General features: G+C 47.5%; 45 protein-coding genes and 1 tRNA gene (1 of these 46 running past the window's edge). 27 read left to right on the top strand and 19 right to left on the bottom strand.

What is annotated here, in order from left to right:
- From kdpB to WC647_00190, 9 genes are all read right to left on the bottom strand, one after another.
- Positions 1-1328: the 5' portion of a potassium-transporting ATPase subunit KdpB gene (gene kdpB / locus WC647_00230; protein MFA6220716.1), read on the bottom strand. 697 nt of this gene lie to the left of the window's left edge; the window shows 1328 of its 2025 coding nt (coding positions 1-1328); the start codon lies at positions 1326-1328; the stop codon falls past the left edge of the window.
- 14 nt (positions 1329-1342) lie between these two features.
- Positions 1343-3145, bottom strand: coding sequence for a potassium-transporting ATPase subunit KdpA (gene kdpA / locus WC647_00225; protein ID MFA6220715.1), 1803 nt, complete (start codon positions 3143-3145; stop codon positions 1343-1345).
- A gap of 187 nt (positions 3146-3332) precedes the next feature.
- Entirely contained in the window at positions 3333-5171 is a 1839-nt protein-coding gene (locus WC647_00220; GenBank protein MFA6220714.1) for an ATP-binding protein, read from the bottom strand.
- A 192-nt stretch (positions 5172-5363) separates the two neighbouring features.
- A complete protein-coding gene (locus WC647_00215; protein ID MFA6220713.1) occupies positions 5364-6704 on the bottom strand; it encodes a sigma-54 dependent transcriptional regulator in 1341 nt (446 codons plus the stop codon).
- A gap of 182 nt (positions 6705-6886) precedes the next feature.
- Positions 6887-7690: a TIM barrel protein gene (locus tag WC647_00210; GenBank protein ID MFA6220712.1), complete on the bottom strand. Its 804-nt coding sequence runs from the start codon at positions 7688-7690 to the stop codon at positions 6887-6889.
- Between the two features lie 116 nt (positions 7691-7806).
- Positions 7807-8580 carry a phosphate ABC transporter ATP-binding protein gene (locus tag WC647_00205; protein MFA6220711.1) on the bottom strand — a complete coding sequence of 258 codons (774 nt, stop codon included), beginning with the start codon at positions 8578-8580 and terminating at the stop codon, positions 7807-7809.
- Positions 8577-9452: a phosphate ABC transporter permease PstA gene (pstA, locus tag WC647_00200; protein MFA6220710.1), complete on the bottom strand. Its 876-nt coding sequence runs from the start codon at positions 9450-9452 to the stop codon at positions 8577-8579. The genes WC647_00205 and pstA overlap by 4 nt, the downstream gene beginning before the upstream one ends.
- Complete coding sequence (locus tag WC647_00195; GenBank protein ID MFA6220709.1) at positions 9449-10348, bottom strand: ABC transporter permease subunit; 900 nt, start codon at positions 10346-10348, stop codon at positions 9449-9451. The genes pstA and WC647_00195 overlap by 4 nt, the downstream gene beginning before the upstream one ends.
- Positions 10326-11168: a phosphate ABC transporter substrate-binding protein gene (locus WC647_00190; GenBank protein MFA6220708.1), complete on the bottom strand. Its 843-nt coding sequence runs from the start codon at positions 11166-11168 to the stop codon at positions 10326-10328. Before WC647_00190 ends, WC647_00195 begins: the two co-directional genes overlap by 23 nt.
- A 310-nt stretch (positions 11169-11478) precedes the next feature.
- On the opposite strand from WC647_00190, the gene WC647_00185 reads away from it, so the two are divergent.
- Positions 11479-12405 carry a selenium metabolism-associated LysR family transcriptional regulator gene (locus WC647_00185; GenBank protein MFA6220707.1) on the top strand — a complete coding sequence of 309 codons (927 nt, stop codon included), beginning with the start codon at positions 11479-11481 and terminating at the stop codon, positions 12403-12405.
- 40 nt (positions 12406-12445) lie between these two features.
- Here WC647_00185 and WC647_00180 read toward each other — a convergent pair whose 3' ends face one another.
- Together WC647_00180 and WC647_00175 are read right to left on the bottom strand one after the other, a co-directional pair.
- The gene (locus WC647_00180; protein ID MFA6220706.1) at positions 12446-13216 is read right to left on the bottom strand and encodes an acyl-CoA dehydratase activase; all 771 of its coding nucleotides are present in this window, start codon (positions 13214-13216) and stop codon (positions 12446-12448) included.
- Positions 13217-13323: 107 nt separating this feature from the next.
- Positions 13324-14601 (bottom strand): double-cubane-cluster-containing anaerobic reductase, encoded by a 1278-nt coding sequence (locus tag WC647_00175; protein ID MFA6220705.1) that lies wholly within the window; start codon positions 14599-14601, stop codon positions 13324-13326.
- A gap of 500 nt (positions 14602-15101) precedes the next feature.
- On the opposite strand from WC647_00175, the gene WC647_00170 reads away from it, so the two are divergent.
- The 8 genes from WC647_00170 to WC647_00135 all read left to right on the top strand — a co-directional run bounded on the left by WC647_00170 (position 15102) and on the right by WC647_00135 (position 27505).
- A tRNA-Cys gene (locus tag WC647_00170) sits at positions 15102-15193 on the top strand.
- Between the two features lie 131 nt (positions 15194-15324).
- Positions 15325-17292, top strand: coding sequence for a selenocysteine-specific translation elongation factor (selB, locus tag WC647_00165; protein ID MFA6220704.1), 1968 nt, complete (start codon positions 15325-15327; stop codon positions 17290-17292).
- A 250-nt stretch (positions 17293-17542) separates the two neighbouring features.
- Positions 17543-20602 (top strand): formate dehydrogenase-N subunit alpha, encoded by a 3060-nt coding sequence (gene fdnG, locus WC647_00160; protein MFA6220703.1) that lies wholly within the window; start codon positions 17543-17545, stop codon positions 20600-20602.
- Positions 20603-20614: 12 nt separating this feature from the next.
- Entirely contained in the window at positions 20615-21262 is a 648-nt protein-coding gene (locus WC647_00155) for a 4Fe-4S dicluster domain-containing protein (GenBank protein ID MFA6220702.1), read from the top strand.
- A gap of 496 nt (positions 21263-21758) precedes the next feature.
- Positions 21759-24821 carry a CoB--CoM heterodisulfide reductase iron-sulfur subunit A family protein gene (locus WC647_00150; protein ID MFA6220701.1) on the top strand — a complete coding sequence of 1021 codons (3063 nt, stop codon included), beginning with the start codon at positions 21759-21761 and terminating at the stop codon, positions 24819-24821.
- Between the two features lie 50 nt (positions 24822-24871).
- Entirely contained in the window at positions 24872-25708 is an 837-nt protein-coding gene (locus WC647_00145; GenBank protein MFA6220700.1) for a hydrogenase iron-sulfur subunit, read from the top strand.
- 165 nt (positions 25709-25873) lie between these two features.
- Positions 25874-27034 carry a double-cubane-cluster-containing anaerobic reductase gene (locus WC647_00140; protein MFA6220699.1) on the top strand — a complete coding sequence of 387 codons (1161 nt, stop codon included), beginning with the start codon at positions 25874-25876 and terminating at the stop codon, positions 27032-27034.
- A gap of 72 nt (positions 27035-27106) precedes the next feature.
- Positions 27107-27505, top strand: a complete 399-nt coding sequence (locus WC647_00135) for an ATP-binding cassette domain-containing protein (GenBank protein ID MFA6220698.1) — start codon at positions 27107-27109, stop codon at positions 27503-27505.
- 186 nt (positions 27506-27691) lie between these two features.
- Here WC647_00135 and WC647_00130 read toward each other — a convergent pair whose 3' ends face one another.
- Positions 27692-28585: a PfkB family carbohydrate kinase gene (locus tag WC647_00130; protein MFA6220697.1), complete on the bottom strand. Its 894-nt coding sequence runs from the start codon at positions 28583-28585 to the stop codon at positions 27692-27694.
- A gap of 161 nt (positions 28586-28746) precedes the next feature.
- On the opposite strand from WC647_00130, the gene WC647_00125 reads away from it, so the two are divergent.
- The 5 genes from WC647_00125 (at position 28747) to WC647_00105 (ending at position 31912) form a co-directional block, all read left to right on the top strand.
- Complete coding sequence (locus tag WC647_00125) at positions 28747-28935, top strand: hypothetical protein (GenBank protein ID MFA6220696.1); 189 nt, start codon at positions 28747-28749, stop codon at positions 28933-28935.
- A 709-nt stretch (positions 28936-29644) separates the two neighbouring features.
- Positions 29645-30562 carry a SelB C-terminal domain-containing protein gene (locus WC647_00120; protein ID MFA6220695.1) on the top strand — a complete coding sequence of 306 codons (918 nt, stop codon included), beginning with the start codon at positions 29645-29647 and terminating at the stop codon, positions 30560-30562.
- Positions 30563-30651: 89 nt separating this feature from the next.
- Positions 30652-31089, top strand: a complete 438-nt coding sequence (locus tag WC647_00115) for a hydrogenase iron-sulfur subunit (GenBank protein MFA6220694.1) — start codon at positions 30652-30654, stop codon at positions 31087-31089.
- Positions 31090-31518 (top strand): hydrogenase iron-sulfur subunit, encoded by a 429-nt coding sequence (locus tag WC647_00110; GenBank protein ID MFA6220693.1) that lies wholly within the window; start codon positions 31090-31092, stop codon positions 31516-31518.
- A gap of 4 nt (positions 31519-31522) precedes the next feature.
- Positions 31523-31912, top strand: a complete 390-nt coding sequence (locus WC647_00105) for a DUF1573 domain-containing protein (GenBank protein MFA6220692.1) — start codon at positions 31523-31525, stop codon at positions 31910-31912.
- A 130-nt stretch (positions 31913-32042) separates the two neighbouring features.
- On the opposite strand, the gene selD is transcribed toward WC647_00105, so the two are convergent.
- The 6 genes from selD to WC647_00075 all read right to left on the bottom strand — a co-directional run bounded on the left by selD (position 32043) and on the right by WC647_00075 (position 38564).
- On the bottom strand, positions 32043-33092 hold the full coding sequence (gene selD, locus WC647_00100; GenBank protein ID MFA6220691.1) for a selenide, water dikinase SelD: 1050 nt from the start codon (positions 33090-33092) through the stop codon (positions 32043-32045).
- 724 nt (positions 33093-33816) lie between these two features.
- Complete coding sequence (gene tatA / locus WC647_00095) at positions 33817-34053, bottom strand: twin-arginine translocase TatA/TatE family subunit (GenBank protein ID MFA6220690.1); 237 nt, start codon at positions 34051-34053, stop codon at positions 33817-33819.
- A 140-nt stretch (positions 34054-34193) separates the two neighbouring features.
- Positions 34194-35231, bottom strand: coding sequence for a cation diffusion facilitator family transporter (locus tag WC647_00090; GenBank protein MFA6220689.1), 1038 nt, complete (start codon positions 35229-35231; stop codon positions 34194-34196).
- Positions 35232-35488: 257 nt separating this feature from the next.
- On the bottom strand, positions 35489-36202 hold the full coding sequence (locus WC647_00085) for an ABC transporter ATP-binding protein (GenBank protein MFA6220688.1): 714 nt from the start codon (positions 36200-36202) through the stop codon (positions 35489-35491).
- Positions 36199-37410, bottom strand: coding sequence for an ABC transporter permease (locus WC647_00080; protein MFA6220687.1), 1212 nt, complete (start codon positions 37408-37410; stop codon positions 36199-36201). The genes WC647_00085 and WC647_00080 overlap by 4 nt, the downstream gene beginning before the upstream one ends.
- On the bottom strand, positions 37407-38564 hold the full coding sequence (locus WC647_00075; GenBank protein MFA6220686.1) for an efflux RND transporter periplasmic adaptor subunit: 1158 nt from the start codon (positions 38562-38564) through the stop codon (positions 37407-37409). The genes WC647_00080 and WC647_00075 overlap by 4 nt, the downstream gene beginning before the upstream one ends.
- Before the next feature lie 235 nt (positions 38565-38799).
- Between WC647_00075 and WC647_00070 the strand changes: the two genes are divergently transcribed.
- The 13 genes from WC647_00070 (at position 38800) to WC647_00010 (ending at position 56070) form a co-directional block, all read left to right on the top strand.
- Complete coding sequence (locus WC647_00070) at positions 38800-42546, top strand: PAS domain S-box protein (GenBank protein MFA6220685.1); 3747 nt, start codon at positions 38800-38802, stop codon at positions 42544-42546.
- Between the two features lie 211 nt (positions 42547-42757).
- A complete protein-coding gene (locus WC647_00065; GenBank protein ID MFA6220684.1) occupies positions 42758-43135 on the top strand; it encodes a hypothetical protein in 378 nt (125 codons plus the stop codon).
- Between the two features lie 224 nt (positions 43136-43359).
- Entirely contained in the window at positions 43360-44802 is a 1443-nt protein-coding gene (locus WC647_00060; protein MFA6220683.1) for a HAMP domain-containing sensor histidine kinase, read from the top strand.
- A gap of 28 nt (positions 44803-44830) precedes the next feature.
- Positions 44831-46165 (top strand): sigma-54 dependent transcriptional regulator, encoded by a 1335-nt coding sequence (locus tag WC647_00055; protein ID MFA6220682.1) that lies wholly within the window; start codon positions 44831-44833, stop codon positions 46163-46165.
- Positions 46166-46364: 199 nt separating this feature from the next.
- Complete coding sequence (locus WC647_00050) at positions 46365-46847, top strand: universal stress protein (protein ID MFA6220681.1); 483 nt, start codon at positions 46365-46367, stop codon at positions 46845-46847.
- A 2-nt stretch (positions 46848-46849) separates the two neighbouring features.
- A complete protein-coding gene (locus tag WC647_00045; GenBank protein MFA6220680.1) occupies positions 46850-47779 on the top strand; it encodes a sulfite exporter TauE/SafE family protein in 930 nt (309 codons plus the stop codon).
- Positions 47779-48558 carry a TIGR02186 family protein gene (locus WC647_00040; protein MFA6220679.1) on the top strand — a complete coding sequence of 260 codons (780 nt, stop codon included), beginning with the start codon at positions 47779-47781 and terminating at the stop codon, positions 48556-48558. The genes WC647_00045 and WC647_00040 overlap by 1 nt, the downstream gene beginning before the upstream one ends.
- A gap of 62 nt (positions 48559-48620) precedes the next feature.
- Complete coding sequence (locus WC647_00035; protein MFA6220678.1) at positions 48621-51221, top strand: PEP/pyruvate-binding domain-containing protein; 2601 nt, start codon at positions 48621-48623, stop codon at positions 51219-51221.
- Positions 51187-51564: a response regulator gene (locus tag WC647_00030; protein ID MFA6220677.1), complete on the top strand. Its 378-nt coding sequence runs from the start codon at positions 51187-51189 to the stop codon at positions 51562-51564. Before WC647_00035 ends, WC647_00030 begins: the two co-directional genes overlap by 35 nt.
- Positions 51565-51635: 71 nt before the next feature.
- Positions 51636-52436, top strand: coding sequence for a hypothetical protein (locus WC647_00025; GenBank protein ID MFA6220676.1), 801 nt, complete (start codon positions 51636-51638; stop codon positions 52434-52436).
- 23 nt (positions 52437-52459) lie between these two features.
- Positions 52460-53344 carry a universal stress protein gene (locus WC647_00020; GenBank protein ID MFA6220675.1) on the top strand — a complete coding sequence of 295 codons (885 nt, stop codon included), beginning with the start codon at positions 52460-52462 and terminating at the stop codon, positions 53342-53344.
- 83 nt (positions 53345-53427) lie between these two features.
- Positions 53428-54273 (top strand): universal stress protein, encoded by an 846-nt coding sequence (locus WC647_00015; protein MFA6220674.1) that lies wholly within the window; start codon positions 53428-53430, stop codon positions 54271-54273.
- Positions 54274-54276: 3 nt separating this feature from the next.
- Positions 54277-56070, top strand: a complete 1794-nt coding sequence (locus WC647_00010) for a site-specific DNA-methyltransferase (GenBank protein MFA6220673.1) — start codon at positions 54277-54279, stop codon at positions 56068-56070.
- Positions 56071-56284: 214 nt separating this feature from the next.
- Here WC647_00010 and WC647_00005 read toward each other — a convergent pair whose 3' ends face one another.
- A complete protein-coding gene (locus WC647_00005) occupies positions 56285-57460 on the bottom strand; it encodes an ISNCY family transposase (GenBank protein MFA6220672.1) in 1176 nt (391 codons plus the stop codon).
- Between the last annotated feature and the right edge of the window lie 211 nt (positions 57461-57671).

Below are 57671 nucleotides of genomic sequence, written 5' to 3'. Positions count from 1 at the left end.
CCTTTCACAATGTCCTTGAGATGGATGACACCCATGGCTTTCTCATTCTCAGCCACTATCAGAGCCGTTCCACCAGAATTGGATATCCTTGCGACAGCGTCTTCGACAGACGCCGGCAGGTGGCCTCCAACAAATTTAATTACTGCGTCAGGCGCTCCTTTTCTGATTCGTCTGGTGTCAATATCCACACCACTCATTCGAGTTTCCGCCTTGAAGGGGATGAATGTGGCGGTCGGCATTTCAGAGAGCGTTCGCCCTCTAAGTCCGTATTGTTTGGCGAGTATAACAATGCTCCTCCCTTCCGGTGTTTCATCAGCCAACGACGCCAGTTGCGCCACATCGGCCAATTCCTCGGCCCGCACTCCGTGAGCGGGTATGAATTCGGTCGCCTGCCGGTCACCCAATGTAATAGTTCCGGTCTTGTCCAGGAGTAGAACATCAACGTCACCCGCTGCCTCGGCGGCTCGACCACTCATCGCAAGCACATTCTTTTGTACCAGACGATCAATTCCCGCTATACCGATTGCGCTTAAAAGACCACCAATCGTAGTTGGTATGAGACAAACCAAAAGAGCGGTCAAAACAGTAATTGAAAAAAACACTCCGGAATAAGCTCCGAAAAATTTCAGGCTAAAGATTACGACGAGGAAAATTATTGTCAAAGCGGCCAGTAGAATTGTGAGCGCTATCTCATTCGGCGTTTTCTGGCGTTGAGCCCCTTCAACCAGGCTGATCATGTGGTCAAGGAAACTTTCTCCAGGGTTGGCTGTTACCCTTACTATGAGAAAATCCGACAGTACCCTCGTGCCCCCTGTCACTGAATTCCTGTCTCCGCCGGCTTCTCTGATCACTGGAGCGGATTCCCCCGTAATTGCTGACTCATCAACGGACGCTACACCCTGGATTACCTCGCCGTCGGCCGGGATGGTCTCACCGGCTGAAACAACAACTTCATCGTCTTTTCTTAATCTATCCGCTGAAATATCCTGCTGTACGAGACCATCCTGAAGTAGGCGATGGGCTGTGGTTTGGGAGCGAGTCTTGCGTAAAGCGTTTGCCTGGGCCTTGCCCCGTCCCTCAGCTACCGCCTCGGCAAAATTGGCGAATAACACCGTAAACCATAGCCAGACAGCGATTTGAACACCGAAGCCGAATGACTCAGTCTCTGGTTTGAAAATGATGCTCGCCGTGGTTATGGCCGCGCCAATTTCCGTGACGAACATAACGGGATTTTTCAACATAGTTATTGGGTTGAGTTTCTTTAAAGATTCTACAACCGCTTGACTTAATATCTCACGATCGAAGATTGAAAGCGCTTTCGCAGTCATCCTGGTTTATCCTCTTAAAATAAAATATTCGAATGAGCCATTAGATAGTGTTCGACAATTGGGCCAAGTGATAGCGCTGGGAAAAACGTCAATGCGCCAACTATCAAAACTGTGCCTGTCAGCAGTATCGTGAAGATAGGACCGGACACAGGGAAACTGCCTTCACTAGGAGGAACCAATTTCTTTTTCGCAAGATTTCCCGCTAGAGCGAGGACGGGAATGATCATAAAAAATCTTCCAAGAAGCATCGCTATTCCCAGGGTAATGTTATACCAATAGGTGTTGGCGTTCAGTCCCGCAAAAGCGCTGCCATTATTTCCTGTAGTGGACGAGTACGCATACAGGATCTCGCTGAAGCCGTGTGGTCCTGAATTGTTCAAACCCGCAAGGCCCCATGAACTTGTAGCCGCCCAAGCAGTGAAACCAAGAATGCTCAAGACAGGGACCATTATAAACATGACGCTTGTTTTCACATCGTAGGCTTCAATTCTTTTGCCGAGGTATTCCGGAGTTTTCCCGATCATCAGACCGGCAAGAAACACAGCAAGCACAACAAAGACGATCATGCCATACAGTCCGGCGCCAACACCGCCGAAGATTACCTCTCCCAACTGCATATTGAGTAAAGGAACCAATCCGCCCAAGGGAGTAAAGGAATCATGCATCGCATTGACAGCTCCACACGAAGCGTCAGTAGTTACAGTGGCGAAAAGGGCTGAATTAAAAATTCCGAAACGTGTCTCTTTGCCTTCCATGTTTCCTGACGAAGCGTCAACGCCCACCGCCTGGAACCGGGGATTGACGGTGCTCTCGGCCCACCAACAGACGAGGAATCCGATCAGGAAAATTGCAGCCATAGCGCTCCATACGGCCCAGCCGTGTCTCTGGTTCTTAACAACCCGTCCGAGATAGTACGTCAATCCGCTAGGTATTAAAAAAATAGACAGCATTTGAAGAAAATTGGAAAGAGGTGTTGGGTTCTCATAAGGGTGAGCCGCATTGGCGTTGGTAAAACCACCACCATTTGTTCCCAACATTTTTATGGCCACTTGGGAAGCCATAGGGCCTTGAACGATGGTCTGAACGTCAACTTTCCTTTGCTCCATTACCAGGTTGCCCTGGGTATCCTTGATTTCTTGTCCGTCGGCATCTTTTTTGGGAACCTGAGAGGTGTAAGGTTCAATAACTTGCGCCGTTTCGTACGGCTTAAAGTTTTGGATCATCCCTTGAGATACCAGAAATACGGAGTAAATAAGGCAAATCGGCAAAAGCAGGTAGAGGGTCCCACGAATCAAGTCCGTCCAGAAGATTCCGATAGTTCTCGAGGAATTCCTCGCAATGCCTCTTACGAGGGCAGCGGCGATCGCTATTCCAGTAGCTGCGGATGCGAAATTATGGAATGTCAACCCTACCATTTGTGAAAGATATGACATGGTTGATTCACCGGCATAGCTTTGCCAGTTAGTGTTTGTGGTGAAACTTATGGCCGTATTGAAAGCAAGCTGGTCGGTAACAGGGCCTAATCCTTGAGGATTCAACGGCAACAGATGCTGCAATCGTAGAACTGAGTAAGTAAATAATACTCCAACGAGACTGAACGCTATCAATGAAAATGTATACTGTTTCCAATCCTGTTCCTTTTTAGGATCAATACCCAACAAAGAATAAAGCAACCGCTCCACGGGCCGCATGACAGGATCCAAAAAAGTCTTGCCTTCGACATCCAAGACTTTAGTCAAGTAGACCCCCATGGGCTTGGTCAAAACGAGCAGAAGACCAACAAACAGCGCTAATTGTATCCACCCAAAATAATCCATTATTCTTTTACCTCGTCAGAACTTTTCAGGCCTGAGAACCGTTATGAAAAGATACACAAGAAGAATCACGCCAATTAAACCCACAACAATGTTAAACATCGTTCAAATCCTTTCCCACGCAACGCAATATAAGACGCACAGCCCAAAAAAGACTACGAGACTCGATATGAAAATCAAATCAATCATACTAGACCTCCTTCTCAAGAGCGGTATCCGAGCGTTTCAGCGAAAAGACGAAAATACTTCCTTCAGACTCACGGCTTTCAACGGTCACTGTACCGCCATGCGCCTCTACGATTTCCTGAACGATTGAGAGTCCCAAGCCCAGTCCCGATTGAATAGTTTGTCCTGGAACTCGAAAAAAATGCTCCAGAATCCTTTTTAGATATTGGCCAGGGATACCTCTTCCTGTGTCAGATACTGAAAACTGAACAGCATCTTCGGAACTGGTAACTTCTATACGGACCAATCCTCCGGGATCAGTATATTTAACCGCGTTAGAGAGCAAGTTCGCAAACACCTGGGAAACCATCACAGGATCTGCCAGAACATCCGGCAAGTCATCCGGCGCATGTACTTCCAGCGTAAGTCCTCGGTCTGTAGCCACGCTCCGAAAAGGTTCGACAGATTCAAAAACCAATTCCTGAGGTCGAACGCTCTTAATTTCCATGCTTGTTTTCCCAGATTCTATACGGCTTATGTTTAGCAGTTTCTCAATAATTGAATTAAGACGGTCACTTTCTTCCCTGGCTGCGACCAGGAGTTCAGCCTGTTTTTCCGTTAGCGTCCCAACTTTTTCTTCGAGTAGCAAATGGAGCGACATCCGAATTGATGTCAGCGGTGTTTTAAGCTGGTGAGAGACCGTTGATACGACTCCTTTTTTCATCTCGTTTTGCTCTCTCTCCAGAGTGATGTCTGAAATGATAATAATCACACCCGTGGGCTTCCCGTAGCTATCCAGAACCGGAACCGCCTTTGGGCGAAAATAATGTTCCTTTCCCTTGATAAATCTCTGGATCAGGGACTGGTCGCTTGGAGGCTCAGCCACACAGGCTGTTAGAATAGCCTCGTTGTAGAGATCAACAATTCCTTCCCAAGCCAGTTTATTTATCGTTTCATTTGGTCGGATATCAAATGCTCGCAAGGCGGACTCACTGGAGATCTCAATCAATCCGTCCGCGTTCACAATGGCGACAGCCTCCGGTAACGCCCTAAAAGCTTGTTCCATAGAACGTCTCATTTGGATCACTTGCGCCCGGTCACTGCGTCTGAACTCTCTAAGGCTCGTCGCCATATCATTAAACGCGTCAGCTAGGGCCCCAATCTCGTCTTTGGAACGTGATGGAACTACCAGGTCCAAATTCCCCGCCTTTATTTCCAAAGCTGATGACGTTAATTTTGCTATTGGCCTAAGAATCCACCTGCCAATTAGAAGCATGAACGCAATCGCCAAGGAAGCTCCTACCAGGAGCAAAACCGTCATGCTTCGTCGAGCGGACAGGGCTTTTCGACGAGCGTAATCATTGGCGTGGATCATATTCTGCTGGTTCATCTCCAATATCTCATCAGCGGCCATCTTTATTTGCCGAAACAAAGGAAAGAGTTGATCAAAGTAAGTTTTCTTGGCCTCCTCCTGTGATCCTCCACGCTGCCTTATCGATGTCATCACCTCGTTATATTTGTTAAATAGTTTTTGAATATGCGCCGCCTTTTCGTCTTCTCCCGGAATGGTAATGTTTTGGAGTTCAACGTCGAGGGCCTTTTGGAAGGAATCTCTGTTTTTATCTATGAGATCGGATCCTTCCTGTGTATAGCCAAGAAGAGTGAACAAGATCCCACTATCCATACGTTCCAGGGCTTCTTTCATATCCTGGCTCGCAATTACGCTCCTATAATTTTCTTTCAAAATAACGTCTATTGAACCACCAAGTTCAGAGAACAAGGTGACGCTTTCGAGACCGATAATCACAATTACGGCCAGCAATCCACCGAACCCAAGAGACAGCTTTTGCCTAATTCCAAGCATGCAATTCCTCCGTTAATCATGATAGGCAAGGATGGCGCCAAAGAGTCAATATCAATTGTGCTCTAATTCTAAGATGTTAACTTAACGGCTTGTCGTGGTGAGTGGAGATTTGCAATGGATGCCTTAAACAACCTTGCGTTTTGCAATGCGCAGGAACTTGATTGGTTTTGGCGAAGTCTTGGTTTTTTTATTCTAGATTCCATATTGTTTCCGACGTCGCCAAAGTGTGGCCTGATCAATACCAAGTATGTCCGCTGCTTCCTGAAATGATCTGCTACCAGCCAGCACCCGTCGGATATGTTCTTCCTCGATCCTGCTCAAACTTACTGGATCGCCTATTTTCATGGTGGTGTCACACGACACCATCTTGTTCGGTAAATATTCTGAGCCAACTTTGTCGTTGGGGCAAAGTATTGCGGCGCGCTCCACAACATTTCTCAATTCCCTTACGTTTCCCGGCCACGAATATTCTTGAAGGTAAGTAATGGCTTTGCCGCTAAATCCGTTCAAGGGGCGATGGTATTTGCGGCTGAAAAAGTTTAGTGATTTCTCTGCGAGAGCGACTACGTCCTGGGGCCTATCCCTTAATGGCGGAATCTCTATCTGAATTACATTTAGGCGATAAAAAAGATCCTCCCTAAACTTCACTTCTTCTACAGCCTGCTCTAAGTCTACGTTGGTGGCTGATATTATTCGTACGTTTGCCTTTCTGGTTTTGTGCGACCCCATGTGCTCATATTCCCGATCCTGCAGAAAGCGTAAGAGTTTTGGTTGAACGGGGAGAGGAAGTTCACTAATTTCGTCGAGAAAAAGAGTCCCGTCTTCACAAGACGCTATCCGGCCTGGATTATCTCTGACAGCTCCTGTGAAAGCTCCTTTAACGTGGCCGAACAATTCACTTTCCATCAGTTCCGAGGAAAGGGTTGGACAGGAAATTAATCCAAAAGGCTTTGACGCTCTATCGCTCCAACCGTGAATCTGGCGGGCAAGCATGGTCTTACCTGTTCCGCTCTCTCCCCGAATGAGCACCGAAGCCTCTGTGGGAGCTACTTTTTTAGCCAGACTAATGGCTCTCTGCATAGTGGGGTTGGCGCTTGAGAAATCTATCTCAGGACCAGAGCTGCCAATTTCTTCCTGCAAGCTTGAAAGCCTTTGCTCCAGAGATCTTATGGAGCCAACTTTCTCAACAGCAAGTCTGACTTGTGACGGTGTAAAAGGTTTTTGAATGTAGTCGGACGCGCCTCTCCGGGTAGCCTCGATAGCTGTTTCGATAGACGAGTAGGCGGTAATGATAATCACCTTTAACCAGGGCGAGGATGCAATAAGGGGCTGAATCAAGTCCAGTCCGTCGTCCGGACCTAGCCGCAAGTCCACAAACGCTATGTCAAAAGACCTTTCGGAAGTCTCTGAGATGGCGTCCCTAACATTACTTACAGCCACGACTCTGTGTCCGTCGGATTCAAGGCAAACTGTAAGTGTTCGGCGAATATTGGCTTCGTCATCAACGACAAGAATATTCAATGAATTTGGCATAACGCATTCGCCCAGCTTGTCAAAAGTGACTTTTGTAGCTTTCCCCCAATCATTAACTAAAGATATATCCTGGTCAACGCTTATAAAGGGACCCCTTGAAATAATTGAACCGGAAATGTTTTCTGGAAGTTAAGTAAGAAAAATAAAGGCAAAAGGAGGTGCGAAAAGACAAAGAAACCAGATCATCCGGCCAAAAGATCCTGCCTATCCATTAGAAACTCTCTGACTACCCGTAGTGTCTTGACCAGAGGACGATGCTCTCTAAGCTCCAGGACCCACCAGTCGCATAATGGCAAAGATGTCAGGATTCTGAGACGCCATTCGATGTCTGACAGTTCTGTTGGCGGTGTGTGTTGGTTGCTGGTTTCTTCGTGATAGACGTGCGCGTTTAAAATTCGCCCAGGGTGAGCGTATGCAAAGTCTTCAAGGTCATAAGCGCCGCTGATAACTGTTTGACTGGCTCGGGCGTGACCAATGTCCAAAGTCCCCCAACACTCTGCTTTTCTAAGAAGTTTTTCAAAAAGATCCGGCCTGCTGGTCCAGCCCCAAGCCAGGTTTTCAAGGCAGACACGCAAACCGATTCCTCTCGCGAAATCCGTCAGGTTTGATAAGCTCGTCACAGTAGTTTGCCATGATATTTCACCGGATAAGGCTTGACGATCCAGTCCGATATGAAGTGTTACATGGCGCCCGCCAAGCCTGGAAATAAGTCGACAGGCCCTGTAGAAAAAAGTCCTATCATGATCAGCGTGTTCCTGATTCTTTCTGCCGATCTCTTTTCCCAAAAAGTACAGATGATAGCGGATTTCTATTGGATTCAATACCTTGTGTTTGCGGACAAGCTCTTTTTCTTCCTCATCTGAAGAGGGGAGATCATCAGGTGTAAATGTCCAGTCTATCCCTGAGAACCCGTAGTCCAAAGCGTATTCTCGGAGTTTGTTTGTATTTTGTATGAAGTTACAACAGGCAAGTTTCGGAGAATTCATGAGCCTAGATCCTGTCTATAAGCGAGTTAAGCCACCGAACCCATCATGGTTCACTTCAATAATATATCAATTTAAACGATAGAGAAAATAGAAAATGGCTATTTGTCATGAAAGTCTCAAAAAATTTCTTCCAGCAAATCATCAACAAGTTTCTTCCGTTCAAATTCAGAGGAACCAGATGTAGCTACGATGGTTCCTTCCTTCATAACAAAAATTTGATCAGCGATTCTCTGAGCCTGGCTAAGACTATGTGAGACGGCGACAATAGTATAATTTCTCTGGAGTTCCTTCAAAAGCTCCTCTATTTTTTCCGACGCTTTGAAATCAAGAGATGCGGTCGGTTCGTCCAGAAGAAGGATCTCTGGTTCAAGCGCAAGCGCTCTCGCAAGACAAAGCCTCTGTTGCTGACCACCCGACAAACTGGACGCCGGTTCCTTGAGACGATCCTTTACCTCCTCCCACAGATGTGCCAGGGTTAACGAGTTTTCTATGCGGTGTGAAATTTCTGCAGATTTCAAATTCAAGACCAATTTGAGAGGCAGAGACAGGTTTTTCTCAATAGTAGTGGGTAGTGGATGCGGGGTTTGAAAAACCATGCCTACTCGGCGTCTCAAGCGCTCCAGAGGAAATCTATCTCCGTAAACATCGATCGGACCATCTTTAAAATTGATCCTGATCGTACCCTGGGTCCTGGAACCGGGCATTTCTTCATTTAGACGATTCAACGATCTGAGAAATGTGCTCTTGCCGGCTCCTGACCGTCCGACGATGACCGACAATTTGCCGGAAGGTATTTTAATGGACAATCCTCTGATGACGATACGTTTGTAAAAACTGACAAATAGATCGTGAACAATAACTGAGTCCAACGTTTCTTTGGCCAGGGTCAACGCGATTCTCCGGATATTCTGTTATGTAACCAGTTTGCGGCTTGAAAGAGTGTTCCCGTCAGAATCAACAAAACCAGCGCTGCCCCGAAACCACGATTTAACTCTTCAGGTGTGCGATATTCAGCCGCCAAATAGTAGATCGTAAAGGGCAGGGCTTCGAATTTATCTGTTATAGCGCCGGGCAGTCCAGAATTCGCAACTACTCCGGTCAACAAGATGACGGCTGTATCCTCAGCCGCTCGACCGATTGAGAGGATGACCCCACTCATTATTCCGCGGGAAGAGAGAGGTATAAGAACATGCAAAATATTTTGCCACTTCGTGAAGCCAAGTCCTATCCCTGTGAGGCGAACAGCGGCGGGTAATGCTACAAGAGCGGTCTGTGTTGTTCTTATGAGATAAGGGAGAACAAGAAAAGCTATGCAGACGGACGACAATAACAAACAAGTGTTGGCTTCGGGCAAAAAAGTTTTTCGTAAAAACAGAACCATGGCAAAGCCGAAGAGCCCCATAATTATAGAGGGCATTCCTGCCAACAGGTCTATTGCAAAATCGATAATAGATCTTATCGGCCTGGAAACGGTGTACTCAGCAAGAAAGATCCCTGCCGAAATGCCTAAAGGTACAGCGAGGATACAGGAGAAAAAAACCAGAAGCGCAGTTCCGACCACTGCCGGCCATATCCCATCCCAAACTGGAGCGTTGCCGAACAATGCGTCGTATGGAGAGACATCTCCAAAAAACAGGGAGAGATTTATGGTTGTTAATCCGTGGCTTACCAGAAATCCAACGAAGATAACGAAAGTTGTGACAGTCAAAATTGCGCAGGCGTAAGACAGAAATGTCGCGGCTGTTTCTATGAATTTTGTCATTTATTAAAGTCTCGGGAGACGCGAGCCCCCAGCCGGATGAAACGCAAGGTCCCATTTACTGCGGCAGACATCCCAAAAAGTATAATGCCGGAGGCGAACAGGGAATTGTAAGAGGAACTTCCCGCTTCGGTAGAAACCACCAGAGCTATATGCGCGGTGAGCGTGCGAATCGAGTCCAGTAAAGAATCGGGAATCTGAGGGGCGTTGCCCGCGAGCATCAAAGAAATAATCGTGTCGCCGACAGCTCGGCCAAAACCAAGAATTCCAGCGGCAAATAACGCCTGATAGCTCGCAGGGATTAGAACCCAAACGATTTGACTAACTCGCTTGAAGCCAAGCGCTGCCGCAGTGAGTCGGATTCCGGGATCAATTTGCTCGAATTGAGTGTGTATGAGTAGGACAACTGTGGGGAGAACAAGGGCGCTTAGAGTAATGGAAGCTGCCAGCCATGAAAATCCGGTTCCGTGATGAAAGGCGCCCCTCACCATTGGGACAAGAAGAAAAACGGAGACAAAACCATACACGACCGTAGGGACACTCGTCATCAAGCGGACGACTAGAAGAATCAAACTTGAAAACCATTTTGGGGCCAATCCGGACGCGCAACAGCAAACCCCCAACCCCACCGGGAACGCCAGACACATGGATGTGGCGCCAAGACAAATCGAGCCAATCGCCATGGGGATAATTCCAAACTGTCCCTGGACAGGCTTCCAACTCCAAGACAACACGGTGGAAATTTGTTCTTCATGAAAAATTGGTAAGGCGAAATAGCAAATGAAGCCAAAAATGACGATTACTACAAACGCCGCAACCAGGGTCGCAAAAAAAAGACCTGTTTTAATTACTGTTTCGCTGGTACCCTGAAAAAAACTATTTTGACGGAATGTAGCCATACTTCTCAATAACGCCGGCTCCCATCGGGGACAGGATGTAATCTATAAAAGCCTGAGCGAGTGGGCTTGGGGCTCCTTTAGTATTCATATATAGTTTACGAACTACAGCATAGGATCCATTTATAGCGTTATCCTGAGTCGGCGCCGCTCCATCGAGGCTGATGGCTTTTACCGTTCGGTCCACATGCCCTATGCTCATGTAGCCAATCGCGTTCTCATCCTTAGATACAGCGATTTTCATGGCTCCGTTGGATGGGACGACGTTGGCGGTGTTCGCAATCGGCCCTTTCTTGAGTAAGATTTCCCAAAATACTTCTCTGGTTCCGCTCGCTTCGTCCCGCGTAAATAAATGGATTTCTTGTTCCTTTCCTCCAAGATCTTTCCAGCTTTTTATACGTCCTGAAAAGATATTTCTTACCTGTTCTGATTTGAGATCACTGATGGGGTTTTTGGGGTTTACAATGACTGCGACTCCATCAATTGCGAATGGAAAACTTTTGAGACCATATTTTTCGATCTCTTTTTCTGTAAGAGGTCTGCCAGTGTTACCAATACTTACCATACCCTCTCCGACTTTTTGAACGCCTACCCCTGAACCACCCCCAGCGATCGTAATCCTTATTTTCGGGTTGAACGCCATTATGTTTTGTGCGGCCTCTTTCATCACAGGCACATGCGCTGTCCCGCCCGCTAAGTCCAAGGTTCCCTGCATGTTGGCGAATTTATCCAGATCCCCCGCGTTTGCGGCTCCGGCAAATGACGTGATAACCAACCCAACAAGCGCAATGATTAAGAATCTTTGTACAAAGGTTGAAAACATGATGCCTCCTCTCGACATAAACCGGTAAAATTCTCGATGCGAACGCTTGATATCTCGACGGTATTGGTAACCACGGACATCAACAGTCAATGTTAATTTATGTCGTTGACTTGATAAACATTAAAATGATCTATAACTAACATTATATGGTCCTATATTCGGGGCGCCTGATGTGTCAAGAAAAAACAGGCCGAAAATGAGATTCGGCGTCAAGCGGAAACAGTAAATCGTCATTAAATAAAGAGCGCCGACTGAATTGATCTTGTCTAACAACTACTAATTAAGTAGTATTTTCGTGGAGCGCAAAACCATGGATCTGAAACGGATGGAAGTTTTTTGTAAGATAGTTGAACTGAAAAGCTTCACACGGGCGGGAGAAGCTTTGTCTCTGGCTCAACCTACAGTGAGTGAGCATATCCGCGCCCTCGAGACAACTCTGGGAGATAAACTTCTGGATCGCTTTAAAGGAGATGTTTTGCCAACTCCCGTGGGGCGTGTGTTTTACCAGTATGCGAAAAACATGATTCAGACCAGAGATGAGGCGTTCCAGGCGGTAGACCAGTTTCGCGGAAAAATGGCCGGTCAATTGAACTTGGCCGCCAGTTCGATACCGGGAACGTATGTCCTCCCTCGAATCATAGGAACATTCAAGGCCGCCCACCCGGCAAGCCAGATTGCTTTGCAAATTTCAGACACGTCTGGAACTGCGGACGCTGTAGCCGACGGAAGGGTTGATGTCGGTCTTGTTGGTGCACGTTGGCACCACCCAAAACTTACTTTCCAGGAAATTGTTTCTGACGAACTCGTTTTAACTGTATCTTCGAAGCATTTCTGGGCCGAAGAAAAAAGAGTCATAGAGGCGGACGAACTCTTTCATGAACCGTTCGTTATTCGGGAAACCGGTTCAGGGACTCGCATGGCCACTAAACAGATTATGGAGGAACATGGCCTGAGTGTTCGACGCTTTAATGTGATTGCGGAGATGGGAAGCACTGAGGCTGTTAAGCAGAGCGTAAAAGATGGTATGGGAGTGTCCATACTGTCGTCTCGCGCCGTGAGCGATGAGTTACGTCAAGGCGCTTTAGTCGCAATAGGAATTAGAGGACTTAAGTTTCAAAGGTCGCTTTATTTAATACAGAGACGAAATCGGCAAGCGTCTCCGCTTTGTTCGGCATTCCTGAGCCATGTCGATGGAGGGCTGCGTAAGGTAGGGCAGCGATCGTCTTCCGAAATCTGAGCAAAATAAAAATTCCGTATGAAATTTAATCTCCATGGGGTCAGTGTTGTGGAATTTCCAGGTTCTTTATTCCGTAGAGAGCTGCCCCTAAGGCGCCTATCATATCAGGCTCATCGGGGATCAATACTCCGCCAATCATTTCCCGCCTAACAAGCTCAACTATGCAAGGATTTCGAGCTACTCCACCTGAAAATACGATGGGGCCGGCGGTAGAAATTCTCCTTAACATGGATATCGAACGTTTCACCACTGAAAGGTGCAGAGCAAAAGCAATATCCTCAGGACGACCGCCTCTAGCCATAAGAGATGTCGCTTCAGCCTCGGCGAAAACCGTACACATACTGTTGATTTTAAGACCCTCAACTCCTGCCAGCGCAAAAACGCCAAATTGTTCGATCGGAACCTGGAAACTCGTGGCCATGAACTCCAAAAACTTGCCGGTTCCCGCTGCGCAACGGTCATTCATTTCGAATTTCTGAACTTTGCCTCTGGAATCCAATGAAATTGCCTTAGTGTCCTGACCTCCTATATCCAGAATCGCGTGGCATTCGGAAAACACATGCCTCGCCCCCAATGCGTGAGCCTGAATTTCAGTTATTGACTCGCCTCCAAAATTTTCTTGGGCGAGTTTTCGGCCGTAACCTGTCGCGATAAGCCGGCCCGTCTCTATTCCGTTAAGTAGCTTCCTGGCCTGGTCCAAAGGGTTAAATGTGGTTTCCACTCTTCTAGACACAGCTATCCTTCGATCGACGGAATCGATACTAACAATTTTAATTGTCCTGGACCCTATGTCGATGCCTGTGGTAACCAATGCCGACTCCTAAGCTAGGCTCGTTGCTGAAATCGCCTTGAAAGTCAAAGTGAGGGACCCTGATTCGTCATCCGGATCCCTCCAAGCGAGAGCACACGAAAACAGTGTTATTTAATTCGTTCTATGAAAGCTTCCACACGGGTTTTAAGTTGCTCGACATCTTCCATGCTATAATCCGTATCTATTCGGAGGGTTGGAATTCCAGCGTCTTCCAAAGCCCCCTCCACCGGCATGGCCTCCATCTGATAAGGCTGACAGAACTGCAATCCGTAGTGAATGACACCATTGGCGTTGTACGCCGCTGTCATATCCTTTACATGTTGGAGCCTGTCAGGATTCGGGGTAAATATTGCGCAATCTACCTGAAAATATCGATCAACAATAGCGTCCATCAACTGATCCAGAGTTGATCCCGTATCATCAGTAAGATTTCGGGTCCCTCTTTCTCCCACACAAGACTCTTCTCCAACAATTACAGCTCCACTTGTTTCTATAATCCAAGGAAGCTTCCAATTTGGAACAGCCATTGGGCAACCCGAGAGCAGGATTCTGGGGGAACCTTTGGGGATTGCTCCTGAACCTGTTTTTATTCTCTCTTCAAGCTCGTCACATATTTTGTTTACCGACTGTGTAAATCGAATCGGATCATCGTAAAAAAACACCTGATTGATAAGCAAAGCGTCAAGTCCGGAAATCGGAGCGGGGTCAGCCTTTCTCAATTGGGAAAGTCTGTATATGGCTCGACGTTTGTTGTTTACAATCTCTATGCCTTTCTTGAGCCTGGCCACATCAAGCGTTATTCCAGTAAGTTGTTCAACACGATCCTTGAATTTGTAATATTCGGCTTTTAGCAGAGATTTGCCTTCCGGACTTTTCATTTGAGGGAGGTCCATGACATAAAGATTGGGAACAAGGCGCCCAAACGCCTCGTAAGACTTTTTCTTTCCGTCACAGGTGTTTTCGCCAACGATCATGTCGGCCGATTCGATGTAAGGGCAAACCTTGCCCAACTTGAAGCCGAACGCGGATTTGATCAGGGAGCAAGTATTCCTAGGGAGCAGTTTTTCTACCTCTTCGGTAGCAAAATCCGCTCCAGTGCATAATCCAACCAAAGTTGCGTCTGTCGCCCGAACAATTTCTTCTGGAACAAACACACAAAATGAGCCGATAACCTTTTTGCCTTCTTTTTTAGCGTCCACTAATTCCTTGATCCTGAGACCGTGAACTTCACTCAGCACAAAGTTGAAATAATCCATGCCTTGAGGTCGGGATTTTTGAGCCAAGAATATGTCCTGGTATCCTTTACCGAGGACTTGAAGCAACATGTCGTGAGCGACGAGGTCAAGCCCGAGGTCTTTCCACATCTGTTCATAACTTTCGGTCATTCGACTCTCCTACATCTTTTTGGGAATTTGTCATTATAGATTGGTAATACCGATACGATCAATCCTAATGTACTATTACTCATGAAATAGATCTGTCAAGAGCAAATCAAGCAATTTTGCATTGTTTAACCGTGTTACAGAGCAAAAGAATGTCAATATATTTTTCAGCGAAGTGACACAAATAGCCGAATATCTCAGTTCCTGATATGGAAATTAAACACCAAGAACTAGAAGTGTTGTTGGAGTCAACCATCGGAAATATTGATTTGACAGATATATTATTTCTTGGTAATTGTTTTTTATCGCTATTGGCGCATCCCGCATGAGGAGTACATTCATGTACCAGTTTTTCGGCTATACATGAGGCAGCCTAATCCAGGCTACCCGTGTTTGGTACGCCTTGGGCTAGGCCGAAAGACTCTTGTTATACCATCCCATTTTTGAGACTTTCCCTGCAAGATTCTTGTCAGTCCAGCTCAAAGGCTGCGATCATTAACTAAGGGGGCAATGGTACTGGGTACCCCGCGGGCTGCAAACCCGTTGGCTCGGTCTAATAAATCGGGAGGAGGTTCGATTCCCCTTGCCCTCTCCACACTCAAATATGCTTGCTCGGGTAAATATGAAGCTTGGCGCCGCCGCAGTCACAATGCTTGCTCCATGAGCCGCTGGTTTTTGACTGAGCGTCATTGATGAAGAGTTAGGTTACAAAAAAAACGGAGAGACATGGACAAGTTCATCACCGTAGGAGTGGCGGGACACGTGGACCACGGGAAGACCAGTTTGGTTAAAGTTCTTACAGGCATAGACACTGATCGTCTTGGAGAGGAAAAAAGACGGGGTCTTTCAATTGAGCCAAGCGTTGCGCCGTGGCGGCTTCCATCAGGCAAAAGGATTGCTCTGGTGGATGTGCCCGGTCACAGCGATTTTCTTAAGAACACCATTCGAGGTTTGAGCAGTGTCGACATGGCGATACTGATTGTTGCGGCTGATGACGGGGTAATGCCTCAGACCAGGGATCATTTGGCGGTTTTGAATTTCTTTGACGCTAAAGGCGGTTTCATTGTCTTGAGCAAGACCGATCTTGTGGATCAAGAAACTATATCAATCGCGGAATCGGAAATTCGCGAAGCAGTCCAGAACTCCTTCTTGAATGGTAAACCAATTGTTCATTTCTCCGCCATGGACGGAAGAGGGGTTGATCAAATTGTTCACGCCGCTGAATCCGAATCAGAGAGGATAGCCGGTAAGAGGCAATACAGCCCATTTCGCCTGTGGATTGATCAAGTTCGTAGTTTTAGTGGTTTTGGCACGGTAGTTAGCGGAACAGTATTTTCAGGTCAGATCACGGATAATGACGCCGTTCAAATACTACCATCCGGGATGGACGCAAAAGTCAGGTTTCTGGAAGTTCATCACGAAAGAGTGAGTCGGGCAGTCGCTGGCCAAAGGGTTGGGGTTAATATCCAGGGAATATCGGTTCAGGAAGTCAACGCAGGTATGGCGCTTATCGCCCCGGGCGCTTATGTGCCGGCCAGTATGTTCAATGCGAAACTGTCGATTTTGCAAAGGGTCCGGGCGCCGCTTGTCAACCAGCAACGGGTCAATCTCTACATAGGGACACAATGTGTAAAGGCTTTGGTGGTGATGATGGAGCAGGACCGCCTCAGGCCGGGTGAGTCGGGACTGGTTCAGTTGAGGATCCAAGAACCCTTGCCGGTCCTCCCTGGCGATTCTTATGTGATTTCCGGACTTAACTCCGTCGGCATTATGGGCGGCGGGAATATTCTGGAAACAACCAGAGAAAAGTTTAGAGCAGTAAAGAAGGAAAAGAATGTTTCCTATCTGAGGGCTCTTGGAGAAAAAGACGTCAGTAAGGTCACCGAACTCTTCCTCTTGAAATATGCAAACCGTCCGGTTAGCGCTGAAGAAATTGCTTCCAGTGGTCTTCCTATCGAGAAAATTGAGGCGGAGGTCAAGTCAAAGGTAAAAACCCGAAAATTGATCGTGTTGGAAGGCCGGGGTTACTTTCCCAGGAATGACTACGAGACCTTAATAGCCCGACTGATGGACGTGACAAAAGAAATCTTGGCCCAAGACTCTTACAAAATGCTGGTCAAGGCAAATGAAATTCGTTATCGCCTGGACCCGGCGCTCGATGAATTTCTTTTTGAGAGAATGCTCCGCGAGCTATGCACACAAGGCAAACTCCTCAGATGCGATGGGGGGTATCAAATTCCTACCCTCGTGGGTAAATTATCTCCAAATAAGAGACAACTGATAGAAAAATTGAAGGAATTTGCCGCTAGTCAGGGCTATTCGTCTTTCTCTGCGGGAACATTTCACAAGCTGCACGGCGAAGGCATTCAATGGAGAGATGTCCAGAAAGCGCTAGATTACATGCATGCGCAGAAAAAAATCGTTCGACTAAACGACGGGCGTTACTTAACTTGCGAAGCCCTCCAGGAGATAGGCGAAAAAGTCCGAACACTGATCCAACAGAAGGGTAGTCTCACCATAAAGGACGCCGCGGAAATACTTGGGTACGGGAGATTGCGGGCTGTACCTGTGCTTGATTACCTTGACACTATCGGGCTGACCCGACGCGTGGCAGATTCACGGGTCTTGATGTCGGGGGACGATATGATGCCTGAACGATACGGCATGAGGGGGCGGGTTCCAAATGCTTGTTGATATGTCTGATTCAGTCAGACTTTCTTACACATCCACAATGCTCTGACAGAATTAGAGGAGGAAGACATGAAAGAAATGTAACAACATTACGCTATGTTATGTCATATGAGACATAACTGGAATGCCGTGACTGACACGGGTGTCGCCATACCGCTGTCAGTATTTGGGCTGTGGGGCTGAAGGGTTCCTCAGGGCTGGTGTTTTGGCCAAACATTAACTCATCTTTTCTGCTTAAAAGGAGGACGTAACTATGAACTTTAATCGGAGGGAGTTTCTTGTTACCTCCGGCGTCATCGGCGCCGGTGTAGTCCTGTCATCTCTAGGTTTGGATTTGGGACCGGTTCGGGCTTACGCCGCAGAACTTAAGATCGACAGGATGAAAACAGCGAAAATCACGACGTCCGTTTGTCCGCATTGCTCAGTAGGCTGCGGCTTACTGGTCGCTACTGACAAGAACAAGGGAACGATTATCAACATCGAGGGCGATCCCGAACACCCTATCAATGAAGGTTCTCTTTGCGCAAAGGGCGCAGCGCTTTTCCAAACTACGGCCTCCAACCCTAACAGATTGACCAAAGTTCTGTACCGAGCGCCTTTCAGTGACAAATGGGAAGAAAAATCGTGGGACTGGGCGATAACAGAGATCGCCAAAAAGGCCAAAGCCACGCGGGACGCCAACTTCATTGAGAAAAACGATAAAGGGCAGGTGGTCAATCGTGTGGAGGCCATAGCCCATCTCGGCAGCTCCAACATCGACAATGAAGAAATCTGGTCTCTGAACGCTATGGCAAGAGCTTTGGGGATCGTTTACCTCGATCATCAAGCCAGAATATGTCACAGCCCGAGTGTGGCGGCTTTGGGAGAGTCATTCGGCCGTGGAGCGATGACGAATCACTATGTTGACATGAGAAACAGCGACTGCTTTCTCATCATGGGCAGCAATGCAGCCGAATGTCACCCCATAAGCATGAGATGGATCATGAAGGCCAAAGACAACGGAGCGAAGGTGATTTCCGTTGACCCTCGTTTCACGAGAACCTCAGCGATTGCCGACTTATACACGGCGCTCCGTTCGGGCACGGACATCGCCTTTCTCGGCGGCATGATCAGTTTCATTATTGAGAAGAAAAAGTATTTCAAAGACTATGTCGTAGAATATACCAACGCATCCTACATTGTTGGAGACAAGTTCGATTTCCAGGAAGGTCTATTTTCAGGGTACGACCCGAAGACCCGGAAATATGACTCGTCCAAGTGGTCTTTTAAGCGTGACAAGAAAGGCGCCCTGGAAAGAGACACAACGCTTCAAAATCCTCATTGCGTGTTCCAACTCCTAAAAAAGCACTATTCACGTTACACCCCGGAAAAAGTTTCCGAGATTACCGGGACCCCTATTGGAGAATTGCTGAAGGTTTACGAGATGTATTCAGCGACCGGTGTGCGGGACAAGGCGGGGACGGTGCTTTATGCTTTGGGATGGACTCAACACACGGTCGGGTCTGAAAATATTCGAGCTAGCGCGATCGTTCAACTTTTGCTCGGTAACATTGGTATCGCTGGCGGTGGTATCAATGCTCTGCGTGGCCAACCCAACGTCCAGGGCTCGTCGGATGGGTGCCTGTTGTTCCATTTACTTCCCGGATACTTGAAAGTGCCGAGATCATCTCAGCGAACTCTTGAAAACTACCTAAAGGAATACACGCCGGGAACTGTAGAATCCCAGTCCGCCAACTGGTGGCAGAACTACCCCAAGTACACAGTGAGCCTGCTCAAGTCATTCTTCGGCGATAAGGCTGTTAAGGAAAACGATTTCGGCTATTCATGGCTGCCGAAGGCTGACGACGGCAAGACCTATTCATGGCTGGACCTGTTCGATGAGATGTACTCCGGGAAGATAAAAGGCTTGTTTCTCTGGAGCCAGAACCCGGCAGGAAGCAGCCCGAATACAAAGAAGACTGTAAAAGGACTAAGCAATCTGGATTGGCTAGTCCACGCCAACATATTCAACAACGAAACCGCTTCGTTTTGGCACGGCCCAGGGATTGATCCAAAAAAGATAAAGACTGAGGTGTTTCTGCTGCCTGCCGCTTGTTCCGTAGAAAGAGACGGTAGTCTTACCAACAGCGGACGCTTGGTTCAGTGGCGTTACAAGGCCACGAATCCGCCGGGAGACGCAATTCCTGACGGAGAAATGGTTAACCGGCTCATGGCGAAGATCAAGGCGCTCTATGCTCAGGAAGGCGGCAAATTTCCCGAACCGATTCTCAATTTGAAGTGGGACTATACGGACTCCAATGGCGCATTTGACCCACACAAGATGGCAAAAGAGATCAATGGATATTTTCTGGTGGATAAGACTCTCAAAGATCCGACGGGAAAAGACGTACAGTTCAAGAAAGGAGACCTCGTCCCCTCTTTCGCATTTCTACAGGCAGATGGCAGTACGTCGTCCGGCATCTGGCTCTACACTGCTAGTTACACGAATGCAGGCAACATGATGACTCGCAGGGGGAAAGAGGACCCGACCGGCCTTGGCCTCTTTCCCAATTGGGCCTGGGCCTGGCCTGTAAACCGCAAGGTGCTGTACAACCGAGCATCCTGCGATGTCAATGGTCAACCGTGGAATCCCAAGAAGGCCCTTTTGAAATGGGAAGGCGGCAAATGGGTCGGTGACGTTCCCGATGGCCCGTGGCCTCCCATGAGCGATAAGGAAAAAGGTAAGCTACCCTTCATCATGAAACCGGATGGGCACGCGTCCCTTTTTGGTCCCGGCATGGTTGATGGTCCGTTCCCAGAGCATTATGAGCCGCTGGAAAGCCCCTTATCAAGCAATCTTATGTCAGGACAGATGAACAATCCAGCCATAAAGATTTTCAAGAGCGATTTGGACAAAATCGCCTCAGGGGATGCCAGGTTCCCCATAGTTTGCAGCACGTACACAGTCACCGAACACTGGTGTACTGGGGCTTTCACCCGATGGCAACCTTGGCTCCTCGAAGCCCAGCCTGAACTCTTCGTGGAAATTAGCGAACAGCTTGCCAAGGAAATTGGAATCAAAAACGGCGAAAGGGCAAGGGTTTCCTCGATCAGAGGAGAAGTCGAATGCGTGGCTATGGTGACACCCAGATATCGTCCGTTCCAGGTGGCGGGTCGTGGGGTGCATCAGGTCGGAATGCCTTTCTGTTTTGGATGGCTCACACCCAAATCGGATAAGGACCCTACCACGAATCATCTCACCCTTTGCGTGGGAGACGCCAACACCATGTGTCCTGAATACAAGGCCTTCATGGTAAACGTTACAAAGGCATAAGGAGTGTAAGAAATGTCTAATGGATATTCTATTATGGTGGACACATCCAAGTGCACAGCTTGCAGGGGCTGCCAGATCGCATGCAAACAATGGAATCAGTTGCCCGCTACAGCCACGAAAAACTGGGGCAGCTACCAGAATCCTCAAGACCTTTCTGCGGACACCTGGAAGTTGGTCAGATTTTCAGATGGATCGAATCACGAAGGGAAACCATATTGGCTGTTCTTCTCGGATCAATGCAGACAGTGTCTGGCGCCTGGATGTATGGCAGCTTCGGAAAACGGCGAAATCAAGCAGGACGAGAAAACTGGAGCCGTTTTATTCACGCCAAAAACAAAGGATCTTGATTTCAAAGCTACTCTTGAGGGATGCCCTTTCAACATCCCCAGGCAAGACCCTAAAACAAAGCAGCTTTTCAAATGCACCATGTGTTTTGACAGGATCACCAACAACGAAATCCCCGCTTGCGTGAAATCCTGCCCAACAGAGGCCATGGTTTTCGGAGAACGGGACAAGATAGTGGCAATGGCAAAAAAGCGCGCAGATGAACTCAAAAAAAGTTATCCGAAAGCTGCTGCTCTCAACGCTGACGATGTGAGAGTGATCTTTGTAGTCAAGGACGACCCCAAGAAGTATTATCGGTTCTCCGAAGGCAGGTAGACTGGACTTCTTTTCCGGAACGGAACTGGTCAATCGCGGATAAACAGATGGACCTCAGAACAACCTCCAATCGATTGCCTCAAACACATTGTATCCCCAATGGAAACATTCCTCTGTACGCTCGCGCCGGCTTTACCTGAGGACGCTCACCAGATGCTACCCGTGTTTGGTGGGCGTAGGGTCGGGGCCGGCGAACCCTCTTTCTTAATAGTCCTACAGGTAGACATGAAATAGCCTAATTCAGGCTACCCGTGTTTGGTAAGCTTGGGCTAGGCCGAAAGACTGTTTCTTTTCCGCCCCTTGTTTACGAACTTCACCGTTCAGATTCCTTTCAGTCTGGCTCGTAGGCCTGGATGAGGCAATAAAGGGGCAATCGCGCCGGGAGCCGCCCGGACTACGAGCCCGATGGAACGGCCGGACAAACCATAATTCCGGTTCAGAGAACCGAATTATCCTGATGAGGTTATGGAAAGTGCAAGAAGAAGTTAGAGAACAGATGCGCAAGAGTTCTCGAGACAGTAATTTTGGAGACGCGATGGTTGTTGGTGGAGGAATCAGCGGCATTCAAGCCGCTCTTGATCTTGCCACCGGAGGTTACAAGGTCTATCTGGTAGAAAAATCGCCGACCATCGGTGGCAAGATGGCTCAGCTCGATAAGACCTTTCCCACCAATGACTGCTCCATGTGTATTGAATCTCCTAAGTTTCTTGAATGTAAGAGACATCCGAATATCGAGATCCTGACTATGACCGAAGTTGATAGTGTAGAAGGTCAAGCGGGAAACTTCAGGATAACTCTGACTAAAAAACCCAGATATATCATCGAAGACAAATGTACGGGTTGTACGACCTGTGTGGAGTACTGTCCGGTCTCAGTTTCTGACCCGTTTAATCAAGACATATCCAAGAATAACGCCATCCACATATACTTCGCGCAAGCCGTGCCGCTCGTCCCTTATATAGACAAAAACTGCCTTTTCCTTGACGGGAAGAAATGCGCCATTTGCGAGGGCGTTTGTAAGAATCACGCCATCAACCTTCATCAAACGCCTGAGAAGATGGAAGTGACGGTAGGGGCGATCATTTTGGCGCCTGGTTACGAGGTTTTTGACCCTAAGGTAACAGGCGATTATGGCTACGGGAAGTATGAGAACGTGGTTACCAGCCTTGACTATGAACGTCTGTTGTGCGCTACCGGCCCGTACGAAGGCGAGATCTTACGAGCTTCCGACAAGAAGCATCCACATAAAATAGCCTGGATTCACTGTGTCGGTTCCAGGCGTGTTACCCCGGGAAATAATAGCTACTGTTCCGCCGTATGCTGCACATATACCCAAAAACAGGTAATTTTGACAAAGGATCATGACACTGAAGCCGAGTGCACGATATTCCACAACGATATCAGGTCTTACAGTAAGGGTTTTGAACGATTTTATCAGAGAGCGGAGAGTTCTTCCGGAGTTCGTTTTATTAGAAGCTATGTCTCGATTGGAAGAGAGGATCCGGAAACCAAGAATGTAACTGTAAAGTACGCTACTACCGATCGTGGCGTTAAAGAAGAAGAATTTGATATGGTGGTATTGTCTGTCGGATTACAACCTCCTGCAGATAGCAAGGCTCTGGCGGATAAATTTGGCGTTGCGCTTAATTCTCACGGATTTTGTTCAACCAACCCTGTCAACCCGATGGAAACCTCTCGGCCTGGGATTTTTGTAGCCGGAGCCTTCCAGGGACCCATGGATATCCCAGAGTCTGTTTTCACAGCCAGCGGGGCCGGTTCACAGTGTTCTGAACTTCTCTCCTACCGGCGAGGTAAACTGTCCAAGGAAAGAGTCTATCCTCCGGAAAGAGATGTCTCCAACGAGGATCCAAGGGTGGGGGTTTTTGTGTGTCATTGTGGGGCAAACATAGGAAGAGTGGTCGATGTGCCTTCCACAGTTGAATACGCCTTGACCTTACCCAATGTTGTCCATGCTCAGGAACAGCTCTTTTCATGCGCTAGCAATTCCGCCAAGGAAATAACAGACACGATCAAAGAAAAGGGGCTCAATCGGGTCGTTGTGGCCGCCTGTACCCCCAGGACCCATGAGCCGGTCTTCCGGGACACACTTCGGGAAGGCGGAATCAATCAGTATTTCTATGATATGGCGAATATCCGGGAGCATTGCTCCTGGGTCCACTCCAAACAAAAGGAAGACGCCACACAGAAGGCGAAAGATTTAATCCGAATGTCGGTTGCCCGAACCTCCTATTTAGAGCCATTGCAGGAGTTTGACCTACCAGTTAACAAGGCTGTTTTGGTTGTCGGAGGGGGTATAGCGGGTATGACCAGCGCCCTGAGTCTGGTCAATCAGGGATTTGAGGTTTACCTGGTGGAGAAAGATTCAGATCTTGGTGGAATGGCGCGAAGAATTCACTACACAATTGAAGGGCTGAATGTTCAAGAGTATTTGGAGGACCTCACCCGAAAAGTCTATCAGCACCCGATGGTCCACGTGATTGCGGATGCGACTATCACAGACGTTTCCGGCTATGTGGGGAATTTTCTTACCACCGTGAAATCTGAAGGGGAGATCAGGCGGATTAAACACGGAGCCGCCGTGCTGGCTACGGGCGCCGACGAATATAAACCCAGGGAATACCTTTACGGGGAAGATGAAAGAGTCTTGACCCAGTTGGAATTGGAGCGGCAGATCGTCAACAAAGAGGAAGGGGTGATCAGTTCCCAAAGTCTGGTAATGATCCAGTGTGTAGGCTGCAGAAATGAGGAAAGAAACTACTGCGCCAGAGTATGTTGCAGCCATGCGGTTAAAAACGCCCTGAAATTGAAAGAGATAAATCCCCAGATGGACATTTACATACTCTTTCGGGATATGAGGACCTATGGGTTCAATGAGGACTATTACCGGGAGGCGTCAAACAAGGATATAAAGTTCATCCGCTATGAGCCGCAGGATAAACCTCAGGTGGAAGCCGGCGAGTCGGACGAGGGCCGGTCAGTTCTAAAGGTTGCCGTGACGGATTTTGTTTTAGGGAAGAAGCTTGTACTGGATGCCGATTACCTTGCTTTGTCAACCGCCGTCATTCCAGCAGGGGACATTCCGGAACTATCTCGGCTATTTAAGGTAGGTCTGAGCCCGGAGGGCTTCTTTCAGGAAGCCCATGTGAAATTAAGACCCGTTGACTTTGCTGCGGAAGGCGTTTTCCTGTGTGGGACAGCGCATTATCCCAAGCATATATCTGAAGCGATTAATCAGGCATATGGCGCTGCAGGCCGGGCCGCAGTTCTTCTGTCAAAGGACTCCGTCACGGCCTCGGGTTCCGTTTGCGAGGTAAAAGAAGATGCTTGCATGTCGTGTGGAGCCTGTATCAAAGCTTGTACCTATGGCGCCATTGAGTTTCATGACACACGACAAGGCAAAAAGGCTAGAGTTATTCCTGTGCTCTGTAAAGGGGATGGTCTCTGTAATGCCAAGTGTCCAACAGGGGCTATTGCCCTAAAGCACTACACCGATGAACAGATCTTTCGCCAGATTGACGCGGAGGTTCCGGACCTATAAAAGTCCACAAATAAACAAAGCAGTGAAGACTGACTTAGGAGTGACAATAAATGAGCGCAGGGCTTGAGTTCAAACCAAGGATTGTGGGTTTCTTATGTAATTGGTGCTGCTACGGGGGCGCTGATCTTTGTGGAGTATCGCGATTCCAATACCCCCCTTATTTAAGAGTTATAAGGCTGATGTGCTCTGGTCGGGTCGATCTGTCCTTTATACTTAGAGCGTTCTCAAATGGAACAGACGGGGTGTTTATCGGCGGTTGTCATCTTAACGACTGCCATTACAATACTGAAGGGAATTACGACGCATTGAACGTAATGCATCTATGTAAGAAGTTGCTGGAACATATAGGAGTCAATCCCGACAGATTGAGGCTTGAATGGGTATCTGCCGGTGAAGGAATCCGTTTTGCCGAGGTCATGAATGACTTTGGCAAAACGATTGAAATGTTAGGGCCCCTTGGCAAGAGTGAAGGAATTGACCAAAATGAATTACAGTCGAAAATTGCAGAAATTACAAAGTTAGTCCCCTACATTAAGATGGTGTGCCAGGACAAGCTGGCGTCACGTTTCAAAACCCCGGAAGAATACGACCGACTTTTCACGCATGACGACATAGAAAAGTTGTTTCGTGAAGTGGTTTCGTACTATATCGATCCGACTAAATGCCAGGCCTGTTCGATTTGCCTTAAGAAATGCCCAAAAGACGCGATTGTAGGAGGCAAAAATCTGATCCATGTAATTGATCAGGAGAAATGCATAAAGTGCGGGTCTTGTTTCGAAGCTTGCCCCACTCGATTCGGCGCGGTGAGAAAAATCTCCGGCGAGCCTGTGCCCGCTCCAATTCCTGAAGAATCGAGAGCTATAGCCAGAAAGAGAAAAGAGAACTGAACGAAATTCTGTTAAAAGTCGACGGAAAAGAAGTCAGGGCAAAGCAAGCAATGATCATTTTAGATGCAGCCCTGAACTCAGGGGCAACTATTCGTAAACTTTGACTCCACAGGAGTTTGCCAACATACGCTCGGTCCCGGCAGACAACTGTTCCAAGAGGTTCTTATGAGACCTGAAATAATGACCCGCTTTGATCGTTTGGCGGAAACTTTCTTGTTGGATGTCGAGTGCTTGAAGGAGCGTGGAACCAAAGTAGTGGGTTTGTATTGCACGTTCGCCCCGACGGAATTGGTGAGAGCGGCCGGAGCTATTCCTGTAGGTTTGTGCGGAAAAAAGCAAGGCCCCATACCCGCTGCGGAGAAGGTTCTTCCTACTCGTTTGTGCCCTCTGATCAAGTCCAGTTACGGGTACGGCCTAACTGACACCTGTCCCTATTTCGAGGCCTCGGACTTCTTGATTGGGGAGACAACCTGCGACGGTAAGAAAAAAATGTTTGAGCTTCTGGAACGTCTAAAGCCCTTACACCTTATGAATCTACCGTATTCGTGCACTGATGAACACCTGGATTACTGGCGCAACCAGGTCCTGGCGCTAAAGAGCTTCCTGGAGAATCAGACTGGTAACACCATTGAAGCAGTCGAACTGAGAGAACAGATTCGGCTTCAGAACGATGAGAGAAGACTCCTAAAAGAAATCACGGGGTTGTGCGCCCATAAAACTGTGCCCCTTTCCGGCATGGACATGATGGTCGTCATGGAGTCAAAAAGCTTCGTGGTCAAACAGGACGACTATACAAATCTCCTTAAGGAACTGAAGCGAGAATTAAAAAAGCGAATAGACAATGGCGAGTCCGTTTGCAAGGACGACGCTCCCAGAATTTTACTCACAGGATGTCCGGTTGGTAGGGGATCTGAGAAGGTTCTCCGAATGATTGAGGAGTGTGGGGGAATCGTTGTTTGTCAGGAAAACTGTACCGGCTTAAAGAGCTTCGATCTTCTCGTGGAAGAAGCGGATGATCCTTACGCCTCCGTCGCCAGGCGCTACCTACTTACGCCTTGTTCCTGCATGACTCCTAATACAGGCCGCTTGGCTTTGTTGAAGAGGATTGTGGAACAGTTCAAGGTTGAGGGGGTGGTCGATCTCACCTGGTTCTGCTGTCATACTTACAATGTTGAGACTTATTCTGTGCGCGAGTTTATCACAGAAGAATTCGGTCTGCCGTTCATTCACATGGAAACGGATTATTCTGAGTCGGATCTGCCGCAGCTTCGTATCAGAATCGAGGCTTTTTTAGAAATGGTGAGCGACAAGCTCTACAAACAATAGAAAACGAGGAGGCAAGAATGCATTCTGCTTTGAAAATCTCAGGCCACGTCAGAGCGATCATTCTTGCGACTGGTGGGAATGGAAGCATTCGAGCGAGCCTTTCCCTACGAACTGTCGGGCGGTATGCAACAGCGTGTCGCCATCGCCCGCTCGCTTGCCAACAATCCCGATGTCATGCCCATGGATGAGCCTCTTGGAGCTCTGGACGCCCATACTCGGATCTTGCTTCAAAAAGAACTGCTTAGGATATGGGAAAAAAACCGTAAGACGGTCCTATTCGTGACTCATAGTGTTGATGAGGCTATCTTCCTTGGTGACCGCGTTGTGGTGATGTCAAGTCGACCGGGGAAAATCCTTGAAATCATGGAAGTTCAAATGCCAAGACCTCGAGATAGGAGCTATACCGCCTATGGTCGAATGGCGTCTCAGATTCTGGATATGCTCGAAAAGGAAGTACGGTCTTCAGTCTGACCTCCGGTAACTTCTGTCCCTTACTTTTTTATGGCCGCCCAAACCCCGGCGCCGCTCTATGGACAAACCCGTGACTTACGGACCGAGTTCAAATCGCTCACCGTGGTTCGTTCTCAGCAACCAATAAAACTACAAATAGGCAAGCATTGAGGAGGACATATCCCAAGTGAGGAACCTTTTGCAACACTACTGTCTCGACGGGAGTTGCCAATTACCTAGAACCTGCGCTGGTAACCGGTTTCGCGTCAGAGCCCCAAAGATTTGGAGCTTGATGGAAGCCAGACGGGCCGCGAATCGGCCGGCTTTATCCAAGTCATTCGATTTGAGGCGATGAGCTAAGTATCCTGCGACGTACGTATCTCCACATCCAGTGGGGTCCGATATGGTCGCTGTGGGAACCGCTGCAATTCGGTAGAACGTACGGTGGGCAAAAATCAACGAACCGGAACTCCCCATGGTGATTATTACCTCAGCAGGTCCGAAATCAGCGAGTCTCTGCGCTGCCAGTTTTATATCCTGCCCTCCGGACATCATCGCAGCTTCACTGTCATCGACCTTGAGTATGTCCACATGAGCCAGTCCCTGCTCTTTTAAACACCAGTCTTGAGGAACAATAGTTTGTCGTTCAATTCCTCGGGTGAACCCCTGAGCATCAAGTGACACCAGGCCGCCTAGTCGAGAAAGTTGTTCAATAAAGTCCGGCGTCATTTCTGCAGGTGTGAGTGGCCCTAAATGGAACGCTGAGGCTTGGATTCTCCCGAGGTCCTCGGGAAGAAACGAATCGCCCACAGCTTTGACCTTTTGAATTCTCTCGTTCCGGTCCGGAGATACATAGATATTCTCAAAAGCGCTCGTAAACTTTGAATGGCCCACAAAGAGGCGCACCCCGCTTTTGACCAACGGTTCGAGTAGTGCCCGCTCATCTCCGGTAGCGACCTTTGTTATCACGGCGACATTCAGCCCCAGGCTTCTCAGAGTCATGCCTGCATAGTAAGCGGTTCCTCCTGGCATCTCTCTGGTCCTGCCGCGGATATTGATTAGATCTTTAGTTACGTGACCGATTACGCACACATCGTACATCTCGTCGGTTTCCTGCTCGGGAGAATCGAAGGCATATCTGGAGTTTGTTCATCGCCTTGTGACCATACCCCACGACAACATAGCGATCAACATAATCTCCGAGGCTCAGTGATAATGAAGCGCAGTAAATCACATGTCGAATAGCCCCTGATCCTGTGCTCATGGGTAAAGCTTACGTGGCGATCGCGTGGCTACATTCTCAGAGGCTTTTTCGTGAAGCGGTTTCTTACCATATCGATCCGACCATGCGCCCGGCATTTTCGGTTTGCCTCAAGAAATGCCCTAAGGAGGCGATTGTGGGAGGTAAAAACCTGATCCAGGTGATTGATCAGGAGAAATGCACAAAATGAGGGACTTGTTCTGAAGCATGCCCCCTCGATTCGGCGCAGTGAGAAAGATCTCCGGCGAGCCTGTGCCCGCGCCAATTCCTGAAGAAGTCAGATCTATAAGCAGAAAAAGAAAAGAGAACCGAGCAAAATCCTGTAAAAAGTGGACGTAAAAGAAGTCAAGGCTAAGCGTGCAATGATCATTTTAAACGCAGCTCTGAACTCAGGGGCAATTATTCGTAAACGTTGGCTCCACAGGAGGTTGCCAATCACGTAAACAGAGAATTCACCAAGTCGACGTCAGCCGCTAATGCCCATCTATAATAATGAATTGACATATCGTAATTACCTATGGTAACCGTTTTTTTCAGCGCCATGGGCGCATCTCGCATGAGGAGTCCATTCATGTACCAGTTTTTCGGCTTTACATGAGGTAGCCTAATCCAGGCTACCCGTGTTTGGTACGCTTTGGGCTAGGCCGAAAGCTTCTTTCTTTCCCGTCCCTTGTTTACGAAGTTCCCCGTTAAGATTCCTTTCAGTCTGGCTCATAGGCCTCGTTGAGGCAATAGGGGGGCAGTGGCGCTAGGCGCCCCGCCGGCTGCAGAACCCCGTTGGCCCGGTCTAAAAGATCGGGAGACTATTCAACCAGAGAAGCAGGCAAAAGACAGGTTTCTTATGGTTCATCACAATTTCGTGATTGAATTTCCACGGCATAATTGGAGGAGGGAACAATTTGGACATAACCAATGAAAAGTTCAGAACAGTCAAGATGGCAAAGAGTGTGGCTTACTTGGGGACTTTGGGGGAAAAAGACGTCAGCGAGTTCACCGAACTTTACTTTTTGAGATGTCCGAACCGTCCGGTCAGTGCGGAAGAGATTGCATCCTGTGGTGGTTTTCCTATCGAAAAAATCGAAGCGGAAATCAGGTTAAAAGTGAAATGTGGAAAACTACTTGATTTGAAAGGCCAAGGATACTTTCTCGCGGATTCCTATGAGATTTTGACAACCCAACTGATGAATGTGACGAAAGAGATCCTGGCGGGAGATTCCTGTAAATTCGCGGCGAGCGTAAACGAAATTCGATATCGCCTGGAGCCGACTCTTGATGAGGCTCTTTTTGAGACAATGCTCAACCGGCTCTGCACGGAAGGCAAGCTCATCAAGACCGATATTGGGTATCAAATCCGCAGCCTCGTGGGTAGACAGTCTTCAAATAAGAGAAAACTGATAGACAGGCTGACGGAATTTGCCGCTAAGCAGGGCCACGCTAGTTTCTCCGCCGGAACATTCTACGACTCCTGCGGGGACGGGATCCTATGGAGAGATGTCCAGAAGGCGCTCAATTATCTTCACACGCAGGAAAAACTGGTCCGACTGAACGACGGGCGATACCTAACGTCTGAAGCCATGAAAGAAATCGGGGAAAGAGTCAGGGCCCTGATCCTACGGAAAGGGAGTCTAAGCATCAAGGATTCCCTGGAAATCCTTGGCTACGGGAGGTCAAGAGGCGTACCGGTGCTCGATTATCTGGACTCTATCGGCCTCACATGTCGTGTGGGCAATGTGCGGGTCTTAAAGTCAGAGAATCGCTTGGCCCCTAAACAGGAATATAGGATGAGCCATGTTTCCAACGGGGCGTCCTCTAGTTGACGAAACCAACGCCGATTGTGCCGACAGACTTTGTCAATTTATGGCTGGACTCGGAGTCGTCCAATCTCAAAGGACGAAGGAACCGTATTATGAACTCGGACTTTACGCCAAAGATAATCGTCTTTGCCTGCAACTGGTGCTCCTATGGAGGAGCTGATCTGGCTGGTGTGGGAAGGATGCAGTATCCGCCCAGCATACGATTAATTCGCCTGATGTGTTCCGGCATGGTGGCTCCGTCATACATCCTGAGGGCATTCGAGAGGGGCGCTGATGGAGTTCTTGTCACAGGCTGCCACATTGGTGATTGTCATTATTCCGAGGGCAACCATAAAGCCCTGAAAATGATGGCAAAAACGAGACAAATTATAGAGCTTCTGGGAATCGACCAGAATCGGTTGAGGAGAGAATGGATATCAGCGTCGGAAGGCACTCGCTTTGCGCAGGTCATGACAGAATTTACTGAACAGGTTCATGGCCTTGGATGCATTGCACTGACGAAAAAAAATTCTGTTTACAAGGGAATATAAATGTCAGCCGAGCAGTTCGAACCCATAATAATTGGCTTCCTGTGTAACTGGTGCGCTTACGGAGGAGCGGACCTCGCGGGCGTCAGCCGCCTCCAATATCCACCGAATATACGCACAATTCGCACTCTGTGTTCCGCCACTGTTGGGCCGCAACAGATATTGAAGGCTTTTCAAAAAGGGGTGGACGGAGTCTTTGTAGGGGGATGTCACATTGGGGACTGTCACTACGTTGCGGGAAACTATATGACGGTTAAGAGAATCACCTTTACGAAGGCGCTTTTGGATTTAAGTGGCGTTGACCCTGAGCGCCTTTGCCTTAAATGGGTCTCTTCCGCTGAGGGTCCTCGGTTTGCCAAAGTAGTGACTGATTTTACTGAAAAGATCAGAGGATTGGGGCCTTCGCCTCTTCGGCCATCAACAAGGAGATAAGATCATGGCGATTAAAAAGCTAATTGTCGTAATGGCGATTATTTGTCTGCAGACGCTCAATGCGTGGGCAGCAGGACCCAAAATTTCGTTTGGGGTACAGACTAGAGATTTAGGCCAAGTGACCCATGGACAGAAAATCACGGTGCAATTTCCATTCGTCAACATCGGATCTACGACCTTGTTCATCAAAGAGATTCATGCCGATTGTGGCTGCACGGAAGTTTTCAACGAGAGCCAAGAATTAACGCCTCGGGATCGCAGCGAGATCGTGGTAATTCTGGACACTGCAGGCTTGTCACCCGGCAGGATAGAGAGACACATCCATGTACAATCCAACGATTCAGAGCGGCCCAATATTACCTTGACTCTCCTCGCCGAAATTGTTCGCGAATGAAGGGCTATCCATCGGCGTGATAGACTTGTCTTCCAAAAAGATGGCTATTGCTGGTGGGATGTTAGAGAATGAAATGTACAATGGCTATCATGGCAAAAAGCATTTGACAGTCTCTTGGCCGGTTCATTTCTTAGATAATGTCCAAGTGTCCTTCCGGGTCATCCGTAGTCACTTCCCCAATCTCGGCCACCGGCGCAACGCCCTTAGAAGCAAGCATTGCCAGGAGCGCTTTTGCCTGGGCCCCATGAATTCCTATTAGCAGCCCACCCGAAGTTTGAGGGTCAAACATGATATCCGATCTTTCAAGCGGCACTGTTCGGTCTACTGTAATCCAACTTGAGAAATGCTCTCTGTTGCTATGGGCTCCCGCTGGTACAAGGCCCATAGACGCCGCTTCCAGAACCCCTTCAAGAACTGGGACGTCATATGATCGAATTTTTACTCTGCATTTACTCGCTCTTGCCATTTCAACGAGGTGACCAGCAAGGCCAAATCCAGTCACATCGGTACACGCCTTAACTCCAAAGGACTCCGCGACCTCGGAAGCCGTTTTATTAAGGGTACACATGGAATCCACCATGGTCTGAATGGATTTGGGGGAAGCTAATCCACCTTTCAGTGCTGTTGCGACAATGCCGGTTCCAAGCGCTTTGGTTAGAACAAGCTTGTCCCCTGGTCTGAGCCCGGAGTTAGTCATAATTTTGTCAGGATGGACGAGTCCTGTAACGGAGAGCCCATATTTAGGTTCATCGTCCTCCACGCTGTGGCCACCGACGAGCGCCACGCCAGCTTCACGCAGGATCTCCAATCCACCTTCCAAAATGCTGCGAAGAGTCTCCAGGCCGAGCTTACGGATGGGAAAACAGACCACATTCATTGCAGTAACAGGACGACCGCCCATAGCGTAAACATCGCTCAGCGAATTCGCAGCAGCGGCTTTTCCGAATAAGCGCGGATCATCGACGATAGGTGTAAAGAAATCGATGGTTTGCACTAGGGCCAGGTCATCGGATAGTTTGTACACACCGGCATCCTCCGAGCCCTCGATTCCGGTCAGCACATTGGAATCAAAGGGGATCTCCAGCCCGCACAAAGCCTTATGAAGGTCCCCAGGACCGATTTTAGCCGCTCAACCGGATGTTTTGGACAGCGATGTGAGCTTAATTTCATCAATACTCATTGGAAGTCTCCGCTTATTGTCTCTTTGCAAGATGTTGCTTCAAACCATCATCGACTTCTACAATATACACTATCAGTAGATACGATGGCAAAGTCACTGAACTGATGTCAAGGATTACTTTCCTGTTTTTCCAGAGTGGGGAAACGCCCTGCAAAGCTCCCAGATCGCAAACGTAAAAGAGAAATATTGGAAATTGGTACCATGGGTTTTTAAACTCAGCGGCTTAATAAAACCAGTTCGAGTCTGGACTCAAATTAAGGGCGACTTTATCGGGATGGGCAAGTCAGGTTTAGCTGAGTTTAGCGACACCTGGAAAGACAGATAATTCATGACTGTAATACGCCGTGGATTGGTTGCGATCTAAAGTTCAACGGAGCAGGATTGGGTTTTGACAAGGCGCAAGTCATATCTACAATCATAGATGACCCCCCAAAAACACGAAATTTGTTTCAGGTAAATAGCTTCCGCTTGTTCTGGATGTCCCGTTCAGGAGTAAATCATGCAACGAAGACGGAGTTTTTACACGAAGTCCGTTCACTTTAGGATGTTATATTTACCATGCCTAATAGGGTCTTCAGTAAGTCAAGTCTCTCAAGACCATTCCAGGCGGCGCCGTAGGGGGTAAGACACCATAGGGATAAAACATTTTGAGTGAGTCGGTGGGGCATTACTGTCTCACGACCGGCTCGCGACCGTCCAGATACTACCCTTGCCAACCGAAATGTTACTTAGCTTCTGCCCGGATTCCAGTGGCGTCAGCGGGCTTGGCCAGTTGGGGGGCCGGTTCGTTTGAATGCGCTGGCGGACGTTGGGCGGACTCATCTTCACCTTCAAGGTTTTTCTTCAACGACTTAATGCCTTGTCCCAAACCGCCCATAATCTCAGGTATGCGTTTGCCTCCAAAGACCAGAAGCACGATGCCCAGTATTAATAGTAACTCTGTTGGAGCTGGAATGCCCATGTGGAACTCCTGTATGTTGAATTAACAGGCGGGTTTGAGAGTTGATAGCCATGACCTGTTACCCAATATGATGGTAAGCCATTATGAGTGCGCTGTCAAATGTACCTTGGTCATTGTACCTTGATCATACGCCGTATACCCTAATCCCCATTGTGCGAATTGCTTGTGAGGGTATGGCGGTCCCATATTTGACGGTGGACCAGCGTTCCCTGCCTATGAGTACAAGGTTCGTATTCGCAACAGGGACATTGTATCTTGTCACAGGGATCAAGATGGATCAATACGTCGGACATGCCCCGGAAATGTTCGGAAAATATTGACTCCAGGTCTTTCACCTCGCTGTGTCCCTGTTCAACCGTGAGGTCGGTGGGCACCACAAGATGAAAATCTACGTTAATCCTGGAGCCCGATCGCCATGTGCGGAGTCGGTGAACGTCAATCCAGGATTCTTTTTTGTGACTGGCCAACAAAGCGGAAATCTCCTCCAACAGCTCAGGGTCTGTTTTGTCCATGAGTCCGCCGGAAGCTTTACCGATGAGGCCCATGCCCCAATAAACTATGTTCACTCCAGCAGCGCACGCGATAATTCCATCCAGCCTGTACCAGCCCGTAGCATAGACCAGCCCCAAAGCCAGAAGCACCGCGGAAGACGTGTAAACGTCGGTCAATAAATGCTTCCCGTCGGCTTCCAGAACAATTGATCTGGTTCGTCGACCTACTCTCAATAGAGCGACTCCCAGGGCCAGATTGCCCAGGCCAGACGCCAATAAAAAGAACAAGCCTTTTTCAAGGTTTGGAAGAACTACTGGATTCAGTGCTTGTTTCATTCCTTGTACAAAGATTCCCACTGCAGCGATTAAAATGAGGGACCCTTCGAAGCCCGCGGAAAAGAACTCAATCTTTCCGTGACCATACGGATGGTTTTCATCCGCAGGCTTTGCGGAAAAAATGACGCTCCCCAATCCAAATGCGCTGGCTACGACGTTAATTATTGATTCAAGAGCGTCAGACAGAATTGCGGATGATCCGGTAATCCAGTAACCATAAAATTTCAATCCCATTATTCCTACGCCAAGAAGTACCGAAACTGCCATGATCCTAAAGTTGGACCTGTAATTCTGCTGTTCCAGGGACTTGTGGGCTTCCTGAGGGAATTCTGTCGATTGCTGATCAGTCATAGTTTTGTCGTTAGGCGCTTAGATGTTTCCGTGTTGTTCCTCTAAATTTTTCCGTGATGTAACATCGTCAGAATATTCGTGGAACAGCCTTCTTTTTGGATGTGTCTGATCTTAATATCCAATCATAGGCTTTGTCATGGCTTTTTTGGTTTGAGGGTCCGCTTGAGCGAAGAACGGGCTCATCTTGTGATTGTCCCCTACCAGCGTTAGAAGAGTCTACCTAAGTTCATGAAAACACTTTGGACTAAAAACCGGATCTAGTGAATATCGTGATCTTGGTCGTTGAATCTTAACCTTCCGTCCTCCATCTCAAGGATACGATCAAAAACTTCGAGACTGCGGTGGTCATGCGTGGCCACCATGACAGTCGTCCCGTATTCATGAGCCACAGTCCGAAAGAGTTCCATGACCTGTTTACCCCTCACACTGTCCAATGCGGCTGTTGGCTCATCAGCAAGAACCAGTTTGGGATTGTTGGCAAGCGCCCGAGCTACTGCAACTCTCTGCTGTTCTCCTCCCGAAAGCATGTATGGAAGGTTGTTAAACCTATGGCCCACATCGAGACTCTCTAACAATGTCATCGCTCTTGCTCGAGCCATCCTTCCAGGGACATCGTTGATTTCCAGAGCCAGTCGGACATTTTCCAAAGCGGTAAGAAAAGGTATCAAGTTGGCTTTTTGGAGAACATATCCGATAAAACGTCGCCTGTAAGATCTCAAGTTGACCTTGGCGTTAGGACCTTCGGTAACCAGGTCCTTTCCTATGATTAGTCGCCCCGCTGTTGGTGTGTTAATTAGGCCCACTATGGTAAGTAGCGTCGACTTGCCGGCGCCGCTAGGCCCAAGCAAGGCCACTACCTCTCCGCTATCAAGGCTGAACGACACATCCTGCATGGCTGTGACTTCCGCATTACCGCTGCCGTAAATCTTGGTGAGACCCTCAGCCAAAATCGCTGCGCTGTGGCCTGTCATGAAACAACCTCATTGGGCTCTATGCTAAGGGCTTTCCAAATGCCTAGGCCGGCGGATAGAATAGATATTATGAACACTATAACGGCCAAAGACAGCAAATCGTCGTTGTTGATCACAACTCTGCGTGGAAACATGGGAAATACCCACTTACCCGCATAGAAAGCGAAAAGATAGCCCAAGAAACCCAACAATAGGGCCTGTTGGACAATAAGTGACAGGATTACCGTGTTGCGGGCTCCTATCAGTTTTAGCATCGCAATATCATGAATTTTTTCAAGAGTTAAAGTGTATAGGATCAATGCCATGATTATGGCTGATATAAGAATCAGAAGGGCCCTGAAGAGACCAAGCTGTCTACGGGCCCTGTCCACCACGCCCCTTAGAAGCAGTTCATTCTGTTGGTCTCTGGTGAAGGCGGTGACGTCAGTCCAACTTGAGATCTGGGACATGACCCCTGAGACATCGCTTCCAGGTTCTACTCGGACAAGAACGGCGCTAACGGAAGGTCGAGGTATGGCTGCCAGATTCGCTGATGGAAGTTGAGACCTTTCAATAAGTGAGGGTAGAGTAGCCCCTATATCCTGACGGGCTATTCGAGTTCGTCTTGCTTGTCGTTCAATTCTTATGGCTTCTCCAGAATAGTCGTATTGAATTTCCAGGGCGTCAAGTAAGGTGAAGAAAGCCAGCCCATCACCGGCCATGCTGGACATACCCTTCGTGATTCCCACCACTGTGTAGGCATTTTTCCCGAGCCTAACTTTGTCACCCAGCCTCAAGCCCAATATCTGATCAGCGACCATTTCGTAATGCGCAGCTTCGATTTTCCGACCAGCTATCAGGGGCAGCCACGCTCCTTTATCCTCGGGCCATGAAAGCCCCTCAACCTGCATCCGAAGAGGGGCCCCGCGAGATTCTCTCTGAACCGCATAGGTCACAAAGGCGCGGGCCGACGCCACTCCAGGCACTGACTGTAAACGATCCTCCAGATTTCTAGGTATCCTGGAAATTTCGGCGAATGGCCCTCTTGTTCCATGCTGAACCACCCAAATGTCAGCCCCTATATTGTCCACCAGCAGAGTGGCCTCTTTTATGAGCCCTTGATAAATTCCCCCCATTCCCATGACTATCATGAGAAGCATCCCAATGCCGAACGCTGTAAGGGAAAAACGTGAAAGGTTATGGCGAATATCTTTGATAGCAAGGTTCATTCGCTGTAAACCCTCTGCCCATTTTTTATTTGCGAAGGGTTCGGTCCTGTTATAACAATGTCATCTTTTGAAAGCCCTTGTGTTACTTCCACATCTTTAATACCTCTTAAACCGAGGACTACCGGTCTCCATTCAGCTTTTCCATTTGACATCAGAAAAACCCCGGCCTTTCCTTTTTCCCATACAATACCGCTTAAAGGCGCCTTTAAGACCCCCGCCTTTCTGCCTGTTTCAATATAAACCTCGGCGCGCTGACCAACCGCCCAGTTTTTTGGAAGGACGTCGACCCCAACATCAACCAGAAATTCTCTAGTCTCCTTATCGACTTCGCTTCCGATCCTGGAAACTTTACCGTGGTAATCTTTCTTGGGTTCTGATCTGAAAACGACACGAGCTTGCTGATCCTTGGCAAGTCCTGCCATAGCAGTTTCATCAACCCAGGCGGACACCCACATCTCCTTTGTGGATATGATCCTGAAAATGGACGCGCCTGGTACCACTATGTCACCTATGTCACGATCCCGACGTACTACCAAACCGGAAAACGGGCTGTATATTAAAGTGTCGGCAAGCCGAGCCTGTTGAAAATGAAGCCTTTCCTGAGCTGCAACCAATTGCCGATTGGCTTCACTCACCGCCGCAGTGGCCCTCTGAAGATCCGCCTGGGCAACGGCCAGGTTCTGGATGTTTTTGTCCATTAGTTCTTGCGAGATGCTTTTTGAAGTGAATAATTGCGCATATCTTTGGTAGTCCAGTTTGGTTAGTTCAAAAATGGCCTGGGACTTGGCCTCATCAGCCTTTGCCCTTTCAACCGTCGCTTCTCCGGCCTTCACAACTGCTTCTTGAGTAGTCACTTCTCTTTTCAGGTCGGAATCATCGAGACGCGCAAGTAACTGTCCTGACTTAACCCAGTCATTTTGATCAGCCAGGAGTTCGACTAATAGCCCCTGTATTTTAGAACTCACGGTGCTTTGGTAGTGGGCCTCGAGCGTGCCTGTCCCCATAACTTCCGCAATCACTTCTCCAACACGAACTGGCTGAGTGGAAACAGGAATGGGGGCAAATTTGGCTTTATAGCCCACTATTATGATTAACAGCGCCAAGACTGTCCATTTCCACCCCTTGCGCAGAACATTCATCATGACTGGATTCAATTGTCTACCTCATCGGGATTTATCCGCAAAACTCTATAAAATATACCGAAGTCAGAATAATTTCTCGCGATTTAATCGTTTGAATGTTATTTCTAGCTGTCAGTTCTAATTGATTGACGGACTGTTTCGCAAGTTGCCATCATAGTAATATAATCTCTGAATTATTAATTGATCAAAATATTATCATCTTTCTCGTCGAGGAAATCCGGTGGTCCTTATTCTGGAGAAAATATAAATGCGCCATTTTTATAACAGCATTCGCTGGAGGATGATTTTTATCGTAACCTTAGGTTTAATCCCGTGTGTAGGCCTGACCTTATTTACCGCGATTGAACAACGCAGATCAATTTTGACCAAAGCCCATGAAAGGGCCTTCCAATCGGCCGGCAATTTCGTGAAAGTGTTCACTTTTACTATTGATGAGACAAGAAACATGTTGGCCGATCTGGCCCGGGACCCCAAAACCCAAGAAATGAGTCCAGCCTTATGTTCACGAAATTTCGTCCCAAGCTTTTTCAAACACGTCTTAACTATGTATGAGAATATAGGCCTATTAGACTCAAAAGGTAAACTGGTTTGTAGTGTTATCCCTATTCCTGACTCTGACGTACTTTCGAGTCGACCATGTTTCCAAGAAGCAATGAAAACTGGAGAATTTTCAATCGGGACGGCCGAAACCGGACCATCGAGTCCAAGAGGCGCCATCACCATGGTATACCCGGTGTTAGGCCCTGCGGGTGAAATTCGTGGAGCGCTCTTCGCCTCGTTTGATATTAGTTGGTTCAATATCATTGCCGCAAACGCAGGGATTCCCGAGGATTCCACTCTGACAGCGATAGATTCCACAGGGACAATCCTTGCCCGCAGCGCCAATCCTGGAAAATGGGTTGGACATTCGGCTCCGGACGCTGAAATTGTAAACAAAATCTTCAAGGAAAATAAAGGAACAACAGAAGCGGTTGGGATAGATGGCACAAAGAAGATTTACGGATTTACGCGAGTAGAAGGTTTTTCGAAAGGAGTCTACGTCTATGTAGGTATTCCAAAGGAGACAGTGGTCGGAGCCGCCAATCGACTGGTATTTTTTGACGTCGTCTGGTTAGGAATAGCTTTGCTGGCGGCCTTTTTAGGGGTGTGGATTTTGACCCGTCTTTTGATCATGAGTCAAATGGATACTCTTGTTGACACGACAAACAAAATTGCTAGCGGCGACCTCAGAGTTCGTACAGGTTTGGACGATAGCGCAGGTGAGTTGGGTATACTTGGTAGGGCTTTTGATAAAATGGCTATTGCGTTGGAAGAAAGGGAGATCGAACGCAAAAAGTCCCATGATGATCTCCAGAAAGAAAAACATTTCTCGGATGAAGTCATCAATAGTTTGCCCGGGGTTTTTTATCTTTTTGATTCACGAGGTAGGGTGCTCAGGTGGAACAAAAACGCTGAACTTGTTACTGGTTATTCGTCTGAAGAAATCTCCAGAATGCGCTCGCTGGATTTTATCCTGGAAAACGACAAAAATGGCCTGAAGAATGGTTTCGAAGAAGTTTTTAGCAAGGGTGAAACAGCGATGGAAGCTCATTATCTCACAAAACAAGGGGCTGCCATCCCATATTATTTCACGGGAAGAAAAATTGAGATCGGCAATACTCAATGTGTGCTGGGAGTGGGCATCGATATCTCGGAGAGGCAGAAAGCAGAGAAGGCGTTAGAAGATAGCGAAAAGCTACTGAAAACAATCCTGGCCACATCACCGGTTGGCATACATTTGGCGGAGAACCGGATCATAAAATGGGCCAACGAGTCATGGGCCACGATGTTCGGCTTTGAACAGGAACTCGAATATGTAGGGCAAAGCGCGCGGATTCTGTATCAATCGGAGGACGAGTTTGAGCGTGTTGGGCAGGCGCTGTATCAATACCTTGGACCGGGGAAAGTTACTGAAATTGACGCAAAATTACGGAGAAGAGATGGTTCTGACTTCGATGGTGTAATACGGATCACGCATTTAAACCCCTCAGAACCCGAGAATGATACGATCGTCGCGGTTGTGACCGACATATCTCAGAGGATACAAAATGAGCAGGCCTTAAGAGAAAGTGAAGAGCGATATCGTAATTTAATAGACACCATGACGGAAGGTTTGGGGTTAATAGATGACAAGGGAATTTTTGAATACGTAAACAAGAGGTCGGTTGAGATGCTCGGTTATAGGGAGGATGAACTTATTGGTCATCGTGTAGATGAGTTTCTTGAAAAATCCAGCATGAAAACTTTTTTAGAGCAGATGTCTCAGCGGACAAAGACGCCTTCACGATCTTATGAATTTGAGTGGAGGCGCAAGGACGGTACAATTTTACACACTCTTGTAACCTCAATATCAATTTGGAATGTCGATGGCTCATTAAAAGGGAGCCTAGCGACAGCCACGGACATTACTGACCGGAAGAAGTACGAGCAGCAACTAGAGGATTCCGAAAAAAAAATGAGGCTCTTGATTGAACAGGCGCCGATAGGTGTCGGGATCTTTCAAAAAGAAAAATATGTTTACGCGAATCCAGAGCTTATGGCCATCTTTAACTGTGAGAGTCAGGATGAAATAGTAGGGAAAGCGCTCTCTGAGTTTGTCGCTCCGGGGCATCAGCGGCTTTTCAAAGAACGATACAAGAGATTTATGCTGGGCAAGCCTATGCGCACTTCATACCAATTAGAAGGATTCAAAAAGACCGGCGCTTTGTTCGACATGGTTTTGTGGCCTAAGAAGATAGATTACGAAGGAGAACCGGCAATTCTGGCATTTATTATGGACGTCACAGAAACCAAGAATCTTAGGGCTCAGCTAATGCAAGCGCAAAAGATGGAAGCTATAGGCACATTGGCCGGTGGTATCGCACATGATTTTAATAACCTCCTTCAGGTGGTGATCGGGTATTCCGAATTGATTATGATGGATCCACAAATATCGGATAAACTTAGGAAAAATGTTAAATCCATCAATAAGGTGGCGACTAACGGTGCTGACCTTGTAAAGAGCCTGCTGACTTTCAGCCGGAAGACTGAAACCAAACCGAAGCCGATTAATCTGAATCAGGAAATCGTACAGATCAAGAAGTTGCTGGATCGTACAATTCCGAAGATGATTGAGATTGACCTTAATCTTCAAGAAGAAGTCAGCTTGATCAACGCCGATAGTTCTCAGATCGAGCAGGTGGTAATGAACCTCGCCGTCAATGCGAGGGACGCCATGCCGGAGGGAGGCAGGCTAATACTTGAGACTGAAAATGTAATTCTTGACGCCGCATATTGCGCTGTTCATCTTGACGCCGCGCCGGGTCCTCATGTTTTACTCTCCGTATCCGATACCGGCCAGGGCATGGACAAGAAAACAATGGAACGTATCTTCGAACCATTTTTCACGACCAAGGCGCTAGGCAAAGGGACTGGCCTGGGTCTGGCGATGGTCTACGGTTTGGTGAAACAGCATGAGGGGAGCATTATTTGTTACAGCGAACCGGAAATAGGAACTACTTTCAAGATCTATTTTCCATCTTTTTTGCCGCAAAATGATTCAGATGAATCGAAGATTTCCCAAAGTTCTATTGGCGGAACCGAGACAATCATGCTGGTTGATGACGAGGAAAATGTACGAGATGTGGGAAAGGATCTCCTGGAGGGAGCTGGATACACGGTAATCACGGCGTCCAGTGGAAAGGAAGCCCTGAAATTGTACCAGGATAAGCGTTCCAGTATTTCTCTAATCATCCTGGATCTGATAATGCCCGAAATGGGAGGAAAGGAGTGCTTGGAAGGGCTCCTCAGGATTGATTCAAGCGTTAAAGCCTTAATCTGTAGCGGATATTCCGCGAATGGCGCTGCAAAGGAAGCGGTGGCGGCTGGAGCGAAAGGATTTGTTAGCAAACCATATAACTTAAATGAAATGCTCGCTCAAATCCGAAGAATTCTTGATCCTAAAGAATCCTCATAATTCCCTAAGTGAATAAAGTGGAGGAGAATCAATTGCTTCGACGCCCCATCGTCAGTTACGTCTTTCCATTTGTTTGTGATGCTCGATCCATACCTTCCTTTCCGGAAAATTTCTAAATTATAACCAAGAAATTTATCGGAACCTTCTCTATTGATCATGGTCTCTATGCCATAGGAAATAAAATCTATTTAGGAGAAAAGGAGTGTATGGCATGGATTCTATTATTGATTCTCTGATAGATCTCATAAATGCCGCACAGAGAATTTCCGATGGCGGTTTCGAGGTTCAAGCGTTCCTGACGTGGAAAACCGTAGCATTTATTACGCTTTTCGGTCTGCTCGGACCATTCAATTATTACACGAGAAATTTTGGCCGTTTCACGACTGAAGCAAGTCGCAATGGATTACTTGCGGGAAAAGGGATTCTAGTGGCGGTAATGGAACAGCTATCAAAGCGAGGATTTACAGCGCCGGCGTTGCAAGCGGTCCCGGAAATATGTGAAACAGGGTCCGACTGCGTGCCGTGGGTTGATAGACATAAGAAATGGCGTTCTCTGGCTTTCCTGAAACAAGTTCAGACGAATGATTGACCCGAACCATGAAACTTTCAGGCTTGCGGTTTGATTGACGTCAGTTCAAGCGCCGCAAGTCTCATCAGAACATCTTTCCGATTTAGCCCACGACAAGACTTACCCCGACGTCATAACATTGATTCCCAGCGTTCTTTCTGGTAGCATCTAACCATTCTAAAAATAATTCCCGGCTCGAAATGCGTTTTGATAGGGGCTTAAAGACTCGTTAAAGAGGTCGAGACATGAAAAAGGCCGGTTTCAAGATACGTCGAAAGATCATCCTAGCCTTTCTTTTCTGCTTTCTATCAGTATTGTTGTTTGCAATTTTCAGTTTTCAGTCACATAGGGAAATCGGAAAAAGGCTCAAACTAGTTGAAGTTGCCGATGACCTGGTAAATAACCTTCTGGAAGTTCGACGTTTCGAAAAAAATTTCTTTCTTTACAAACATCCGGCAAGCCTGAACGAAGCCCTGGCTCATGTAGACAAAGTTGAAGCCCTCTATCTAAGACATGAATCTGCGATCCTGAATCTGTCCAAAGATGACAAAGAACCCGTATTTTATCAAACCCTCGTCTGTTACAAAGAAACACTGTCAGAGTTACAGTCGATAATATCCAACGAAAATAACAAAATAGATCAGTTAGATTTTTCGGTGACTGAGGAGTCACTTAGGTTGATAGCGCAATCTCTACTGGATGTGAGTGGAAATTGGGCCAAGGAAGAAAGAGACAGGATTGAAAGCCTTTTCCGGCAGGCTCTCTATTTGTTTATAGCTTCAATGGTTTTTTTTGTGGTTATCGGAATTCTGGTCGCTTTCTACATAGCCGTTCTGTTTACCACACCTTTGGTACAGATGCAGCAAGCAATGGAAAAGATAGCGGAAGGGGATTTCACTCCAATTCCCGAAGATCAGTGTCAATCCGAAGAGTTTACTCCCCTATTTAAGGCCTTTAACAGGATGATCAGTGAACTGGAGGAACGGCAGGAACAGCTAGTACAGGCCAGAAAGATTTCCGCTATAGGGACGTTTACATCCGGAATTGCTCACGAGCTTAACAACCCTGTTAATAATATTGTTTTGACCGCTGAGGCCCTCAAGGAAGATTTGGGAAGTATTGACGAGCAAGAGGCTCTTGGAATGATACAGGACATAATTATCCAATCGGAGAGAGCCTCAGAGATCATAAAAAATCTTCTGGATTTTTCGAGATCAGAGAAGCCGGAAATGATCACAACTTCAATTTCTTCGGTAATCATGGATACTCTGAAATTGGTGAAGAACCAGTTACTCCTTTCAGGAGTGGAGGAAAAAGTGGATGCGCCGGCGGATCTCCCCAGCGTTCGCGGAGATTATAAGAGCCTGCAGCAGGTTTTTTTGAATCTTTTTATAAATTCTATCCAAGCGATGCCTAATGGTGGGGTCCTGAGCGTAAAAGGCGAATCTCTTGAAAATGGTAAATTTGTAAGGATATCAGTGACTGATTCAGGAGAGGGAATAGACTCAGAAGACATTCACCACATTTTTGATCCATTTTTCACGACTAAAGAGGTTGGAAAAGGCACAGGACTTGGGCTTTCCGTGACATATGGCATTTTACAGAAACATGGTGGGACTATTGAAGCGCATAGCCATAAAGGAGCGGGCGCCACGTTCGTTGTCACTCTTCCCACCGAAAGCAAGTAGACTCATTTCAAGTGAGGCCGGAAACAACATGCGCGTCGCAATAATTGATGATGAAGAAATTGTCAGGATTCGGCTGCAAAAGGCTCTTGTCAAGGAGGGTTACACTGTCGAGACTTACGGGTCTGGAGAAGAATTTCTTAAGAGCCTGGAGCACTCTCCGGTAGATTTGGCGTTTTTGGATATCTCTCTGCCGGGGATGAGTGGTATCGAGGTCCTAAAAAAAGCCAAGCCACGATTTCCCGAAATGGACATAATCCTTATAACCGGTTACTCGTCGATAGAATCGGTAATTGACTCAGTAAAACTGGGGGCTTTTTATTATGTGGCTAAACCACTTAAGCTCGATGAAATAAGACACCTCGCCTCCAAAGTTCGCGACCAGAAACGACTGATCGAAGAAAACCGCTCACTAAAATCATTTATTAGTCCCCTAGACTCCTTGGGAGCGATGATAGGTGTCAGTCCCGGGATGAAAGAAGTTTTCCGATTGGTCGAAAAGGTGGCGCCCCTGGACTGCAATGTTCTGATACAAGGGGAGAGTGGAACAGGGAAAGAACTCGTCGCCAGATCAATTCATCGTCAAAGTCGACGCAAGGAAAGAGCGTTTGTGGCTTTCAACTGTGGGGGATTCACGGAAGAACTGATAGCGAGCGAACTTTTCGGGTATCAGAGGGGAGCCTTTACAGGAGCTACCGCCACCAAAATAGGCATTTTGGAAACAGCGTCCGGCGGAACCGCTTTTATGGATGAAATAGCGGATATGCCCATCTCAATGCAGGGCAAGCTTTTACGTGTTATCCAGGAAAAACAGATAATGCGTGTGGGGGCTAACAGGCCCATCCAGTTGGATCTTCGATTCATTGCGGCGACGAACAAAGATCTCAAAAAGGCTGTCCAAGAAGGAAGATTTCGAGAAGATTTGTATTTCAGGTTGAATGTGGTTCAAATCAATCTTCCCGGCCTTATGGATCGAAAAGAAGATATCCCAGTGCTGATCGATTTTTTTACCAAGAAGTATGTGACCAAATTCTCCAAGAAAATTTCAGGAATCGATCGATCCGCTAGAGAAATCCTTCTCGGTTATACATATCCAGGCAATGTGAGAGAACTGGAAAACATAATAGAACGAGCGGTAGCCCTTGCCGAAGGGGAATCCATTACTTTGCATGATCTCCCCCCGGATTTGCGGGAGTACTCGGTCACACAATACGGGAAATGGCTAACATCTGAAGAACATGAACGGGATTACATCCGTCGTGTGCTGCGGTTCACAGATCATAATTTAGGTAAGGCTGCGACAATACTAAAACTTCCTCGCACAACTCTCTGGAGAAAATTGAAAAAGTACGGCCTTTCGCGATGACTAATTCATTCTGAAACATCTCTATCCTTCTTTATTCTTGCCACGTTTTGCGTACAACATCCTATTTCCTTTTCATTCTGAAACACGCTTATTCTAGGGCGGAAACCTCCTAAATCAATATCTTACTGATTTAATTCATTTATCAAGTTTGGCCTTGTTTTTGCTCTATTAAAGGAGAATTAAAGAGGAGAGATCTTCCATGGGTAAGAAAGTTCTTGCCGCAGTTGACCTAAATTTGATTACCGATTCATCCGCCTTGTATAGCATTCAGTTGGCAGCAAGAATACAAGGGGCAATCGTCTTGATCGTCGTTTCGACTCCAATACGGGGTAAACGACATGGGCGGTCCATAGTCTCGGTCAGCGACATCGACGATAGTCTAAATGGTTGGTTAGACAAGCTTGTCGAACAAAGTCAACAGGCAGGGGTCACGATGGAGATTTTCTTCGCGTCAGGAAATTTCTTTGAGGAGATCACACGATTCGCCTCTTTTAACCCTTCTGTTCAGTTCATAGTAATGGCTGGCCCGGAGGAACCCAATTTAGCCGAGAATTCCGTCTTCGGTCAGGAATTGAAGGTTCTTCGAGAACGATTTGAAGGCGAAATTCTTCTGGTGCAAAAGGCTGGGCAAGTTACTCGAGTGCCCGATTTACGTTTGAGGGACCCATCGAGGGAGATCTGATCATGAGTTGGAGTATTTATCTGCCGATAGCCGGCGCGAGCGTAAACATTTTTTTGTTACTCGGTCTCGGGGGAGCGGTAGGTTTCCTTTCCGGACTCTTTGGAGTTGGAGGTGGTTTCTTAATGACCCCGCTACTCATTATGGCCGGTATCCCACCTCTCGTGGCTGCAGCGTCTGATTCAAATCAGATCGTCGCCGCATCAACGTCCGCTACTTACGCCCACTACCGAATGGGCAATGTGGATTTCAAGATGGGGGCGTTGCTATTAATTGGCGGTGTTCTGGGAGGTGGCCTTGGGGTTCAACTGATCAAGGTCCTGCGCAGCATGGGAAACGCGGACTTTGTCATCAAAATTACATATGTGGTCATGCTAGGCGTGGTAGGCTCCTATATGTTTATGGAGAGTCTTCAGAGTCTGCGTAAGGCTTCGATGGTGGCAAGAAAAGTCGAGACTTCAAAACCATCACTTTATGTGCGGACTGTACAATCGCTTCCGTTTCAAATGAAGTTCCCTAAATCCGGTGTAACACTATCAATTTTTTTGCCGATCATACTTGGGATATTTGTAGGTATCCTGGCTGCCATAATGGGTGTAGGTGGCGGCTTCATAATGGTTCCGGTCATGGTTTACATGCTCCGAATGCCAATGCATGTCGTTGTAGGCACAAGCCTTTTTCAGATCCTCTTTACATGTGTAAATGTGACGGTTTTGCAGGCGGTTGAGAACCATACTGTTGACATGATACTCGCCATAATCCTTTTGTTAGGTTCAACGGTAGGGGCTCAATTCGGGGCACGCTTAAGCAGGAGGCTCAAAGGTGACCAGTTGAAAATAATCCTGGCTTCAGTCGTTTTGCTTGTGATGGTCCAAATGCTTGTTGGACTGATCCTTGCGCCTTCAGTGATGCTCGCCTATAAGGGAGGACACTAATGAATAAAATTAATGGTGTCCGGATCGGTTTAGTTTTCATCCTGGCCTGCTTATTAACAAATCTGGTTGTCCCGACAGCCTTTGCGGCTTCGAGAGACCTTAGACTTACCCCATCCGAAATTCATATCAGGGAAACCTTTCAGGGCGCTCCCATGTCTATTACTGCGACCGTACCCCCTCAAAGTCTTTCCATTATTGAGATCAAGGGAGAATCCCATAAACAGGAACTGCTGCGAAAAGGGCGTAGGGGCGGTCTCTGGATGAATGTTGGAGAGGTCGAAGTTCAGGCGGCCCCCTCAATGTATTTAATGCTAACCAACGAATCCGGGGCTATTCTAAAGAAGGATCTTGGCGCCAATTTTGGTTACGCCGCATTGAAGAAGATTATCCTCTTCTCAGGAAAATTACCAAAGGTTGGAGCCGACGTTCTGTTCGAACAATTCCTGCAACTCAAAGAGAGTGAAGGTCTCTACGGAATTTTTCCTGGGGCGATCAAAGTTAAAGAGACCAACAGTGAAGGCGAAAAAATTGAAGGCAATATCAACCTTCCCAGCAATATTGCTCCGGGAACGTACCAGGTAGTGCTTTCCGTGATGAAGGACGAGAAACTCTTGGAACAGGAAATCACAGAGTTTACAGTAGAAATGAAAGGCTTGCCAAAGCTGTTGTTCTCTTTGGCCTTTGAACACGCTTTGCTTTATGGTTCATTAGCCGTAATCATAGCTATCGTAAGTGGATTTATTATGGGTTTTGTTTTTGGGGGCAAGGGCGCGCATTAGAAATTTCGTAACCTTTTGGGATTAATAAGCGAGCGCTTGCCGAGGCGAAGGAGCTGTCTCAAGTGTGGTCTCGATTAAAAAAAACAATTCAGAGACTGGTTTCTCGAAAACGTGAGAGAGTAGCTTTTCAGCAGGTGTTCGAGCAGTTCCAGGTTTTACTCCAGAACCACCAGAAAGCAATGGAGCTAATAGCTGACCTAGGAGAAAAATCGGGTGGTGATTACATATTTGACAGAAAATACTTGGTCGATTCTATAGCTGAACTACAGGACTTGCTTCTGAGAATGGTAAAAGGTCTTAATCTCATTTCATCAGATCGATACTACGAGCTATATCCAACGCTTGATAGAGTCTTTTTTCCCATTGAGATGGAACTCAGGGGCCGTCTTGCGCTGTCGAACGCTCCTTATGTCGTGTCCCTTACAGACATGCCACTGGATACGCCCGAACTGACCGGCGGGAAGGCAAACGCTCTGGGCGAGATCATGCACAAGCTGGGAATTCCTGCCCCGTCCGGATTTGTTATCACTAACCGAGCGTATAATCGGTTCATAGATTATAACGACCTTGAAGACCGGATTCATTCCTGGCTTGAACTTTGGGTATCCGGCAAGGAGACATTGGAAAAGGCTTCCGGTCAGATCAGATACAGCATACTGGCGGGTATTGTACCGCAGGACGTCTCCCGACAGATAAAGACCCAGACAAAAACTGATAATGTATACTGGGCTATACGCAGCAGCGCATATGGCGAAGACGGAGATGTGTCATTCGCCGGTTTGCATGAAAGCATTCTGAATGCCCCAGCGTCCCAGGTTCTCGACGCATACAAAAAGGTTATGGCTAGTCTTTATTCCCCCGAGGCCCTTATTTACAGGCGACAGATGGGCATGATCGGTGAAGAAGCGGCAATGGCGGCGCTCTGTCAGGAGATGATCGATAGCCGGGCCAGCGGCGTCATTCAAACATTATCTCTGGAATCCGGACAACCCGATTGCCTTGCAATTTACGCGGCGTTTGGGTTAGGTCGGACGGTAGTAGAGGGGCGGGATTCGTCCGACCTCTATGTTGTCGAAAGGGCCCATCCTCACAAAGTTGTGTTGGAACGAATCGCAAATAAGGAGTCATTTATAAAGGCAGCGTCACGAGGAGGCGAAGAAGAAGCAACGTTACCCAAGAACATACGTAGTGAATCTTCGATTTCTGAATCCACGGTAGACGCCTTGGCCAAATGGGCTATGGCTCTGGAAAGGTACTTCAAGCGTCCCCAGGAAATAGAATGGGCGATAGATTCGGAAGATCAGATCTGGATTCTTCAGTGTCGAAGATTGGCGATAAGCCCGGAAGATGCGGGAACGGACAAAAACATCAGGGAACGTTTTTCGACTTACCCTGTCTTGATCGAGAATGAAGGCGTTGTGGCTCATGCGGGTATAGGATCAGGCCCAGTCCATATAGTCAATATTCATGAAGATATGTCCACTTTTCCCGAAGGAGCGGTCCTTGTGACAAAATATACCGCCCCGTGGCTTGCTCAAATTGTCCCAAACGCCGCGGCTATTATAGCCGAACGTGGGTCTGCCGCCGGGCATCTTGCTACAATTGCCAGGGAGTTCAGGGTTCCCGCTCTCCTCGGAATCGACAAAGCCACTGAAATACTTAGAGACGACATGGAAATAACCCTGGACACCCACCATCGTACCGTCTACTCGGGCAAGGTTGACGAACTCATAAATTTTGAACGCGTCCAATCAATGGTTTTTGAGGAGTCACCAGAGTTTCGTTTGTTGAGAAGACTCCTCAAAAGAATCGCTTCATTGCACCTAATAGACCCTTATGCGCCAGATTTTACTCCAAGTGGTTGTGTGTCGGTTCATGACATGATCCGTTTTATTCATGAGAAGTCCGTCCAGGAGTTGATGGAGATTCCAGGAGCGCTTCCCCGTTTTAAAGGAGCTAAGGTCTGGACCTTGGAATCGGATGTTCCCCTGAACCTGAGGATATTGGATTTAGGCGGCGGGATTGATCCCGAACTGGCGGGAAACAAAGTCAAAATTGAATCAGTTCGCTCATTACCTCTGATGGCTCTTTGGCAGGGCGTTTGCCACCCGGATACATGGAGCACCCATCCGGTCGCAGTTGATTTCAAAGGTTTAATGTCGAGCCTCACGAGGAATTGGGACGCTGCTGGTGGTGGAGTAGCGAATGCAGGGTTCAACCTTGCTGTAGTTACTGAACTTTATATGAATCTTCATTTAAGGCTTGGATATCATTTCAATCTGATCGACGCTACCATGTATGACGAGGCCCAACGAAATCACATTTATTTCAGGTTTGTAGGAGGAGTCACTGATCTGACACGCCGGTCGCGCAGAGCGCAAGTGTTGTCTCAAATACTATCGAATTATCTCTTCAATGTTGTAGTTAAAGGAGACCTCGTGGTCGCTCGACTGATGGATCTTCCAAAAGAGGAGATCCAAAGCCGCCTGCAGGTTATAGGGGCCTTGATTGGTTTTAGTAGACAACTGGATATACAGTTAAGAAGTGATCAGGACGTTGATCAGTTTGTCGAACAGTTTTTTGACCGGTATGCGAATCTCGCGAGATCCTTGCCGGCGGGAGGAGAAAATGAGCAAATTAAAAATTATGGTTTTGGACGATGAGCCGATCGTTTGCAAACGATTAAAACCTGCTCTTGAGAAGCAGGGTTACGAGGTTGATACCTTCACCCAAAGTTCGGACGCGATGGAACGAATCAAGGATATTAATTATGACATTATTATCACTGACTTGAAAATGAAGGGTGTAGACGGTATGCAGCTTCTGACCGAAGCCAAACAACGGTCGCCCAAAACGGAGGTTATTGTAATTACAGGCTTTGCGACAATGGAAACGGCGAAGGAATCATTTCACAAGGGTGTTTTTGATTTCATTGCCAAACCGTTCAAGCTGAGTGAAATTCAAGACGTAGTAACCCGAGCGGAAGCCAAAATCCGAGGTGAGTAGTCCGAGGGTCCTATACAGCAGAGAACCCCTCCGAACTAACAGCCTCTTATCCCATAAGGGAGGACCAAGACGTGATTAAGACTTTGGTGTCAATTGAAGTGGATCTGGCTTCCAGCCTTGCTATCCGCTTTGCGTGTCAACTTGGAGGATCCATTGATGTAGAAATTCATCCGGTTTATGTCAAAGAATCTCTTTCCCATGATTCTTTTCGAGGCGCAGGGTGGGCTAGCAGAACCTGGCAACGCGAGATGATTGAAAGGGGAAAAGAAGAGATATCCAAGATGATAGCCCCGGAGATGGATTTTTGTCCAAAACTGTCTGACCCTAGGGTAATATATGGAGACCGCCATTCGGAAGTCAGCAAAGTAGCACAGGAAGGCCAGTTTGATCTATATGTCGAGGGCGTGGATTTTCTATGGAACCATGCGGAACTTTACAAGTTGGCGCACACTAAGTTTTATCAACGGCTGACGTGTCCCCTAATCCTTGTTCAGTCCTTGAGAAAAATGAAAAATGTTTTGCTGCTGTGTCTAGACATTCCAGGGACGGAAGCTTTAACAAGAACGTTTGAGAAAATCTGGAAGGGATCGTCAGTTCCTCTGGTTTTGGCATATCCCGAGCATCATGGATCCGGGCCTCATGAACCTGACCTCAAAGAGAAGGTTCTCGAATCGACCGGCATTTTGGAACAGGTTGGCTGCACAGTTGAACAGAAACCGCTGGACCCTGAAGTTGTTTCCAAACCGAAGGAAGATGATTTAAAAGACTGTGGTTTAGTAGCAATAGGATTAGACAGAGCAGTCCGAAAAGACAGTGTTGAGCTGGAATGGCTCAGTTTAGTCAATACGGCCTCTCTGATAGCATTTTACTGAGGGCTCAAGGAGAGAGAAGCGCCATGAGAATTCTATTTGCCGGAGACGAACATCCGTATAGCGAATACGCTCTTAAAGAAACGATCAAACTGGCTATGAACACCTGGGCGGACGTGACTCTACTAGGGGTAAGTCACGGCGCTACAGCCAGGGATTCAATCAAAGTTCATGATTCAACGGTTGAGACCTCCATTAGCAAGGCGTTGAGAGAGTATCGAGATGTGTTCCTGAATAGTTGGACCCGTGAAGACTCTCCCTATGAGCTTGGGGAGGGAAAGTACGAATGGATACCCGTAAAAAATGGGGTTATGGAAGAGATGAAAATCCTTGCCGGCCGAAAAAAGGATTTTAGAGTTCGACTGAGGACAGGAACTCCGGCGCGAGAGATTTTATCAGAATCCCAGGATGACGGCAGTGATCTCATAGTGCTCGGCTGCGCAAAAGGCGATAAATGCGAATGGGCCAATTCCGTTGCTGCTCCTCAACAGGTGGTGGACGACGCTGATTGCTCGGTGCTGCTCGTCAAGGAACAGCAACCGGTTACCAGGATTGTGGCCTGCCTTGATCAGGGTTATATAAGTCAGGAATCGCTTGAGATTATTAATCAAATGATCACAATTCACGGGGCGTGTCTGGAGCTTATAGGCTTGAGCCAAAATGGTGACATGGAAAAGTCCGTTTATACCAGACTGATTGAAATCGGTGATTATTACAGCGATCGACAAGTCGAGATCAGCACTCGCTTGATGGATATCTCAGATTTTGAGCGAGTAATAGCGCAAGAGATCAAACAAGACCTTCTTGCCTTATGGTTGGGTAAAAAGTCGCTTCTCAACCGTTTTTTCTCACGCGGTTGGGTAGGACGTTTTGTCAGCAAGTGTCCGACATCCGTTTTGGTGATGAGATAGTTTGTAAGGCAAGAAATTTAACATTCGACGGTAATAAAGCAGTCGAGACCCCTGAACCCGGTCTTGCCAAGGGAGGATTGACAATGAAAGTCTTAGTGGCTGTAGATAAGAACCCCGAGACTTATACAGGTCTGGAGTTTACATGCCATTTGCTTGAGAATCGGAATGCTGTAGTGGACGCTATACATGTAAAACCTGATCTGGCCGAAATAGCGGCTGAAAGCTATGCCCCTTTCCTATCAAAAGATGGATTGGAAGGGGCAATCAAGGCAGATGTGCAGGAAGTTGAAAGGCAGTTCGATGTCGCCTGTCAGACCTGTATTAAGGCGAAGATCCCTTGTCAACTCGAAGTCCTCGAAGGTGATCCCGCAGACGAAATACTTAATACTGCCAAGTCGGATGGGTACGACATGATTGTCCTTGGTTCTCATGAACAATCATCGCTTCGAGGCTTACTTTTGGGGGCTGTTCATGCCAAGATCCTGCATAACGCTGAACAACCTGTTCTTATTGTTCGTCAGTTTCGTGAGATTCATAGAGTCCTGATAGTGTACAGGGGCTCAGAAACCGACCAGATGGCTCTGGAATTTACAGCGCCGTTATTGACAGGCAAAAACGCCGAGATTACGCTCTTGCATGTCCAGGAAACCGGACAGCATGAAAGTGATGAGTTTGCTCGACAATCCCTTCAGCAAGGCGCACAGATATTGAGGAAGTTCGATTTCGAGCCGATCACTAAAATGACCAAGGGCGATTTCGTGGAGCAAATCCTTAAGGATGTCGCGGTTCACAGATACGATCTCATAGTGCTCGGAGCGTACGGATACAGACGTCCCAAGTATCTCAAACTTATAAGTGATGAAGCTCTAAACCTGGCTCGCTTGACAACACGTCCTATACTTGTGTTTAGGGACAAGTCAACATTTTAGGTCATGGAATCTAGTAAGTCGGGGGAAAAGATCGGGAATCATAATTATCGAGCGAAAAACACCCAGATTGAAGGTGTTTCGAGAACAACCACACTGGATAAATCCGGAATTAAACTAGTCTGGAAAGACAAACAGGCCTCAACTGTCCGCGAAATAGCTGACTTCGAGTTAATCGAGCGTGTTGGCGTTCAACCTACCGAATCGGATCGGTCTGGAGATCCGGAAGTTGCTCCCGCCCCAAATTGGACCAACAAAATCATCCGGGGTGACAACAAACTCGTGATGAATTCATTGTTTTGTGGTCAACTTCACGATGAAATACAGGCTGTTGGAGGTATCAAGCTTGTATATATAGATCCCCCTTTTCTTGTTGGGGCTGATTACAACATTAATCTTCCCATAGGTGAAGACGGATCAGACAGACTCCAAGTTGTGGAGAGCTTAGCATACAGGGATACATGGCAAGCCGGTCCAGACGCATATCTAACAATGATGTACGATCGGATAGGACTCATAAAAGATATTCTGGCTGAAGACGGGAGTATTTGGGTTCATTGCGACTGTAAGGCCAACTTCATGATACGGTCTATCCTGGAAGAAATATTTGGCCCAGGCTCTTTCCGAAATGAGATCATCTGGTATTACACGAACAAAATACCCGACACCCGTAAGCGTCAATACACCAACTCCACCGACACAATATTTTATTACTCCAAATCATCCAGTAGCGTCTTCAACTGGCAATTTGACAAACGGGAAAAGCCGATCAAAGTTTCCCAAATGAAAAAGGTCAACGGCAAAAAGGTTTATCCAAAAGGCTCGGACGGCAAATGCGTTTACGTCACACGAGATCAAAGAACGGCGGACAATGTGTGGAAAATGCCCCTTTTACACGCTCATCCGGAGATGTGGGGATATCCCACTCAAAAGCCATTGGCGCTTCTGGAGCGAATAGTCCTCACGGGGTCAAACCCTGGGGACGTGATCGCTGATTTTTTCTGCGGTTCAGGTACAACACTCGAAGCCGCCCAAAAGCTTGGTCGAAAATGGATAGGGTGTGATCTGGGCAAGATAGCCGTCCACACATGTAGAAAACGAATGAGCGTCCTTGTCAAACAAGCCCTGAACAGTAATGTCACCATCACAGGCTTTGATGTGCTGGGAACCGTCAGGATAAAAGCGCCTGAAAAAACAACAAAGGTAGAACCTCATCCGGATGGTCCTCAACCAGATAGCGACGGTCAAGGATCAATGTTTGATTCTATCCAACCTCTGACTAGTGACATCATCAAACCGGAAACTGCTGGTCATTTTGAGGCCCGGGTTGACATCCTCAATTGTTCAGCCTGTGTAACTCTCACAGGTTTTAGTCCACCATGCCGTGAAATTCTCAAAGAACTTGTCGGGTCGGGGACAAGAATGAAATCATTAAGGGTGATAGAAGAAGATGGGAGCCTGTTCAGGGTATGGAGGAATCGGCAGGGCGAAGAACAAAAACACCTGTTGACGAAGAAATGGACTGACTGGATAGACTATTGGTCTGTTGACTTCCATTATGGCGTTGGTCTGAACGCAGGAGCAGCCGCGAAAGAATCACTACCGATTTTCCCGACTGTGATAACGAAAAAAATCTTTAATAGTCACTGGCAGGATTTTAGAACTCCCAAGAAAAGGTCGCTGGAACTGACCAGCTCTACCTGGAAATATGTCCGACCAGGAAAGCAAAGGATTGCAGTCAGAGTGATTGACATTTTCGGAAACGAGGCAGAGAAAGTCTTCGGTGTTGAGATTCCGTGAGGAGATATTTGCCCGAGTTCATAATGATGAATTAACTCAAGATCATCAACCACAATAATTTGTTTTCCGGCGTTTAATCTACGACTATGTTGGCAACAAATAGAAATGTCCGCTTTTACAGCAAATGAACTGTCCTCATTTGGAACTACGGGATAACAGCGGAAGGCGTAGCCTGAAGTTGTATCCCGTAGTATACGGCGACAGCCGTAATCTTTTAAGCCGCGTTTTGTGATTGTCCCTCCTTGAGTTTGCCTTTACTATCATAGTCAGCCAATTTACGAGGACCATGAAAAACAGCTAGTGATCCGTCAATATACTTGTGTACTCTTACTCGGGCTTTGACATAGTGGCATCTGTATTTGTCAGGCGGAATCTGAAGTTTCTTCCCCTCAAAACTAACACAGTTGTCCGGGTTAACTGTCCTTTCATATTGCTCACAAAGTATGTCATCGAGATCTGATCCGACCCATTGCATGAAAGCTGTTCCCTTCTCGGACGCTGTCCTCATGAATTCGGCGTTAAAAGCCGGCAAATATACCTCGGCCAAATACTGGTTGGCCTGTTCCATTGTAGTGATCCCGTTAGCCGCAAGTTCCCTGGGAAGACGGTCTTGATGTGTACGGAAGGCTCTTTCACTCCTTCCGCGAGCCTGGGGAGAATAAGAGGGAATCATCTGTATCGCAAGGCTTGCCATGGCCCGCCCAAACTGAGTAAGATTTGTCTTGCTCACTTTTCCACCCTCTTGAGGGGTATACCAGTAATGACTCCCCCGATCGGTATAAAGGGAACTGAATAGCCCCCGTTTACTGATCACATCCTTGACTCCCCTGAAACTACTGGCTGTTCCTTCTTCATAGACAAAAAACATCGAATAATGCTCGTTGGTCGCGTCATCCATCGTTACGACCAAGTCCCATTTCTTACCCTCGACCCATTGGTGATTACTTGCGTCCTGATGCAACATCATGCCCGGTATTGGCGCAGGTTCCCTACGTTTACGATGCTTGCCTTTTTTAGAAGCCTTATTAACCAGCCCATTGGACTGAAGTGTGTTTTTTACCCAGGTGTAGCTCCTCTGGCCTCCGTTACTTTTATACCGGGAATGGAAATGCGCTACGTTCCAGCCTTGATACCGCTTTTTATAGGTGTCACAAACCGCAAACAACTCGTCTACTGGAGCGCGACGAGAGGGAATCTGTGTCAAACGCTTGTCCAATAGGCCTTCAACGCCATTTTCCTCGAAACGATTGATTTGACGTCGAAATGTCCTGGCGCACACTCCAAGAACCATTGCGGCTTGTTCCTGTGTCAACCTCCGCGCTCTCCAGTCAGTGTAAACACTCTCGAACCTCATCTTCCGAATCTCCTGAAATAGCTCTGCCCGGCCCATCAGTCACCTCCATCGTGACCCACTTAACCGGACATATTATGTGCTATAATTCAGGACATTTTATTTGCTCCCAACACGTTTAATCTACCATGATCCTTCGCGAAAAAAAGTAAAAAACCTCGTTGTTCTTGATAAATCAAGATGATAGTATTCTTTTATCACAGAGAAACCATCACCAACGAGGTTAATTAATTATGTCACAAGGTCTTTT

The sequence above is a fragment of the Desulfomonilaceae bacterium genome, from assembly GCA_041662605.1.
In the GTDB taxonomy this organism is placed as follows: domain Bacteria; phylum Desulfobacterota; class Desulfomonilia; order Desulfomonilales; family Desulfomonilaceae; genus CAJBEZ01.
The sequence above is the reverse complement of the archived record's forward strand: the minus strand, read 5'-3'. Positions and strand labels throughout refer to the sequence as shown.

Coding starts and splice junctions, on each gene's coding strand:
- WC647_00125 (MFA6220696.1), top strand. CDS start 28,747: ATGGGTAAAGCTTACGTGGCGATCGCGTGGCTACATTCTCAGAGGCTT.
- WC647_00005 (MFA6220672.1), bottom strand. CDS start 57,460: ATGGGCCGGGCAGAGCTATTTCAGGAGATTCGGAAGATGAGGTTCGAG.
- WC647_00090 (MFA6220689.1), bottom strand. CDS start 35,231: ATGACTGATCAGCAATCGACAGAATTCCCTCAGGAAGCCCACAAGTCC.
- WC647_00140 (MFA6220699.1), top strand. CDS start 25,874: ATGAGACCTGAAATAATGACCCGCTTTGATCGTTTGGCGGAAACTTTC.
- WC647_00020 (MFA6220675.1), top strand. CDS start 52,460: ATGAGAATTCTATTTGCCGGAGACGAACATCCGTATAGCGAATACGCT.
- WC647_00055 (MFA6220682.1), top strand. CDS start 44,831: ATGCGCGTCGCAATAATTGATGATGAAGAAATTGTCAGGATTCGGCTG.
- WC647_00115 (MFA6220694.1), top strand. CDS start 30,652: ATGAACTCGGACTTTACGCCAAAGATAATCGTCTTTGCCTGCAACTGG.
- WC647_00110 (MFA6220693.1), top strand. CDS start 31,090: ATGTCAGCCGAGCAGTTCGAACCCATAATAATTGGCTTCCTGTGTAAC.
- WC647_00045 (MFA6220680.1), top strand. CDS start 46,850: ATGAGTTGGAGTATTTATCTGCCGATAGCCGGCGCGAGCGTAAACATT.
- selB (MFA6220704.1), top strand. CDS start 15,325: ATGGACAAGTTCATCACCGTAGGAGTGGCGGGACACGTGGACCACGGG.
- WC647_00010 (MFA6220673.1), top strand. CDS start 54,277: ATGGAATCTAGTAAGTCGGGGGAAAAGATCGGGAATCATAATTATCGA.
- WC647_00060 (MFA6220683.1), top strand. CDS start 43,360: ATGAAAAAGGCCGGTTTCAAGATACGTCGAAAGATCATCCTAGCCTTT.
- WC647_00190 (MFA6220708.1), bottom strand. CDS start 11,168: ATGTTTTCAACCTTTGTACAAAGATTCTTAATCATTGCGCTTGTTGGG.
- WC647_00150 (MFA6220701.1), top strand. CDS start 21,759: ATGCGCAAGAGTTCTCGAGACAGTAATTTTGGAGACGCGATGGTTGTT.
- WC647_00195 (MFA6220709.1), bottom strand. CDS start 10,348: ATGGCTACATTCCGTCAAAATAGTTTTTTTCAGGGTACCAGCGAAACA.
- kdpA (MFA6220715.1), bottom strand. CDS start 3,145: ATGGATTATTTTGGGTGGATACAATTAGCGCTGTTTGTTGGTCTTCTG.
- pstA (MFA6220710.1), bottom strand. CDS start 9,452: ATGACAAAATTCATAGAAACAGCCGCGACATTTCTGTCTTACGCCTGC.
- WC647_00215 (MFA6220713.1), bottom strand. CDS start 6,704: ATGCCAAATTCATTGAATATTCTTGTCGTTGATGACGAAGCCAATATT.
- WC647_00015 (MFA6220674.1), top strand. CDS start 53,428: ATGAAAGTCTTAGTGGCTGTAGATAAGAACCCCGAGACTTATACAGGT.
- WC647_00220 (MFA6220714.1), bottom strand. CDS start 5,171: ATGCTTGGAATTAGGCAAAAGCTGTCTCTTGGGTTCGGTGGATTGCTG.
- WC647_00130 (MFA6220697.1), bottom strand. CDS start 28,585: ATGTACGATGTGTGCGTAATCGGTCACGTAACTAAAGATCTAATCAAT.
- WC647_00185 (MFA6220707.1), top strand. CDS start 11,479: ATGGATCTGAAACGGATGGAAGTTTTTTGTAAGATAGTTGAACTGAAA.
- WC647_00040 (MFA6220679.1), top strand. CDS start 47,779: ATGAATAAAATTAATGGTGTCCGGATCGGTTTAGTTTTCATCCTGGCC.
- WC647_00050 (MFA6220681.1), top strand. CDS start 46,365: ATGGGTAAGAAAGTTCTTGCCGCAGTTGACCTAAATTTGATTACCGAT.
- WC647_00105 (MFA6220692.1), top strand. CDS start 31,523: ATGGCGATTAAAAAGCTAATTGTCGTAATGGCGATTATTTGTCTGCAG.
- fdnG (MFA6220703.1), top strand. CDS start 17,543: ATGAACTTTAATCGGAGGGAGTTTCTTGTTACCTCCGGCGTCATCGGC.
- WC647_00085 (MFA6220688.1), bottom strand. CDS start 36,202: ATGACAGGCCACAGCGCAGCGATTTTGGCTGAGGGTCTCACCAAGATT.
- tatA (MFA6220690.1), bottom strand. CDS start 34,053: ATGGGCATTCCAGCTCCAACAGAGTTACTATTAATACTGGGCATCGTG.
- WC647_00070 (MFA6220685.1), top strand. CDS start 38,800: ATGCGCCATTTTTATAACAGCATTCGCTGGAGGATGATTTTTATCGTA.
- WC647_00155 (MFA6220702.1), top strand. CDS start 20,615: ATGTCTAATGGATATTCTATTATGGTGGACACATCCAAGTGCACAGCT.
- WC647_00030 (MFA6220677.1), top strand. CDS start 51,187: ATGAGCAAATTAAAAATTATGGTTTTGGACGATGAGCCGATCGTTTGC.
- WC647_00080 (MFA6220687.1), bottom strand. CDS start 37,410: ATGAACCTTGCTATCAAAGATATTCGCCATAACCTTTCACGTTTTTCC.
- WC647_00065 (MFA6220684.1), top strand. CDS start 42,758: ATGGATTCTATTATTGATTCTCTGATAGATCTCATAAATGCCGCACAG.
- WC647_00145 (MFA6220700.1), top strand. CDS start 24,872: ATGAGCGCAGGGCTTGAGTTCAAACCAAGGATTGTGGGTTTCTTATGT.
- WC647_00175 (MFA6220705.1), bottom strand. CDS start 14,601: ATGACCGAAAGTTATGAACAGATGTGGAAAGACCTCGGGCTTGACCTC.
- WC647_00210 (MFA6220712.1), bottom strand. CDS start 7,690: ATGAATTCTCCGAAACTTGCCTGTTGTAACTTCATACAAAATACAAAC.